Below are 55,696 nucleotides of genomic sequence, written 5' to 3' on the forward strand. Positions count from 1 at the left end.
GGGGGGGACAATCCCCGCCAGCACGTGCTGGCAATGGTTGGCATCGATCACCTGCTCCCCTGTGATCGGCTGGCGCCCGCCGTTGGCCAGCGTGGCCGCCATCACGGCCAGGTCGGCACTGGTGACCCGCAGCGAGCATTGACGGGTGTAGAGATCGGTGGCCTCTTCCGGATCCCACCAGAGGCGCTGCTGAGCGCTCAGCAGGCTGGCGATGCCGGTATTGCGTCGGTTGGTAGCCAGCTCGGAGCTGTACACCTCTTCATCCACCTCCAGTGGCCGGCCGGCGAAGCGGGAGAAGCCGGCCTCGATGAAGGCCCACTTCTCCTCGGGCGTGGTGCCTGGAGCCAGGCTGGTGGCGGCGATGGCGCCGGCATTCACCATCGGATTGGAGAGCCCTTCGCTGCTCCGCTCCACCGCCAGCACCGAATTGAAGGGCAGGCCGGTGCTGTTCACCCCCAGTTTTTCGCGGGCTTCGTCTTCACCGATCGCCTGGCAGATGAGCGCGAACTGAAACGGCTTCGAGATGCTCTGGATGCTGAAGGAGGCGCGGGAATCGCCCGCTTCGATCAGCTGCCCGCCGCAGCCGGCCACGCAGATGCCGAACTGCTCGGCATTGGCGGCGGCCAGGGCGGGGATGTAATCGGCCACCTTGCCCTCTCGCACCGGCGCAAAGCGCTGATGCGCCTCCAGCACCAGTGCCTCCACCACCTCGGCGGAGGGCAGGTGGCCGGTGGAGATCCACTCGGAAACGGTGTGCATGGGTGAACGGCTGGTGGTGGGGCGGTGGCGACTGGCGCGTCAGGCCGTGTCCTGGTTCTGCTCCCAGACGAAGCTGGGCAGCCGGTGCAGGGCTTCCCGCTGGGCGCTGCTCCAGGTGTCGATCATGGCGGCCAGTTCCGGCGCCTCCGCCTCGAAGGTGACGCGATGGGCCACCGTGTGCTTGTTGCGGGGCACGATCGCCAGCTCAAACGGCGGGCCAACGGTGAGGTTGGAGCGGTGGGTGAGTACTTCCGAGATCAGGCAGAGCCGGGCGGCATCCTCCAGCGACAGATTGGTGGAGCCCACATTGTCGAGCGGCGGCTTGCCGTACTTCGATTCACCGATCTGGAGATAGGGGGTCTGCGGCGTGGCCATCACCGCATTCCCCTGGGGGTACACCATGAACAGGCCGTGGGGTTCAGTGCCGATCTGCCCGCCCAGGATGAAGGTGGCCTCGGCACTGGTGCCCGCCTGCTGCAGAGCGGCCCGGTGCTTCTCCTGCACCGCCACGCTCACCGCGCCGATGTAGTTGGCCGCTTCGAACAGGTAGTGGCAGGAACGCAGGCCCTCACCAGTGCTGGCTTGGCTAGCGATCTCCTGGTCAAGGTCGCGCTGGATGTGGTTCACCACCGCCTGAGTGGTGGCGAGATTGCCGGCGGCCAGCAGCACGAACAGCCGATCGGAGGCCGGCTGAAACACATACATCTTGCTATAGCTGGAAATATAATCAACTCCGGCATTCGTGCGGGAATCAGAAGCAAAAACCAACCCTTTCTCCAGCCAGTAACCGATGCAATAGGTCACCTTGAATGGTCTGCAAGAGCAGCAAAACCCTAGCGTCGAGGGAGATGTGAGCCACAGGACATCGCCAAGATTCCGCCGCTGTGCTCAGCGATCCGCCCAGCCCACGGTCTGGCACCCAAACGGTCACCTGCCGGCCAGCCGTGGCGGCTCCGCACAGGCGCGGGCAGGATGGGGGCCTTCCAACCGTGACCAATGACCCAGGCCGGTGCGCGTCGCAGGTCAAAGCGTCCCGCCAGGGGCGCCGACGCCGATTCCGCCGGCCGCTCCGGCGCACGAACCCCCGGCGCCCGCCCGCCGGCCCAGCCCCCTATTCCCGGCTGGACGCTGGCGCTGGTGGCGGGAGTTGCCTTCGGGCTCGGCTACGGCCTCACCGGGCGCCTGCTCGATCTCCGTCCCGATGGCACGGCCCGCCTCGGTGAGGGTTTTGAGGTGAGGCCCACTCCTGGCACCAGCCTGGAGAGCCTGCGCATGCGCTTCGGCACCCCCAGCGAGGCGGTCGAAGACCTGGGCCTGCTGGAGCAGGAGCAGCGCCGCCGCGAGGAACAGGAGAAGCGCGAGGCTGCGGCCCGGGCCACCCCGGCGCCCGCCGACCCGAAGGCCAGCACCCGCGAGGAGCCGGTGCCGGAAGCGCCGCTGTTGCCAGCCGAGCCGCCACCTCCTTCCGATTCGGTGATCACGCCCAGTGAGCCGCCGGCGGCGGCGGATCCCAACGGCACAACGCCTTGATCTGCCACAGTTTCGCCAACCAACGGCCCCCGCATGAGCGCGCCCCAATCCATCGTTCAGGCCGCCATCAACAGGTTGGGTGCCCGGCTTGGCAGCAGCCTGGTGGAAACCGCCGCAGCCCTGGCGGTGCTTGCCCAGGAGGCGCCCGAGCGACTGCGCCAGGAATGGAGCCTCTTCCTGGAAGAGGTGGAGGCGGAGGCGGAGCGGCTGGAAACCGATCCGGCGGCTGGGTCGGCGTCGGCATCAGGCGCTGCTTCCGGCGCCATGGACGCGCAGTCGGTGGCCACTGCCGCCTGGGGCACGCCTCAGGAGCAGATCGATGCCCTGCGGGCCCAGGTGGCGCGCCTGTCGCGCCGCCTTGAGGACCGGCCCTGATGGGGCGCCTGCTGCAAGGGTGGCGGGGCCTGTCCCGTTCGTTGCGCATCTGGCGCGGCGTGCTGCAGCTGTTGGCAGGGCTGTGGCTGGATGGCCGGGCCTGGTCGTACCGGGGTAAGGGGCCGCCGAGCGCGGAGCATCGGGCTGTGCGTCAGCGCCAGCGTGCCCGCTGGCTCACCAACGAGCTGCTCAGCCTGGGATCGGCCTTCATCAAGTTGGGCCAGCTGCTCTCGGCTCGCCCCGATGTGCTGCCCGCCGGCTGGGTGGAGGAGTTGGCGCACCTGCAAGACAGGGTGCCCGCTTTCCCCTTCGCCACCGTGCAGCGGCTGCTGGAGGAGGAACTGGGCGAGCGCTGCAATGAGATCATCGATCTGGCGGAGCTGCCGCTCGGCTCCGCCAGCCTGGCCCAGGTGCACCGCGCCAGCCTGCGCAGCGGTCGCCAGGTGGTGTTCAAGATCCAGCGGCCGGGGCTGGAGCGGCTGTTCCGGCTCGATCTGGAGGTGATGCAGCAGGTGGCGGCGGTGCTGCAGCGCCATCCCCGCTGGGGCCAGGGCCGTGACTGGGTCTCGATCGCTCAGGAATGCCGGCGCGTGTTACTGCGGGAACTCGACTTTCGCCTCGAAGCTGAACATGCCGCCCGCTTCCGCCAGCAGTTTCTGGATGATCCCGGCATCCGTATTCCGGCGGTGATCTGGGAACTGAGCACCCGCCGGGTGCTCTGCCTCGATTATCTCCCCGGCATCAAGATCAACGACCGCCCCGCCTTGGTTGAGGCGGGTATCGATCCTGCGGCGGTGGCGGAAAAGGGGGCGGCCAGTTATCTCCAGCAGCTGGTGCGTTTCGGCTTTTTCCACGCCGATCCCCATCCCGGCAACCTGGCGGTGGCCAGCGATGGCGCCCTCATCTATTACGACTTCGGCATGATGGGCCAGCTCTCCTCGCGCCTGCGCGGGCGGCTGGGCCGCATGGTGCGGGCCGCTGCCGCCCGCGACGCCGGCGCCCTCGTGGAAGAGATGCAGGGGGCGGGCGTGATCGCCGCCGGCATCGACGCCGGCCCGGTGCGGCGCCTGGTGCGGGTGATGCTCACTGAGGCGCTGACGCCGCCTTTCTCCGCCAATGTGCTGGAGAAGCTCTCCGGCGACCTCTACGACCTGGTGTATGGCCAGCCGTTCCGCCTGCCGGCGGAGCTGATCTTCGTGATGCGCGCCCTCTCCACCTTCGAGGGGGTCGGCCGCAGCCTCGACCCCACCTTTAGCCTGGTGGCCATTGCCCGCCCTTACCTCCTCCCCCTGATGACCTCCGGCGGCACTGGACCCAACGATTTCCTCGGCGAACTGGGCCGCCAGGCCGGCGAGCTCAGCAGCCGCGCGCTGGGTCTGCCCCGCCGCCTGGAAGACAGCCTTTCACGTCTGGAGCAGGGAGATCTCCAGGTGCAGATGCGTGCCGGCGAAACCGACCGCATCCTGCGCCGCCTCGCCACCGCCCAGCAGGCGGCAGGTCAGTCGTTCTTGCTCGGAGGCTTGGCGGTGTCTGCGGCCTTGCTGGCCGCCAGCGCCAGGCCGGCCCTGGTGGCGGTGCCGTTGGTGGCGGCGTTGCCGGTCACGCTCAGTTGGCTGAAGCTGCAGGGCCGCCTGCGTCGCGATGGACGCCTGGAAAAACTTCCCGGCGCAGGCGGGTAGATGAACGGCGCAGCCGGTGATGAAGCTATCGGTGAAGATGCTTCAATCGGCACCCTGCTTTCTTGATCGTTCGGAAGGATTTGGGGCTCAGCGATAGAGCCGCTGTTCCTCTGTTCGAAGGGTCGATCTACGTTCCAGTTGAGGTTGAGCCTGTTTGCCGCACGTGGTGTTTGCCGCACTTGGTGGATGGGTTCATCTTTGGAGAAGGCCGGTTTCAAGTGAGTAACCATGAGTCGGAAGGCTGTGTGTAGTCAGGCTCTTGCTTCCAGTCATGATGTTGTCAATTGCGCCTGGTGCATGGCTCGTTGACACTCAACATGAACATCGTGTTCACGTCTTGTGTCTTAGGCAAGGCATTGCAATCTCGATGTGTGGACCCTGTTGCTCCAGCAGTTCTGCCGAATCCGATCAAGCGGAAGTCGTGACACAGCCAGGGCGAGGCCGAACATCCGGCTTGATCGTCCAGACGATTCAGACGCCGCTCCCTCTCTATTCGCGCTCAGCCCCGGCCGCGCGGGCCCCGGTCTTCAGCGCCGGCGTAGATCGCCTGGCTGCCCAGTTCGTCTTCGATGCGCAGCAGGCGGTTGTATTTCGCCACGCGCTCGCTGCGGCTGAGTGAACCGGTCTTGATCTGGCCGGCACGGGTGGCCACCGCCAGGTCGGCGATGGTGGTGTCTTCGGTTTCGCCGCTGCGGTGGCTGATCACGCTGGTGTAACCCGCCCGACCCGCCAGGTCGATCGCCTGCAGGGTTTCGGTGAGTGAACCGATCTGGTTCACCTTGATCAGGATCGAATTGGCGATGCCCTGCTCAATGCCCCGCTGCAGGCGGGTGGTGTTGGTCACGAACAGGTCGTCGCCCACCAGCTGCACGCGCCCGCCCAGCCGTTGGGTGAGCAGGGCCCAGCCCTCCCAGTCGTCTTCGGCGAGGCCATCCTCGATCGACACGATCGGATAGCGGCTCACCAGCTTTTCGAGCTGATCCACCATCTCGGTGGCGCTGTAGCTGCCGCCGCCGAAGGCATAGAGCCCGTTCTTGTAGAACTCCGTGCTGGCCACATCCAGGGCCAGGGAAATCTGCTCACCCGGCTTGTAGCCGGCCTTCTCGATCGCCTGCACCAGCAGGGCGCCGGCGGCGTCGTTGCTTTCCAGATCCGGCGCGAAGCCACCTTCGTCGCCCACCGCCGTGGACAGCCCCTGGGCGCTCAGCAGGCCCTTGAGCGTGTGGAACACCTCAGCGCCCATGCGCAGCGCCTCGCGGAAGCTGGGGGCACCGTGCGGCACCAGCATGAATTCCTGGAAATCCATGTTGTTGGCGGCGTGGGCACCGCCGTTGATCACGTTCATCAGCGGCACCGGCAGCAGCGTGGCCATCGGGCCACCCAGATAGCGGTAGAGCGGCAGGCCCACACCGTTGGCCGCCGCCCGTGCCACCGCCAGGCTCACGGCCAGCACCGCATTGGCCCCCAGGGCCGATTTGTTGTCGCTGCCATCGAGTTCGGCCATGGCGCCATCCACCGTGACCTGCTCCAGGGCGCTCAACCCACAGAGCGCCGGTGCGATCTTCTCTTCGATGTTGGTGACGGCCTGCAGCACGCCCTTGCCGAAGTAGCGGCTGCCGCCATCACGCAGTTCATGGGCTTCATGGGCACCGGTGCTGGCCCCGCTGGGCACGATCGCGTGGCCCTCGGCGCCGCCTTCGAGCCGCACCTCCGCTTCCACGGTGGGGGTGCCGCGGGAATCGAGCACCTCACGGGCAACGATGGAGTCGATCACGAGGTCGAGGGTGTCGATCACGATGGCCTCGGGGCAAACGGGTACGCGTGCGGATCTTATGGGGCACCCCCTCCCCCCGCGGCGTGCTGGTTGGCACAGCACTGGCTCCTGGCTAGGTTCACCGCGCGGTGGCACACGGCCAGAATGGGGCGATCCCGCTCACCGTTGATGCGTCTGCTGCACACCATGCTCCGGGTGGGCGATCTGGAGCGCTCCCTCGCCTTCTATACCGAGGTGCTGGGTATGCGACTGCTGCGCCGGCGTGAGTACCCCGCCGGCCGCTTCACCCTGGCCTTCGTGGGCTACGGCGACGAGAGCGACACCACGGCGCTCGAGCTCACCCACAACTGGGACACCAGCAGCTACGAGATCGGCACCGGCTACGGCCACATCGCCATCGGTGTCGAAGACATTTACGGCACCTGCGCCGCCATCGCCGGCAAAGGGGGCCGCGTTGTGCGCGAGCCGGGGCCGATGCAGCACGGCAGCACCGTGATCGCCTTCGTGGAGGACCCTGACGGCTACAAGGTGGAGCTGATCCAGCGGCCCGCTGCTGCGGGGGCCGATGCAGCCGCCTGAGCGTTACCCCGACACCGCTGCCGCCGCCGCCGCCTCGCCGCCGGCCAGCCTCACGGCCGACCCCGACCGCTTCAGCGAGGCGGCCTGGGAGCTGCTGCTGGCCGGCCAGGATCAGGCCCGCCGCTGGCGCCATGGCCAGCTGGATGTGGAACACCTGCTGCAGGTGCTCTTCCAGGACCCGCGCTATGCCCCCTGGATCGATCCGCTGCCGCTGGATGCCGATCGCCTGCTCGATCGCATCGAGGCTTTCTGCGCCGACCAACCGGGTGCCGCCGGGGAGGAGCTGTTCGTCGGCGACGCCCTCGAGGATCTGCTGGAGGCGGCCGATCGACGCCGTGCTGGCTGGGGCTCCCGCCTGATCGACGTGCCCCATCTTCTGCTGGCCCTGCTGGATGAGCCCCGCATCGGCGGCAGCCTGCTGGCCGCTGAGGGCCTGAGCGAGGAACGCCTGCTGCGCCTGTTGCGGCCTGAGGCTGGCAGTGGAGCCCGCCGCCTGGCCGTCCCATCCGCACGCGTGACGGTCGCTGATGCCGCGTCTACCCGCGCCGCAACGGCTGAGGCGGAGCGGGAAGACGGCGGGGAGGGAGAGGCTGACGACTGGATCGACGCCGCCCCCCCGGTGCCCTTCCCTTACCAGGGCGCCAGCCGCACTGGGGCTCAGGCTGCCCCTGCGGCCGCTCGCTCCGCTGCCCCCGCCGCTCCTCCGGCCACGCGCCCCATGGGCTCTGGCTCCGTCCGGGCGATCCCTGCGGCTGTCCCGGCCACCGGCCCGGCTCCCAGTGCAGCTCCCGAGGCCGACGGCGGTTCCGATGGCCTGCGGCTGGAGGTCGAGCCCTCTGCTCTCGAGCAGTACGGCCGCGACCTCACCGCCGCCGCCCGCGCCGGCCTGCTGGATCCGGTGATCGGCCGCGACACCGAAATCCGCCGCCTGATCCAGGTGCTCTCGCGCCGCGGCAAGAACAACCCGGTGCTGATCGGTGAGCCGGGCGTGGGCAAGACCGCCATCGCCGAGCTGCTGGCCCAGCGGATCGTGGCCGGCGAAGTGCCCGATTCGCTCAAGGGGATCCGCCTGATCGGCCTCGATCTCGGTGCCCTGATTGCCGGCGCCAAGTTCCGCGGGCAGTTCGAGGAACGGCTGCGCAGCGTGCTGGCGGAAGTGAGCGACCCCGATGCGGGCGTGGTGCTGTTCATCGACGAGCTGCACACCGTGGTGAGCACTGACCGCTCCAGCGCCGACGCCGGCAGCATCCTCAAACCAGCCCTCGCCCGCGGCGACCTGCGCTGCATCGGCGCCACCACTCCCGAGGACTACCGCCGCACGGTGGAGAAGGATCCGGCCCTCAACCGCCGCTTCCAGCAGGTGGTGATCCGGGAGCCCAACCTGGAAGTGAGCCTGCAGATCCTGCGCGGCCTGAAGGAGCGCTACGAGCTGCACCACGGCGTCACCATCACCGACGGCGCCCTGGTGGCGGCCACCCGTCTCGCCGATCGCTACATCGCCGATCGCTGCCTCCCGGACAAGGCGATCGACCTGATCGACGAGGCCGCCGCTCAGCTGCGCATGGAGGTCACCTCCAAGCCCCAGGTGGTGGAGATGGCCGAGGCTGAGCTGCGCCGCGTGGAGCTGGCCCTGCTTGCGGCCGAAGCCGCCCCGCTGGCCGAACGACTGCAGCGCCAGGAGGAGCGTCGCCTCGCCCTGGCCCGGCTGCAGGAGCTGCAGCACCGCTGGCAGGCGGAGCGGGAGCGGCTGGCCGAGCTGCGCGAGCTGCTCCAGCAGGACGAAGACCTGCGCCACGCCATCGCCGAAGCCGAGCGCGACGGTGATCTGGAGGAGGCGGCCCGTCTGCAGTACGACCAGCTCCACGGCGTGCAGCAGCGGCGCAACGCCCTCGAGGACGAGCTGCAGAGCGCCCAGCAGGGCGGGCTGGCTCTGCTGCGGGAGCAGGTGGAGGAGGGCGACATCGCCGATGTGGTGGCCCGCTGGACCGGCATCCCCATGCAGCGGCTGCTGGCCGGCGAACGCCAGAAGCTGCTGGAGCTGGAAGCACGGCTGGGGGAACGGGTGATCGGCCAGCCCGAGGCCGTCGCGGCCGTGGCGGCGGCGATCCGCCGTGCCCGGGCCGGCATGCAGGATCCGCGTCGGCCGGTGGGCTCCTTCCTGTTCCTCGGCCCCACCGGTGTCGGCAAGACGGAACTGGCCAAGGCGCTGGCGGCAGCGCTCTTCGATGAGGAGGAGGCGCTGGTGCGCCTCGATATGAGTGAGTTCATGGAGCGCAATGCCGTGGCTCGCCTGCTGGGGGCTCCGCCCGGCTATGTGGGCTACGAGGAGGGCGGCCAGCTCACCGAGGCGGTGCGGCGCCGGCCCTACGCCGTGTTGTTGCTGGATGAAGTGGAGAAGGCCCACCCTGAGGTGTTCAACCTGCTGCTGCAGGTGCTCGACGACGGGCGGCTCACCGATTCCCAGGGGCGCACCGTCGACTTCCGCAACACCGTGGTGGTGATGACCAGCAACCTGGCCAGCCGCGCCATCCTGGAGCGGGCCCGTGCCGGTGCCGCCGCTGGTGCCCCTGAGGCCTCGCCGCCGGATGTCCTGGCACTGGATGCCGCCCTCGATGCGGCCGTGGAGCGGGCGCTGGCCTCCCAGTTCCGGCCCGAATTCCTCAACCGCATCGATGAGGTGATCCGCTTCCGTCCGCTGGCTGCCACCGACCTGGAGCGCATCGTGCGCCTGCAGCTGGCTGATCTGGCCACCCTGCTGGCGGAGCAGCGCTTGCAGCTGCAGGTGGAGGACGGGGTGGTGGCCTGCCTGGCGCTCCAGGGCTATGAGCCGGAGTACGGCGCCCGGCCACTGCGGCGCCTGTTGCGGCGCAGCGTGGAGAATCCGCTGGCCACTGAGCTGCTGGCCGACCACTTCAGCGGCGCCTGGGGCGTGCGGGTGAGCCTGGCGGATGCGGCCGAGGGCGACCCGGCGGCCCGCTTTAGCTTCACGCCGCTGGCCGGGGCCGGCAGTGACGTCCGGTAGGGTGTCTGTTTGCCGGTTCGTGCGATCGCACCGGTGCGCAGGCCACCGTGGAATCCCCTACCCGCTCCACCACCACCGAAACCTTGCCTGAGGCAGAGCCCACGCCGCCGGCAGGGGCGGCAGCCACGGGCTTTTTCCCCTCGCTGCTGGAAGAGCTGCGCAAGGTGGTCTGGCCCAGCCGCCAGCAACTGTTCAGCGAATCGGTGGCGGTGATCCTGATGGTGGGCCTGTCGGCTGCCTCGATCGCCGCGATCGATCGCCTCTTCGGCTGGCTGTCCTCCCAGATCTTCCGCTGATCCTCCCGCCCCGCATTCCCCACGCCGCCTCGTCGTCCTTTCCTCAACCTCGTGTCAGAAGCCGAACTCGCCCCTGCTGATCTCGCTGCCGTCGATCTCACCGACGCTGACGCCCTGAGCGCTGCGGCGGTCGACCTGGCAGCCGTCGACCCGGTAGCTGTCGATCCGGCCGCCGCCGCTGAAGCCGAGGCCAAGCCGCAGGTGGCCCGCTGGTACGCAGTGCAGGTGGCCTCCAGCTGCGAGAAGAAGGTCAAGGCCACCCTGGAGCAGCGGGCGATCACCCTGGGCGTCAGTAACCGCATCCTCGAGATCGAGATCCCGCAGACGCCTGCCATCAAGCTCAAGAAAGACGGCAGCCGACAGTCCACCGAGGAGAAGGTGTTCCCCGGTTACGTGCTGGTGCGCATGGTGCTCGACGAAGACACGATGATGGCGGTGCGGAGCACCCCGAACGTGATCAACTTCGTGGGGGCCGAAGAGCGCCGCGCCACCGGCCGTGCCCGTGGCCACATCAAGCCCCGGCCCCTCACCCGGCCCGAGGTGGAGCGCATCTTCAAGCGCGCCGCTGAGAAGAAGCCACTGGTGAAGGTCGACATCACCGAGGGGGATCAGATCCTCGTGACCGCGGGTCCGTTCAAGGATTTCCAGGGCGAGGTGATCGAAGTGTCGGGAGAGCGCAGCAAGCTCAAGGCTCTGCTCTCGATCTTCGGCCGGGAAACCCCGGTGGAGCTCGAGTTCTCCCAGATCAGCAAGCAGAGCTGATCACCAGCGGCCGCCTCCCTGCGGAGGGTGGCCCTGGGTGTGTTCACCGCCTGCGGCGGACACACCACACCGCCGCTCCCCGCGAACGGCGATCCGCACACCTCCCCTCGGGGAGATCCTGTCCAGCCCACCGGGGCGTACGCCCCCATCTCCCGCGAGGGAGTTTCCGTTCCCCAGACCAGCCGATGGCCAAGAAAGTCGTAGCCGTGATCAAGCTGGCCCTCAATGCCGGCAAAGCCAACCCTGCTCCGCCCGTGGGCCCCGCCCTCGGTCAGCACGGCGTCAACATCATGGCGTTCTGCAAGGAGTACAACGCCCGCACCCAGGACAAAGCCGGGTATGTGATCCCGGTGGAGATCTCGGTCTTTGAAGACCGCAGCTTCACCTTCATCACCAAGACCCCGCCGGCGTCGGTGCTGATCTCCAAGGCTGCCGGGATTCCCAAAGGTGCCGCCACTTCCGCCAAGGGAGATGCCGGTGCCATCAGTCGCGCCCAGCTCGAGGAGATCGCCAAGACCAAGCTCCCCGACCTCAACACCAGCAGTGTCGAGGCGGCCATGCGCATCATCGAAGGCACCGCCCGCAACATGGGCGTCGCCGTCCGCGACTGAAGGCCCCCGGCCTGATGTCGCCACTGGCCGAGGCCCCTGCGCCGGATCCAGTTCCCTGCTCCTTTCCTTTTCACCCCACCCGGGGGAGACCCAGGGCCCGGGCCTCATGCGCCCGCCGGCTCCGTCGCCCGCACCCCAACTCCCACCATGCCGAACCCTTCCAAGCGTTACACCGCCCTGGCCGAAGCGGTCAAAGACCAGGCCTACGAGCCTCTCGAGGCCATTGAGCTCGTCAAGGCCAACGCCACCGCGAAATTCGACGAAACGATCGAGGCCCACGCCCGCCTCGGCATTGACCCCAAGTACACCGACCAGCAGCTCCGCACCACGGTCGCCCTGCCGAACGGCACGGGTCAGAGCATCCGCATTGCCGTGATCGCCCGTGGTGAGAAGGTCGCCGAAGCCAAGGCTGCCGGCGCCGACCTCGCCGGTGATGAGGATCTGGTGGAGTCGATCGCCGGCGGCCAGATCGACTTCGACCTGCTGATCGCCACCCCGGACATGATGCCCAAGGTGGCCAAGCTGGGCCGTGTGCTCGGTCCGCGCGGCTTGATGCCGAACCCCAAGGCCGGCACCGTGGCCACCGACCTCGCCGCCGCCATCAATGAATTCAAGGCCGGCAAACTGGAATTCCGTGCTGACCGCACCGGCATCGTGCACGTGCGCTTCGGCAAGGCCAGCTTCAGCACCGAGAAGCTGCTGGAGAACCTCAAGGCACTGCAGGAAGTGATCGACCGCCAGAAACCCAGCGGTGCCAAGGGTCGCTACTGGAAGAGCCTCTATCTCACCTCCACCATGGGTCCGTCGGTGCAGGTGGATGTCACCGTGCTGCAGGACATCAAGCGCGACAGCTGAGCGCCGAGGGCCCGGAAGCGGGCAGGTTTCCGGTGTAGGCTGATCCACTGGCTTGTCCAGAGGGCACGCGCCCAACCCAAGACAGCAGGTGAGCGATCGAGTTTCCGGGAAACCTTCCGGGAGTCCGTTTGTTCATAAGTCCTGCCGAGGTGCTCGCGGAAGGTTTGGCACTCCGGTTCCCGGTGGTGCGAATCGTCAGGCGGCCTCGTCGCGCCCCCGTTTGAAACGGGGGCGGGTCCGTCACTCCAAACGCCCCAGCGGTGCTGGCCTTTGCGGGCCGCCACCTTCAAGGAGCGGCACTTCGAGTGAGGGGCTTCAGGGGCCGCGGGCCCGGCTTGTTCCCACCGATTCGTTCCACTCCTATGGGCCGCAAACTGGAGAGCAAGCAACAGATCGTCGAAGAGCTCAAAGGGCTCCTCGGTGCATCGGAAATGGCACTGGTCCTTGATTTCAAGGGCCTGTCGATCAAGGAGATGTCCGACCTGCGCACCCGCCTGCGGGCCAGCAACGGCATCTGCAAGGTGACCAAAAACACCTTGATGCGCCGAGCGATCGATGGAAACAGTGCCTGGTCGGAACTTGATTCCCTGCTCACCGGCACCAACGCGTTCGTCCTGATCAAGGGCGACGTCGGCACTGCCGTCAAGGCCGTTCAGTCCTTCCAGAAGGACACGAAGAAGTCGGAAGTGAAAGGAGGCCTTTTCGAAGGCAAGCTCCTGTCCCAGAACGACGTCAAGGCCATCGGTGAGCTGCCCTCCAAGGAGGTGCTGCTGGCGCAGATCGCAGGTGCGATCAACGCCGTGGCCACCAAGCTGGCTGTGGGCATCAACGAAGTTCCGTCCGGTCTTGCCCGAGCGCTCAAGCAGCACGCCGATTCCGGCGAAGGCTGACCGCCGACTGCGGCGATTCCTGGAGTCGTCGCTCCCCATTCACCCGATCTGTTGCTGAATCTCAACCATGTCCGCCACCACTGACTCCATCCTCGAGTCGCTCAAAACCCTCTCCCTGCTGGAAGCTTCCGAGCTCGTCAAGCAGATCGAAGAAGCCTTCGGCGTGTCCGCCGCCGCTTCCGCCGGCGCCGTGATGATGGCGGCTCCTGCCGCTGCCGCTGAGGCCGTCGAAGAGCAAACCGAATTCGATGCCGTGCTCGACGGCTTCGACGCTGCTTCCAAGATCAAGGTGCTCAAGGCCGTCCGTGAAGTCACGGGCCTCGGCCTCGGCGAAGCCAAGGCTCTCGTCGAAGCGGCTCCCAAGGCCATCAAGGAAGGCGTCTCCAAAGACGAAGCCGAAGCCATCAAGAAGGCCATCGAAGAAGTGGGCGGCAAGGTCACCGTCAAGTGATCTCCGGGGGTGGCCGTTCGGCTGCCCCAACCCGCTTGCTTCCGGCCTTTTCTCCCTGGCCCGATCGGCCTCAACGGCCCGGCTGGCCTTCGGGCTCCCTCCCGGGTTCCGTCTGCTTACCCATTTCATCTTGAAGCCAGCCCCCGAGGCTGGCTTTTTTGTGGGCGTGATCTGCTGGCCCCCTCGGCTGGAGCGGCTTGCTTGGCCGGCCGTCCTGAAGCAGCTTGGCCTCCCCAGCCGCCGCGGAACCGTCAAGACAAAAAAAAGCCCCGCCGAAGGCAGGGCTTTAGAGGTGGGACGTTTCAGGGAGTCTGTCCTTGTTTCGACCCTTGAAGGTCGCCCCTCACCCCTCACACCCCCGAACGTTAACGCTGCTGATAAGGGGGGAGTGGGGGAATGGGTCGCTGGTTCAACTGTCACCGCGGCTGTTGCTGCTCCTTTCGTAGCCGCCCCCATCCCCTCGGTGTTCACTCCTCGAACGGCACCACCTGCAGGGCGATCGGTCCCTCGGTTTCTTCGTAGGAGGGCCTGCTGTCGTCCCTGCGGCCCAGCAGTGGGCGTTGGCGGCCGGCCACGAGCGAGCCCCTTGCCTGAGCGGCCCGTGCCAGCAGGTCCTCCAGCGGCGTGCCGTTGGCGAAATACACGTGGCTGAGGGTCTGGTTGCCGAAGGCGCGGCGGTTGAGCTGCCAGTCGGGCTCCAGGGTGATGGCCACAAAGGCATCCCGATCGCGCAGCGGCACGGTGCCGCGCCCCACGACCAGGGTGGTGGTTTCCGTGGGGCTCATCGCCTGCAGCTGAAGCTCCTGGCCCACCTGCCGCAGCCGCAGGCGGTAGCGGCTGGCCAGATCCTGGTCGGCGACCCGCAGCGAGTAGCCGTTGCTGTCGAGATAACGGCTGCAGATGCCGGTGAAATCGAAGCGGTTGAGGGAGGGATCCACCAGGCCATCCGGCCGCTGTTCCCAGCACAGGGGCCGGGGTGCCAGTTGCTCGAGCACCAGCAGCGACCAGTCGGCCGAGCCCACCGGCTTGGCCAGCACCGCAAAGCGGGAGGCATCCACAGGCACGCTGTTGAACACGCCCTGGGCCAGGGCCACGGAACTGTTCACGGCAGGGGCGGCGGCCATCGCCAGACCGAGTCCCGCCAGGGCCAGGTAAGTTCGCTTCATGATCGTGTGCGTCCTGGCCCGAGGGGGATCCAATGTTTACCGAACTTTTCGCCTGACGCCCAGTGGGTGCTGAGCCGGTGCGGGTGGTGGCAGCGGCCTGTGATGGGGCCTGCAGTGGCAACCCGGGCCCAGGGGGCTGGGGGGCACTGCTGCGCTTCGAAGACGGCAGCATGATCGAACTGGGGGGCGCGGATCCGGCCACCACGAACAACCGCATGGAACTGACGGCGGCCCTGGCGGTGCTGGAGCGCCTGCGCGAGCTGCCACGCCACCCGGATCTGCGACTGCGCACCGACAGCCGCTACCTCATCGATGGCCTGCAGCGCTGGATGGCTGGCTGGAAGCGCAAGGGCTGGCGCACCGCCTCGGGCAGCCCGGTGCTCAACAAGGACCTCTGGGAAGCGCTGGATCGGGCCCGGCTGCCGGATGTGCCGCTCGTGCACGTGCGCGGCCACAGCGGCGACCCCGACAACGACCGCTGCGACGTGATCGCCGTGGCCTTTTCCCGCGGCGGCAGACCTGCCCTGGCCGGGCGCGCTGCCGCAGGCGCCGCTCCTCTTGTTGCTTCTGTTCCTCCACCGGCCACCTCAGCACCCGCGTCCAGTGACCCCCTTGCTGCCGGCACCCCTGCTGACGACCCTGCGCCACCGGCACTGACCGCCTTGCTCAGCCGCCTGGAACTGGCGGACCGGTTGGCGGACGGCGGGTTTACCCTCTCGGCAGCCGAGCTGGCCCAGCTGGTGGATCTTCCCCTCGCCCGTTTGGCCGAGCGTCCCGGCGACTGGGTCTGGCGCGATTGGCACGTCCGCTCGCTCGACCAATGTCGCTGGCGCCTGGAGCGTCGTTGATGGAACCCCCCATGGCATCGGCCCCGCCCCTGTCAAGCACCGAAGCGCTCTACCGGCGCTGGGTCGGTCCGTTGCTCGCCCGCGATGACGGGGCCGACGCCGAACAGCTCACCCAGCTCACTCTCACCGCCTTGGGGCTGGCCTCCCGGCGCCGGCACTGGCCACTGGTGTCGGGCAGCCTGGCGGGCCTGGGGGCGGAATTGCAGCGGCCGGATCTCCGCCTCGAGCAGACCCTGTTCGGTTGCCGCTTCGCCAATCCGCTGGGCCTGGCGGCCGGCTTTGACAAGAACGCGGTGGCGGCTGGCATCTGGCACCTGTTCGGCTTCGGTTTCGCCGAGCTCGGCACGATCACCTGGCACGGTCAGCCCGGCAATCCGCGGCCCCGCCTGTTCCGCCTCTCGCAGGAGCGGGCCGCCCTCAACCGGATGGGTTTCAACAACAACGGCGCTGTGGCCGCCAAACGCACCCTGGAAGAGCAGCACCTGCCGCCGGCCGGGCAACGTCCGGCCGTGCTTGGCCTCAACCTGGGCAAATCCAGGATCACCTCGCTCGAGCGCGCCCCCGACGACTACGCCTCCACGCTGGAGCTGCTGGCCCCGCTGGCCGATTACGCGGTGATCAATGTGAGCTCTCCCAACACCCCGGGGCTGCGGGACCTGCAGGACGCCACCCAGCTGCGACGGCTGGTGGAACGGTTGCGCCGCCTGCCAGGTTGCCCGCCCCTGCTGGTGAAGATCGCTCCTGATCTGGAAGACGACGCCATCGACACGATCGCGCGGTTGGCTTATCAGGAGGGGCTGGCTGGCGTGATCGCCGTGAACACCAGCTTGAACCGTCTGGGCCTGGAGAAGCGCCGCCTCGCGCAGACCGGACGCACCCTGGAGGAGGAGGCCGGTGGCCTGAGTGGCGCCCCGCTGCGTGGCCGTGCGCTGGAGGTGCTGCGCCGGCTGCGGGCCACGGCTGGACCAGCCTTGCCACTGGTGGGGGTGGGTGGCATCGACTCGCCTGAATCCGCCTGGGAGCGCATCACGGCGGGGGCGTCGTTGATTCAGCTGTACACCGGTTGGATCTACGCCGGGCCTGCACTTGTGCCAACCATCCTTGAAGGCCTCCAGCAGCAACTCGACCGCCACGGCTGCCGCCATATCGGCGAAGCGGTGGGCAGCGGTTTGCCTTACCTGAGCGCCTAGCGAGCGATTCGGTGCGTCGGCGGAAGTCTGCCGATACGATTCGCGCATCTTTTCGTCGCCGATCTTGGTTCTCGCTGGCTTGCAAGAACGGCTGCGGCCTCTGACGGCCCGTCTGTTCCCTCCCCGCCTCCTGCTGGTGCTGGAAGACGAGCAAGTCACCTTGATGCATTTGAAGGGAGCCACCTACCCGCCCACAGGCACTTTGCTGCGCACTGTGCCGTTGCCACGCGGCACCTGCAGCGGTGGCCAACCTCAGCAGAAAGCGGCCCTTGGGGACCTGATCGGTGATCTGGTGGTGGAGCTCAACTTGATGGGGGCGGAGGTGGTGGCGGCCTTGCCCGCCGCTGCCTGCACGCTCCGGGTGGTGGAGTGGCCCTATGACGACTGGCCTGAGCAGCCCGACCTGGCGCTGCGGGAGTTGAACCCGGATCTGGGGCTCCCATTCCCAATGAGCCAGACCTACATCACTCTTGGGCCTCTCCCCTCGCGGGATCCATCCCGCCCCCCCACCTCACTGGTGGCCATCGGCCAGCGCGCCATGATCCAGGCCTGGGTGGAGGTGTTCTCCATTGCCGCCTTGGATCTTGTCTGCCTTGAGCCCGCCCAGGTTGTGACGCTGCGGGCGTTGGATCCTCTGATTGCTGCGGCTCCTGCCGGCGAACTGATGGTGTTGCTCGAGCTCCGTGGGGACAGTGCCGATCTGTTGCTGGTTCGTGATGGCATCCCCGAATTCAGCCGGCGGGTCACAGCAGGCGCCATGTCGATCGAAAGGGAGCTGCGTACCTGTCTGGCGTTCTGGCAGCGCCGGGATCCGAGCATGACGTCCGTGCGGGTGCTGGTTTACGGCCCCGCTCAAGATTGCGCGAAGGTTTCCGATACGCTCTCGCCGACACCGTCGTGGAGCGTGGAAATCGTCGACCCCCTGCAGCAAAGGTGGCTGAGCATTGTCGGCACCGAGAACGATCCTGACCCTTCCGCTGCCGACGCGGTCGGTGGAGCGTCCCTGGTGCGGATGTGCGGCCTGGCTGCCGGAGACCTGTCCCGATGAGCGCCTCCTTACCCCCCATTGACCTGCTGCGCGAACGCCGGGTTGAACTGGGCCTGCCAGCGGATGGGCCACCACCTCTTGACGCTCGGCGCCTACTGCTGATCGGCGCCGCCGTCGGTGGTGGCCTGGTGGTGGTGATGCTGGCCGTTTCGCTGCTGCTGCGGATTCAGCAGCAGATGATCTCTCAGGAATTGGAGCGTCTCGCACCGGTGCGGGGGCAGGTGGCCCAGCTGGAGCAGGAACTGGCCGCCGAGAAGGCCGCCAATGACAAAACCCGCGCCAGCAACGCGTCCCTGGCCGGCGGACTGGTCACACTGCGCTCCGGTTCGGCGCTGATGACGGATGTGAGCCAGCGCACCCCTCGCGGCCTGCAGCTGACCCAACTCACGGTGGAGAAGCAGGCCCTCTTGATCAAAGGCCGCAGCGCTGATCCGGGTGCGTTTGAGCGCATCAATGCTCTGGTGCTCCAACTCCAGGGCTCACCCCTGCTGGATCCGAGCCAGATCACCCTGGCCAGAGCAAGCCGGCCCTCAGCTGGAGGGTCAGGGTCGAGCCCAGAGGCCAATCTGGTGGCCTTTGAAATTTCTGCGGGCTTCCGCGCTACGGCCGAATCACTCAACCAGCGCCTGGCCTTGCTGCAGAGCCTCGGCGCTGAAGGCCTCGCCTTGCGGCTGCAGAAGCTCCGCCGTGAGGGAGTGCTGCCATGACGAACCTCCAGGAAGGCATCAAACCGCCATCCCCTGCCTTGCGGATCGGACTGCTGGCGGGTCTCCCGATCGCCGCCGGTGCCCTGCTCTCAGCACTGGTGTTCTTCGGCGGGGTCTGGCAGCCCTAGAGCAGCCTGCGCCAAGACCAGGTCCAGCTTGATGAATTGCGCGAGATGGAGCGCCGTCTTCCCCTGCTGCGAGTTCAGCGGCTGCGCCAGATCGAGGACACCGAAAAAATCCGCAAGCAGCAGAGCAACCTTCTGCAGCTCATCGCCGGCAGCGGCGATTTCGATACCTTCATGGCGCAGCTCAACCGGGAAGCGAGTGCTTCCGGAATCCAGCTGGATGTGTTTGAACCCGTTGCCCCGCCTGCCGCACCGGCGGCTGCCGAGGGCGCCCCTCCCGCATCGGGCCAACCGGCCCAAGGGAAGGCTGCCGCCGACCCCAATGCTCCGCCGCCCCCGCCCCAGGACCCATTGGAAGCCAGTGGCCTGGTGAAAGCGACGACCCTGCTCAGTGCCCGCGGGCGTTATCCCAACCTGCTTGATTTCCTGCGCCGGTTGGAGCGTCTGGGGCTGCTGGTTGTGCAGAGCGATCTGAACGTGGCGCTTCGAGAGGCAAGTGCCCCTGCTGGAGCTAATTCACCTCCACTTGCTGATCTCAAGCTCAATCTCTCTCTCTATCGAGAGGGAGATCCAGCGCCCAAGCCGCCTAAGCCGCCCAAGCCCGCTCAGCCCACGACGCCCTGATTTCCCCATTCATGCCCACCGCGTCGCACACGTTCACTTCTACACATAAGATCCCCCAACGATGAAATTTGCGGAGAACCGGTCAGTGCGACGAGTTGGAAGTCTGGCTCTTTCGGCAGCCTTTCCAGTGCTGACCCTTTTGCCGGTTGCCGAAGCCATGGCAGCGCCCGCCCAGGTGGGCCCATTTCAGCCGGGGACTCCTGCCGCCGGAACGAACCCTCCCGCCAGCCAGTCCGGCTCAGTGGAGCTGAAGATCCGCCGCCTGCCCGATTCGGTGGAGTTTGTGATCGAAGGCACCGGTGCAGCTCCGCAGCTGCAGCAGTTCACCAACAACCGGGGCTGGGAGGGGCAAATCCTCCTCACCGGTCCAAACAGCCTGCGGCGTGGCCCCCAGAGGGTGAGCCTGCCGGATCTGGGCTTCGAGACGGTGAGCCTTGAAGGCGAAGGCACCCGCTTCTTCCTGCAGGTGTCTCCGAGTCGTGGGGGTTCCATGCCTCGCCCGGTGGTGAGCGCAGACGGCCGCAACCTGATCCTCACCTTCCCCGCTCCCCGCCAGGGTTCCACCCAGACCGGCCGGCTTGACCTCAATACACCGGGCCGGGTGGATCAGGCGCGCTTTGCGCCGCCGCTACAACCCAGGGCGGTGGCACCGCCGGTGGGCGACATGGCCGTCGGCAGCATGCTCCTGCGCAACCGCAGCTTCATGAATCTGCGGGGTCCGAGTGTGACCATGACCCTCCGCAATGCCCCGGCGAAAGACGCGCTGATGGCCGTGGCCCAGATGGGGGGCTATGGCTTCGTTTACCTAGACCCCTCGACACCAGATGTAGAAATCACAAGGTCCACGGGAAATCAAGCCCAGCAAAGCACTGAGAAGTTTGTCACGCCTGGACAAGATGCGCGTCGAGTTACAATATCATTTCGAAATGAATCCTACGCAAAGGCGATTAACTCAATTGTTCTGGCGTCTGGACTTCAGGCGAAGTTAGAGGGGAATGTAATTATTGCAGGGAAGGATGCGCTGAGCAAAACCTTCGGATCTCAGCTCTCCAAGGTCTACCGGCTGAATCAGGCGTCAGCCAACTCCGCTGCTGACTACCTGGCGAGCCTCGGGGCCACGATCAACAAGACGTTCACCACCACATCCACCTCCAGCGAGGTGGCTTCCACAGGCACACCGGCGAACAACACGGCCGCTTCCACCGCCACGACTGCCACCACCACGCAGATCAACTCCTTCGGCGCCAGCCAGGGGCCTTTGGTGGGGCTGATCGGCACCACCGACACCAGGCTCGGCACCATCACCCTGGTGGGGGAAAGCTCTCTGGTGGCGATCGCTGAGGCCTATCTCAAGCAGCTGGATCTGCGCCAGCGGCAGGTGGCCCTTGCGGTGCGCATCCTTGATATCAACCTGGAGAACTCCCAGGATATCGCCAACAGCTTTGCGTTCCGCTGGGGTAATAACTTCATCGTCAATGACAATGGCCAACTGCTGGGTGCATTCGGGTCGCGGCTCCCGCCCACGGCTGGTGATTTCCGGCGCGGTGTTCCTAGCGACCTGGCAGTTGAACTCACGCCTGCCCAAGGCACAACACCGGGACAAGTTCAGGTTGAGGGCAGTAACCTTCCAGGGCTGGTGGCCACTGGTGCGGCAGCATTGAATGGCGGTCGGTCGGTCGGCGCTGCCATAACCGATGGCTTCCGGCGGAATCCCGGCCAGAATTTCCCGCAAGACAACTTCTTCGACTTTATTCAGGCCCAGATCGTTTCGCGCAACACCAAGCTGATCGCAAGTCCCACGTTGATCCTGCAAGAAAATCCCTCCCGCCTGCGTGATGGCGGCCAAGGCGGGGGTGATAGCGGCAGCTCCAACCAGGGCCTTGATGCCTACACGATCGATTCGCCCATTGCCCGCAGCCGTGCCAACGAATCAGTCGTGCGGGTGGGCACCAATGTGATCACCAATGTTGAGGTGGAGCAGCAGGAAAATGGTGGTACCCAATGCACGTTGGAACTCTCGACAGCTGGTCTGGTGCTGGGCGCCCGCGTCGAGAAAATCGATGACAACGGCTTTGTGACCTTCTCACTTTCCCCCAGTATTTCCGCCGTCACCGACTCGGTGCCGGGCCCACCTTCCTGCACCAGCGAAGTGAGCATTCTCAGCGTGCGGCGGCTGGACACCGGCGCTCTGCGGGTCCGCGACGGCCAGACCCTGATTCTCACCGGTGTGATTTCCGATGTGGACATCGCCGAGGTAACAAAATGGCCCATTCTTGGTGATCTTCCCTTGGTCGGTCAGTTCTTCCGCGGCTCCTCCAACCGACGAGAAAAGCGTGAGTTGGTGATTATGGTGACGCCGCGAATCATCTCCGACAATGACGGCGCCACCTTCGGCTATGGCTTCCAGCCCTCTACGCCGGAATCCCGCCAGTTCATGAGCAACCCGCAGTGAAACCGCAGCGGTGAGGGTTCAGAACGCCAGGGGGATGAACGCCTTGGCGGCCAACGGCAACAGGAACTGAACCACACCCATTGCCCCGCCCACAACCTGGCTGCCGAAGCCATTGCCTCCGTCTTTTCCTTGCCGCGGATCTTTTTTCAGCTTGGCGGAGGCCTCCAGCAACTGCTCGGACGTGGCCAGATCCCCGCTGGTGGCGTAGAGCTGAGCGGCATAGCTGAAATCGGCGGCGGCCTGCTCGGTCTTGGCTTGCTCTCCGCGCACGATTCCGCGTGCCACCCAGCTGATCGCCGCCTCCTGGTCGCGCTGAATGGCCGCGTCGAAGAAGCGTTCTGCCTCCGGCAGGCGCCCTGCTTTGGCCGCTGCGACGCCGGCATTGTGCAGCTCGGCGTGTCCCTGAAGGGCGGGATCGATGCCCCGGGCCCCCTGCCAGTGGGTGGTGGCCAGGCTGCCCGTGTCGACCTGAGCGCCACTGAGGTCGGCCTCCCGCAGGTCGGTGCCTTCCAGCGTGGCCCCCCGCAGATCGGCCCCCCTGAGCGAGGCCCCCTGGAGGCTGGTGAAGCTGAGATTCGCCCCGCCTAACTTGGCCCCATCCAGACGGGCACCACTCAGGTTGGCGCGCTGCAGCTGGGCGTTGCGCAGATCCGCGTCGCGCAGGTCTGCCCGCACCAGATCGGCGTCCTGCAGCTCGCAGCGCTTGCAGGAACGCGTGTCCAGCAGACGCACGACGGCATCGAATGAGGAGGCGCCGGCTGGGGGCATCAGCCCGAAGGCCGTCAGTGAACCCAGCAGCAGCACAGCCAGCCTTGGCTGGAGACCGCCCATCATCTGGTGCTTGCATGGATCCATGTGTTCTATCGAGCAGCGCGACTTACTGGACTGGAACGGGGCCGGATCCTGTCCCGGATGCTCATGCCTGTGAGCTCGAGGCGGCGGGCAAGGCTCCGAGCTGTTGCCGCAGCTGGCGCAGGCGCTTTCGGGAGGCCTGGCGCTGGTCTTGCGGCAGCGCTGGCCCGAACCGCTGCCGCAGGTAGGTGCAGGCCAGTTCATCGAGTGCGCAAGCGAGATCAGGACGCTGCTGTCCGGCTCGACGGCAGAAGCTGCCGAGGTCTTCACCGGGGCGTGGTTCGAGCCCCAGCAGCCGCAGACGCTGGAGACAGTGATCGAGCTCGCGTCGCAGGCCATCGGTGTCGCGCCGCCGCTGGCTCCAGTGCATCAAGGGCAGCACGAGGCCGAGGCAGAGGGCCAGTGCTGCCACCAGCAAGGCGCCCAGCCATTCATGCCGCTTGCCCAACAGCCGCTCAATCAGCGCCATCTGGTCCTGGCGATTGAAGCTCATCACCCACCCGGTCCAACGCAGATCGATGCCGCGCCACTGGAGCAGGGCCCAGCCCAGTGGGCTGAACTGGCGGGGGGTTTGCCCGGCAGAGATCGGCTGGCCGGCCGTGATTCGGAGCGGCGATACCCAGGCGGTGGGATCCACCAGGACCCAGCCCTGGTCTGCCAGCCAGACTTCGCTCCAGGCATGGGCATCGCTCTGACGCACATCCAGATAACCGCCGCCGCCCACCTGGGGCACCCAATCTCCCCCCTGGTAGCCGAGCACGATGCGGGCAGGCACGCCGGCGGCACGCATCAGGGCCGTGAAGCCGGAAGCGAAGTGCTCACAGAAGCCCGTCCGGGTGTCGAAGAGGAAGGCGTCCACCGGATCAGGGCCCGGCAGCAAGCCTGGCTGGGTGGTGTAGCGAAACGGCTGTGAGCGGAACCAGCGTTGGGCTACAGCGACCCGATCAGCAGGCGGAAGGGTGTCCTTCCACTCACGGCCGAGGGCCTGTAGGCGGGGGTTGATGCCGACCGGCAGCTCCAGGGCGGCTTCCCTGGGCGGCTGAAGCTTCCAGGCAGCGGGCGCACTCAGGTTGGTGAAGCCATAGGCGCGCCGTTCGATCGGTGGCCGGTTGTTGAGCAGCACGCCATCGGGGCTGATGCGCAGCTCCGGATCCAGCGGTTGGCCTTGGCCGCTCCAGGGGAGCACCGGTAGCAACATGGGCTCGGCCAGCCAGAACTGTTCGCGGCTGCCGGTGGGTGGCTCGCCGGCAGTCTGTGGGAGCAAGGCATTGAGGTTGTCTTCGTTGGGCAGCCGTTCCCAGCGCTGGCCATCGAAGCTGTGCAGCGTGAGCACCCGCCAGTACCGGGACTCCGGTGGTGGCGGCTCTTCGTTCGTGAAGCTGATCCGGGCCGCTGGCGTGTCCACCGCCACCAGATCGGCGATGCTGCCGGTGTCGAGCTGATCGGAGAGGCCTGTGCGGGCGGTCTGTCCCATGGGCACCGTCCAGAGCGGCCCGACCCGCGGCACCAGCAGAAACAGCACCAGCACCAGCGGCAGGGCGGCGCCGAGCAGGCGCAGGCTGCGGGCCAGCAGGGTCCGCAGCTGCACAGCACTGCCGAGTTCCAGCGACAGCAGGCTGCTGAGCGCCAGCAGCGTGGTGAGCAGCTGGATCAGGCTGGGCCCCAGACCGGGCAGCAGGGCCGCCATCACCCCGGTGATCACCAGAATCAGCAGCGAGGCGCGGCGCAACTCGCTGCGGGAGTGCGCCTCGCGCAGCTTGAGGGCGGTGAGCGTGATCAGGCAGATCGCCCCCCAGCTCAGCGGCATGCCGGTGTCGATCGCTGGCAGCAAGGCGGCCAGTAGGCCGAGCGCCACCCATTGCAGCCGCCGTTGCCCGCTCACGGAAGCAGGGCCAGGGCCGCCAGGCACTGGTCGCGATGGCGGCTGCCGCTGCCCGGAGCGATCGTGGTGCCGCCCAGGATCAGGCCGTAGCTGTCACCGGCAGCACTGAGCGCCCAGATGCGGGCACTGAGGTGTTGGAGCGCCTGCTCCTTCGGCAAGTCCGGTTGGGGGCTAAGGAGGGGCTCCGACGGCGGGGAGCCGCCGAACACCTTGGAGTGGGCGCCCCGGCCCCGCGCCATGGATTTCCAGAACAGCCGGCTGACCCCTTCCTCGGCCCTGTGTGGCCGCAGATCGACCCAGTGGTCGTGGCCCAGGGCGCTGGGGCGGCCGCTTACGTTCAGCCGGTTCCCCTCTGCCTCAGCAAAGGTTTCGGCCACCGGCCCTTCGCGGCGGGCTGGGTAAACGAGCTGGGCGGTGGGCGGTTCCCACAGGCTCCAGCAGCGGAACAGACCGAGCGGAGCACTGGAGCTGATACGCAGTCGGCCGGGCCGTTGCAACCCCCGCTGCTGCGGTTGCCAGGGAATTGACAACTCGGACTGGCCCGGCTGGATCTCCTGATCGCGGCTCTGGGTGGTGCTGTCCTGCCGCAGCGCAGAGCCCAGGATGAAGCCGATGCGCAGCTGATCGCGATGACACTGGCTGCGCACGACCACCGGGTAGTTGAGTGGGGCATCGGCGAATCCTGGCGGGGGATCGCTGCAGCTCAGTTCGAGGCCTTGCAGATTGAAGGCGGTGAGATGCATCGCCAGGAGGAAGAGTCCCAGCAGCAGATAAGACATCATCAGCGTGCCGTTGCTTTGCAGCTGGATGCCCACCACCTGCAGCAGCACGACGGCCATCAACCAAAGGGCGCCGAATCCAGTGGGCAGGATGTAGATGCTTCGGGCGCCAAGGCGCAGCTGGTGCCCGGCGTGAGGCCGGAACAGGCCATTGCGCTTCGCCTTGGGGACAGCTGGGTGGTCAGCGGAGACCATCGACGCCCGCCAGTAAGCGGTGGCTCCAACTGCCGGAGGCACAGGCACCGACACCGTTGGTGGCGATCGGCTCGCCGTTGTCCATGCGGTGTTCGCAGACGCTGGGAAGTACGGCCTGAACATCGGCGGGAATCACGAAATCGCGCCCCTCCAGCAACGACCACGCCCGGGCTGCCGCCAACAGCGACTGGGCGGCGCGCGGAGAGAGCGGCGAAGCACCGAAGCTGTCCTGGCGGCTGAGCTGCACCAGATCGAGCACATAAGCGAGCAGAGAAGGCTCGGCATGCTGGGCCGCCGCCTGCTGTTGCAGGGCGAGCAGATCGGCGGCGGTCAGCAGGGCCGGCAGCTGATCGGGCCGCATCGCCTGGCCGCTGAGCAGGGCCAACTCCGCTTCCCGCTCGGGGAATCCAAGGGTGAGCCGCATCAGGAAACGATCCAGCTGGGACTCCGGCAGCGGGGCGGTGCCGGTTTGATCGAGGCCGTTCTGGGTGGCGATCACGAAGAAGGGCGAGGGCAGCTCATGGCTGGTGCCATCAACGCTGACCCGGCCACTGGCCATCGCCTCCAACAACGCACTCTGGGTGCGGGGGCTGGCCCGATTGATCTCATCGGCCAGAAGCACCTGGCTGAACAGGGGGCCGGGCTGGAAGCTGAAGTTGCCACTGCCCGTATCGAGCACACCGATGCCGGTGAGATCGGCAGGGAGCAGATCGCTGGTGAAGTGCACCCGCTTGAATTCCAGCCCAAGACAACGGGCAAGTGCTTCGGCGAGGGTGGTTTTGCCCATGCCGGGCAGATCTTCGATCAACAGGTGGCCGCGTGCCAGCAGGCAGGCCACGGCCAAGCGGATCTGCTGGTCTTTGCCGAGCAGGACCTTGCTGACATGCTGGACGACCCGTTGCGGCGACACAGACTGGACCGTCACCAGCAGTTCCTCCTATCAGATTAAAGGATTCTGAGTCTGGGAGCAGGGGACGATGACCAGTACGCCGGGCAGCCACGAGCTGGAGCTCCGGCACGGCGGCAATCTCGAGGCGGCGGCAAGCCGCCTCGGTTGCCAGCCGCATCAGGTGCTCGATGCCAGCGCCTCACTGGTGCCGTTCGGCCCCCCCGCCTCCCTGCGGCGGGCGTTGCGGGTCTGCCTGCAGGGAGGTGCCGCCGGCACGGCCCTGCGGGACTACCCCGACCGCAGCTATTCCCGGCTGCGGTCGGCGATCGCTGCCCACCACGGCATCGACCCGGCGGCGGTGCTGCCTGGCAATGGGGCTGCTGAACTGTTCACCTGGGCGGCCCGGGAGGCGGCGGCGGCGGGCACCAGCCTGCTGCCGGAGCCCGGCTTCGCCGATTACCGACGCGCCTTGGCCTGCTGGGACGGGGCCATCGAACCTCTGCCGCTACCGCCGCCATTCCCTTCAACTCGGCTACCGACAGGTCGCCGTGGCGCTCAGCCGGCCTGGGCCTGTCCGGCTCCGTTCCCCGCCCCGGCCGGCCCCGGCGCGGCGCTGTGGATCACCAATCCCCACAACCCCTCGGGCCAGCTGTGGGACCGCCGTTCGCTCGAGCTGCTGCTTGACCGCTTCGCGCTGGTGATCGTGGATGAGGCCTTTCTGCCCTTGGTGCCCGATGGCGAGCGGCACTCGTTGGTGCCGCTGGTGGCAGACCATCCCCAGCTGGTTGTGATCCGCAGCCTCACCAAGCTGATGGCGATCGCCGGGCTTCGGCTCGGCTATGCGGTGGCAGCTCCAGCACGTTTACAGCGCTGGCAGGGGTGGCGGGATCCGTGGCCGGTGAACGGCCTGGCCGCTGCCGTCGGCCCGCTGGTGATCGCCGATCGGCGCTGGCAGCAACGCGTGCAGCGCTGGGTGGCGCGGGAAGGCCCCTGGTTCCACCGTCAGCTGGACGGTCTGCCGGGCCTGAGCCCACAGGCCGCGGCGGCCAACTTCCTGCTGATCAGAAGCGACCGCCCCCTGCTGGAGCTGCGCGAGCGTCTGGAGAACCGTCACCGCATTCTGCTGCGTGACTGCCGTTCGTTCGCGGGTCTGGGGGAGTGCTGGCTGCGCATCGGCCTGCAGGACCGCCGCGGTAACCGCCGCATCCTCAGGGCGCTGCGTTGTGAGTGGCGGGAATGAGCGCCTCCAGCAGGTGGGCGAGTTGCCGGTCGGCATCGCGCACCGCCAGACGCTCCATGCCGCTGCGCAGTTCCAGGAGGGGATCGGCGGCCGGAGCACTGCCCCGCAGCCTTGGTCCGATCAGCCGCCAGAGCGTTCGGCCCAGGGCCGGATGCCCAGCAGCGTGCTGGTGCACGATCACGGCCGCACCGGCGGCGGCGGCAGCTGCCGCATTGGCCTCCTGGTGCTGGTCGGCGGCCTGCGGGTAGGGCACCAGCAGGGCGGGTGTGCCGCAGACCGCCAGTTCGCTGAGGCTGCCAGCACCAGCCCGGCTGATGGCCAGGTCGGCGTGCTGCAGCAGCCCGGGCAGCTCATCGCTGAACGTGCGCTCCACCAGTGCTGGGTGCTGCAACACTCCCACCTCCGGGTCGTTGCTACCGGTGAGATGCACCACCCGACAACCGGCGTTGAGCAAGGACGGCAGCAGCGGCCGCACCATGCGATTCAGCCCCAGCGCCCCCTGGCTGCCTCCCATCACAAGCAGCAGCGGACCCTCCCCTGCCGGCACCCAGGGTGGTAGGGGCGTGGGCTCGAGAAAGGCGCGGCGCACGGGGGTGCCGGTGAGCAGCGGCGTGCTGCCAGGCAGGCGTTCCGCCGCCGCCGGCAGGCCGATCGCCACCCGGGTGCACCAGCGGCTGAGCAGACGGGTGACCCGCCCGGGGATCGCATTGGATTCGTGCAACACCACCGGAATGCCGCACCAACGGGCAGCCAGGATGGCGGGGGGGGCGATGTAGCCGCCGGTGCTGAACCCCCCCGGGGTGCGCTCGCGGCGGATCCCCCGCCGCACCTCACGGCTGGAGGCGATCAAGCGCAGGAGCTGCCAAAGCTTGCAGAGCCCCTGCCCCTGCAGCCCACCGGCATGCACGGTGTGCAGCGGATAGCGGCTTGGCACCAGATCCGTCTCCAGCCGATCGGGCACCCCGAGCCAACTCACGGTCCAGGAGGCCGGCAGGGCCTCAGCCACCGCCAGAGCAGGGAAGAGGTGTCCACCGGTGCCGCTGGCGGCGATCAACAGGTGGGTCATCAGCCTTCAAGGACGGGCGGGAGTGCCCTCTCCGGGCGCGCCTAACTTAAAAGCACCCCGACGACCGCCATATGCCCATGTCGTTGCACCGCCTGTCGCTGCCCTCCCTGTTATTGCACCGCCTGTCGTTCACTCGCCGCTCGCTCCCGCGTCCGCACAGGCCACACGCCTTGCTCTCGGCTCTGATGTTGGCTGCCGCCTGCTGGGCGCCGACGGCGATGGCGGCAGCTCCCGGCACCGATCTGCTGCGCAGCTTGGAGACCGCCCTCAACAGCGGCTCCGCCGGCAGCGTGGCTGCCTTGCTCAAGGCCGGCGACGGCATCGATCCCGCTGATCTGGAAGCCCGTTACCGCAGCCTCCGCACGCGCTTCCCTGATGCCCGCTGGCAGATCACCCCGGGGGACAGCCTCAAGGACGGCCGCAGCACTGTGCGCATCAGTGTGAGCGGCACCAGCCAGGTGGGCGCCTTCCTCTATCGCCTGCAGGCGGAGCAGCTGCTGGCCCTCAGCATCCGGGATGGACGGCTCGATGGTCAGGAGCTGATTTCCGAGAACGCCACCCTGCGCAGCGGCAGCACTGACCTGCCAGTCAGTGTGCTGATCCCTGATGCGGTGCTCACCGGCCAGCGGTATGACGTGGACGTGGTGTTCGATGACCCGCTTGACGGGGCGGTGGCCGCCGGTGGCATTGCCGCCGTGAGCGAGGAGCAGATCCGCGCCTTCCAGAGCCCCGACCTTGAACTCACGGCGCTCGGTGGCGGTGGGGTATTCAAAGTGGTGCAGGCGCCCCAGCAGCCCGGCAGCCAGACCTGGGCCGTGCTGCTCGTGCATCCCGATGGCATCGTGAGCACCACCAAGCGGGTGCGGGTGGTGGGCAACCGGGACGCGCTCACGCCTTGAGCGCGTCCGCCAGCCACATCCGGTCATGTTCGGTGGCTGCTGAGTGTGCGTTTAGACAGAGATCGGCGACAGCATGAGGGCGCCTGAGCACATGATCTTCCTGATGTCCTCCACCCGTTTGCAACGACTGTTGCTACCCCCCGTCGTCGCCACCCTGGCGGTGATTGTCCATCTGGCTGCCGGCCAGGCCCAGGCCGTTCCTGGCGACGGATCCGGCGCTGGTCGCAGGGCCTGGCTCGAGTCGGTCGAGAAGCTCACCCCTAGCCAGAAGCAGGAACTGTTCAGCTTCCAGCGCAGCCTGTCCCTGAAAACCCATGCCGAGCAGATTTCCATCCTGCAGAGCAGCGAGCGTTGCGTCAGCGCCGCGACCGACTTGGACGACTTGCAATCGTGCCGCCGCACGGCGATGGCAAGCCGTCGCGCCCTGATGACCAAAAACCGCGATCAGGCGAAAGCCTTCAACCAAAAGCTCGGCCTTCCCATGCCGGAGCTGAACGGGGAAGACAAAGGCGGCCGCCGCGGCCGGGGCAGCAGGCAGGCGCTCTGATCTGAGCCAGCGTGGGGGCAGTAGCCGCCCCAGCCTTTCCTGCGTCGCCCCGGTGACCTGAGATCAGGCCTCGTCGAGGGCGGCCACGCCGGGCAGTACCTTGCCTTCCAGCAGTTCAAGGCTGGCGCCACCACCGGTGGAGATGTGGCTCATGCGCTCGGCCACGCCCACCTTCTCGACAGCCGCCACCGAATCACCACCACCGATGATCGTGCAGCAGCCCTTGCCGCTCAGATCGGCCAGGGTGTGGGCGATGCCGTTGGTGCCGGCAGCGAACTTGTCGAACTCGAACACGCCCATGGGGCCATTCCAGATCACGGTCTTGCAGTCGGCCAGGGCCTCCTGGAAGGTCTTGATCGAATCGGGGCCGATGTCGAGGCCCATCCAGCCGTCGGGGATGGCGTCGATCGCGGTGGTCTGGCTGTTGGCGTCGGGGGAGAAGGCATCGGCCAGCACCACATCGGTGGGCAGCAGCAGCTGCACGCCCTTGGCGGCCGCCTTGGCCTCCAGCTCCTTGGCGAGCTCAAGTTTGTCGTCTTCCACCAGGCTCTTGCCCACCGCCAGGCCGCGTGCCTTGTAGAAGGTGAAGATCATGCCGCCGCCGATCAGCACCTTGTCGCACTTGTCGATCAGGGCTTCGAGCACGCCGATCTTGCTGCTCACCTTGGAGCCGCCCACGATCGCCGCCAGCGGCCGCTGAGGCTCATCGATGGCGCCCTGCAGGTACTGCAGTTCCTTCTCCATCAGGTGGCCGGCCACGCTGGGGCTCAGGTACTTGGTGACGCCTTCGGTGGAGGCGTGGGCCCGGTGGGCGGCGCCGAAGGCGTCGTTCACATAGACGTCTGCCAGGGCGGCCAGCTTTGCGGCGAAGGCGTCGTCGTTCTTCTCTTCCTCGGCGAAGAAACGCACGTTCTCCAGCAGCACCACATCGCCGTCGGCCATGGCGGCCACCTTGGCTTCGGCATCAGGGCCGATGCAGCTGTCGGTTTTCACCACGGGTTTGCCGAGCAGCTCGGCGAGGCGGGCCGCCACCGGGGTGAGGCGCATCGTTTCGTTCACCTGGCCCTTGGGACGGCCGAAGTGGGCGGCCAGGATCACCCGGGCTCCCTTGGTGGTGAGGTCGTTGATCGTGGGCAGGGCGGCCCGGATGCGCGTGTCGTCGGTGATGGCGCCGTCACCGTCGAGTGGCACGTTGAAGTCGACCCTCACCAGAACGCGCTTGCCGCTCAGTTCATCGGCGGAGAGGCTGGCCAGGGAGCGCTTCGTCATGGATTCAAGATGTAAGGAAAGATGCGCGACATTAACCCGTGGCCCTGCCCGTGTTGAAGGGGGCGGTGGTCTCGGGCACAGCGGGCGCTAGGACAAGGTCAGCAACTTGCCTGCCCCTTCTGTCCCGTCGGGGATGTGACCGATGTTCTCCACCATCCTGTTCCCCATCGACCAGAGCCGTCAGACCATGGAGACGGCTGCCTTCACGCTGCGCCTGGCCCAGCAGCACAACGGGCGGCTGGTGGTGCTCTCTGTGGTGGAACCGGAGGGTGCCATGCACGATGCGGCCGCCGTTGCCAGCCTGCTGGAGCAGGCCCGCAGCCACTTCGAGCAGGCGGGGGTGGCCTGCGAAGTGATCGAGCGGGAAGGCCATCCCGCCTTCGTGATCGGCGACGTGGCCGATGAGATCAACGCCGATGTGATCGTGATGAGCACCCGGGGTCTCACGCTCGCAGCCGATGAGCCCAGCACCGCCGCCCGGGTGATCCAGTTGGCTCCCTGTCCGGTGCTGGTGGTGCCCTGATGCAGCCCGCCATTCAGTGGTATCCCGGCCACATCGCCAAGGCGGAGCGCCAGCTGAAGGCCCAGCTCGCCAAGGTGGATCTGGTGATCGAGGTGCGTGATGCCCGCATCCCCCGCGCTACCAGCCACCCGCGTCTGAAGCGCTGGATGGAGGGCAAGCACCGCCTGCTGGTGATCAACCGCCGCGACATGGTGAATGAAACGGCCCGCCTGTCGTGGGACCGTTGGCTGCGCGAGCAAGGCGAAGTGCCCTGGTGGTGTGACGCCAAGACCGGCACGGGCGTGAAGCAGCTGCAGGAGGCGGCGATCCGGGCGGGCGAGCAACTCAATGCCCGCCGCGCCGGCCGCGGCATGCGCCCGAGGCCGGTGCGGGCCCTGGTGCTCGGGTTCCCCAACGTGGGCAAGTCGGCGCTGATCAACCGGCTGGTGCGCCAGAAAGTGGTGGAGAGTGCCCGGCGGGCCGGGGTCACCCGCACGCTGCGCTGGGTGCGGCTGGGCCAGGCGCTGGATCTGCTCGATGCCCCCGGCGTGCTTCCTCCCCGCCTGGAAGACCAGCGCGCCGCCCTGCTGCTGGCCCTCTGCGATGACATCGGCCAGGCCGCCTACGACGGAGAGGGGGTGGCGGTGGCCTTCCTGCACCTGCTCGATGCGCTGGCCTCGGTGCCGGAGGCCGGGCTGCCGGCGCAGCTGCTGGAGAAGCGCTACGGCGTGGCACTGCCGCGGCGTCAGGGGCGGCGCCATGCCGATGGCGAGCACGACGACGCCTCGGACGGGGATCGCGAGCGTGATGGAGCTGGGGCCTTGGAGTCGTTGCCGGATGGGCTGGCCTGGCTGGAGGCCGCTGCCGCCCGCCACACCAGCGGCGACACCGCGCGCATGGCCCAGCGCCTGCTCGATGATTTCCGCCGCGCCGTGCTCGGCCCGATCGCCCTGGAGCGCCCGCCCCAGAAGCCCGCCGCCGCTGTGGAGGTATGAGCGCGTTCGGGGCAGGTGAAGGGGAGTTGATCACGCTCCACTACCCCCGGCCCCTGCCGATGCGGCTCGATCGCTGGCTGGTGGCCCAGAGGCCGGAGCAGAGCCGTGCCCGCATTCAGAAATTCATCGATGCCGGCCTGGTGCGGGTGAACGGCAGCCCGGGCCGCGCCAAGACACCGCTGCGGCCTGGAGATTGCGTGGAGCTGTGGATGCCGCCGCCGGAGCCGCTCCCCTACCTGATCCCGCAGCCGATCCCACTCGACATCCTCTACGAGGACAGCCACCTGATCGTGCTCAACAAGCCTGCTGGGCTCACGGTGCACCCGGCGCCCGGCAACAAGGACGGCACCCTGGTGAACGGCCTGCTGCACCACTGCCCCGACCTGCCGGGCATCGGCGGCGAGCGGCGGCCAGGCATCGTGCACCGTCTCGACAAGGACACCACCGGCTGCATCGTGGTGGCGAAGAGTCAGCAGGCCCTGGTGAACCTGCAACGCCAGATCCAGCAGCGCGTGGCCTCCCGCGACTACCTGGGTGTGGTGCACGGGGCGCCCCAGGCGGAGTCCGGCACGATCGAGGCCGCCATCGGCCGCCACCCGATCGACCGCAAGAAGTACGCCGTGGTGGCCGACGACAAGGGCCGGCTGGCCCGCACCCACTGGCGCCTGATCGAGCGGCTGGGTGATTACTCCCTGCTGCGCTTCAAGCTCGACACCGGCCGCACCCACCAGATCCGTGTGCACGGCGCCCACATCGGCCACCCGATCGTGGGGGATGCCACCTACAGCCGCTGCCGGCGTCTGCCGATCGAGCTGCCGGGCCAGGCCCTGCATGCGGTGGCCCTGGGCCTCGACCACCCGATCAGCGGCGAGCGGCTGAGCTTCGAGGCGCCGCTGCCGCCCGCCTTCACGGCGCTGCTCGCGGTGCTGCGCCGCCGTCAGCCCGCGCACCAGGCCCAGCCGGCAGCCGCCGACGCCATCGGCACCGCCGCCTCCACCAGCCCCGCAGACCCGTTGCCCTAGCCGGGGTCTGTGCGGTCGTTGGCTGCCGCTGTCGCGTCAGCGGCACTCTGGCGCCGCCGCTCCCGCAGCGATTCGTCGCGCATCAGCTCGTACATGGTGTTGTGCTCAAACAGATCGGCCACGGCGATCGCCGTGCTCACGGCGAAGCCGATCGGCAGCAGCAGGGCGTAGTCCTTGCTGAGCTCGAAGGTGAGCAGGATCGCGGTGAGCGGCGTGCGGGTGAGGGCCCCCAGGAAGGCGCCGCCGCCGGCGAACAGCAGCGTGGACGGGGCGTAATCGAACAGCACCTGACACACCTGCTGCACCAATGTGCCCAGCGAGGCTCCCACCACCAGCGCCGGTGCCAGGAAGCCTCCGGGGGCGTCAGCCGCCACAGCCAGGGCAGTGCCGGCCGCCTGCACGATCAATGCCACCAGGGCATTCAGCGGCGTGCTCAGCCCGAGCAGGGCGCTGAAGCCGAGCCGATCGGGATTGTCGAAGCTGGGATTGAGCAGGGAGGAGGCCAGGCCGATCCCCAGGCCCACCAGACCCAGCTGCTGCCACAGCGACAGATGCAGGCGGAAGAACCCCCGGCGCAGGCGCACGATGACCCGTTGGTAGAGCATCGCCAGCGCGCCGGCGATCGCGCCCAGCAGCATCAGCAGGGGGATGTCCACCAGGCGGAAATCGGTGAGGCGCGAGGGGTCCTCGATCACCGGCAGCAGCTGCCGTAACCACAGCGGCCCGCTTTCATGGCCATCGAACAGCCGGGTCCAGGTGATCGTGGCGAAGATGGCGAAGGTGACGACGGCATTGCTGCGCACCGTGCTGCCTTTGAACATCTCCTCGAGCGTGTAGGCCAGGCCGCCGAGCGGCGCGTGAAAGATCGCCGCCAGGCCAGCGCCACTGCCGATCGCCACGGCCAGCCTGCGTTCCCGCGGTGGGGCCTGCAGGCCGTCGGCGGTGGCGCGGCCCACCACGGCGCCGATCTGGATCGAGGGGCCCTCCGGCCCCACCGGCAGGCCGCTGCCGATGGCGATGCCGCTGGCCAGCAGCTTGACGATCGCCAACCGCCAGGTCATCGGGATCGGCACCCCCTCCAGCCAGAGCATCACCTGCACGATTCCCGATCCCTTCGCCTCCGGCTCGAAGGCGCTGATCAGGCCACCGGCCACCGCGCCGCCCAGGCCGCCCATCAGCGGCAGCACGATCCAGCGGGGCAGCACGGCCGCCAGCTGCAGCCGCAGGCTGTTCAGCAGCTGGGTTTCGCCGCTGTACAACCGGATCGCCACGGCCACGCCGATGCCGATGGCGTTCACCAGCAGCAGCAGGCGCAGCAGGCGCCTGACGGCCTGGTGGCGCTCCGGGGCTGTCAGCGCCATCTCAGCTCAGGGCCGGCAGGCGTGGACTGGCCGCCACCAGCTGCCTGGTGATCGCCGCCTGGGGCGCTGCCAGCAGCTGATCGCCGGGCCCTTCCTCCACGATCCGGCCGCCGTCGAGCACGATCACCCGCTGGCAGAAGCCGCCGGCCAGGGCCAGGTCATGGGTGATGAAGATCAGCCCCAGCCCCAGCCGCTGCTGCAGGGCGCGCAGCAGGGCGAGCACCTCGGCCTGCACTTCAGCATCCAGCATGCTCACGCTCTCGTCGCAGAGCAGCACGCTCGGCTCCAGCACCAGCGCCCGGGCGATCGCCACGCGCTGCTGCTGGCCACCGGAGAGCTGCCGCGGCAGCCGGTTTTCGAAGGCCTCGGCCGGGCTCAGCCCCACCGCTTCCAGCCCTGCGCGTGCCCGGGCGCGTGCCTCCGGCCGGCTGGCCAGGCCATGGATGCGCAGGGGGTCGGCCACCGCTGCGCCCACCGTCATCACGGGGTTAAGGCAGGCCAATGGGTCCTGGAACACCATCTGCAGGCGCCGCCGCTGGCGGCGCAGCTCCGGCCCTCGCAGTTGCAGCAGGTCGCGGCCCTGCAGCCGCACGGCGCCGCCGCGCACGGGCGCCAACCCCATCAGGGCGCGGCAGAAGGTGCTCTTGCCGCAGCCTGAGGCCCCCACCACCCCCACCGTTTCGCCTTCGCGCAGCTCCAGGCTCACCCCATCCACCGCCTTGAGCCAGCGCTGCCGGAAGGGGAGCGAGGGCAGCGGGTGCCAGGAGCGCAGTTCCTCCACCGCCAGCAGGGGTGGGCCGCTGGCCGGTGGGGGCGTGAGGCCGCCTTCGCGCCGCCGCGCCGCTGCCACCAGCCGCTGGGACAGGGGGGCCTGCGGCCGGGTGAGCAGGGTATGGGCGGGAGCCTCCTCCACCAGCCGCCCGGCTTCGAGCACGGCGATCCGGTCGCACCAGCGCCCGGCCATCGCCAGGTCGTGGCTGATCAGCAACAGGGCGCTGCCGGTTTCGCGGCAGAGGCCCGTGAGTTCGGCCATCACCTGGCCCGCCACCGCCACATCGAGGCTGGTGGTGGGTTCATCGGCGATCACCAGGGCCGGCTCCAGGGCCATCGCCAGGGCGATCGCCAGCCGCTGGCGCATGCCACCGCTGAATTCATGGGGATAGCTGCCGTAGCGCTCCGGGTTGATGCCCACCCGCTCCAGCAGCTCCTGGGCCCGGCGCCGCACCTGGCGACGGCCCCAGAGCGGCCGGTGGGCGGTGAGCGTGTCGCCCAGGTGATCGCCGATGCGCAGCAGTGGGTTGAGCCGGGTCATCGGGTCCTGGAACACCAGGCCCACGGCTTCGCCCCGCAGGCGCTGCAGGGCGGCACGGCGCAGACGGCGCGGGTCCTGGCCGCACAGCAGCAGCTCGCCGCTGCATTGGCTTCCTGCCGGCAGCAGTTGCACCACGGCGCGGGCCACCGTGCTCTTGCCGCATCCGGAAGGCCCCACCAGCGCCAGACGGTCCCCAGGGTCGAGGCGCAGATCCAGGCCATCGAGGGTGGCAGGACCCTCCGGGGCGCCCGGGTAGCGCACCGTCAGCTGGTGGATCTGGAGCACTGGAGCGCTGGACCGGGAGCTGGCCATGGTGTGAGCGGATCGTGACCGGGCAGCGGGCCCAGCATGGGGGATCCGCGCCCGATCTGCTCATTCCGCGTGGCGCCTGCCTACGCTGAACGCCAGAGGAAACCTGTAGATGCTCGAAGCGGCGGCAGGAACCCGAATCGCCCCGATCGAGGTCAACGGACTCCCCGCTGTTCCTGACCGCTCGAAGGAGGCCGGGGCCGCTGGAGGCGCTCTTTCCCCTGCGGCCAGCACCACCCAGCGCCGCCTGCGCGACGCCGAGGCTTACTGCGTCGTCCTGCCCGACTGGCTGCGCACCTGCCTGGAGCGGGTGCGGACCAGCGACGACCAGCCCGGTGCCGCCGTGCCCCCCAGCCATGGCGAATCGCTGCTCGCCAACGCCTTCGATTTCGCCTTCCAGCTGCACGACGGCCAGGTGCGGGCCACCGGCGAGCCCTACATCATTCATCCGATCGCGGTGGCCGATCTGCTGCGCGACATCGGCGCCGGCCCCGGTGTGATTGCCGCCGGCTTCCTGCACGACGTGGTGGAGGACACGGAGGTGAGCCCGGAGGAGCTGGAAGCCCAGTTCGGCGCTGAGGTGCGGGCGCTGGTGGAAGGGGTCACCAAGCTGGGCGGCATTCATTTCACTGACCGCACCGAAGCCCAGGCGGAGAACCTGCGCCGCATGTTCCTGGCGATGGCCAGTGACATCCGGGTGGTGCTGGTGAAGCTGGCCGACCGGCTGCACAACATGCGCACGATCGGCGCCCTGCGGCCCGAGAAGCAGCAACGCATCGCCCGGGAAACCCGCGAGATCTATGCCCCGCTCGCCAATCGTCTCGGCATCGGGCGGTTCAAGTGGGAACTGGAAGATCTCGCCTTCAAGATCCTCGAACCTGCCGCCTATCAGGAGATCAAGGAGCAGGTGGCCAGCAAGCGCAGCGACCGCGAGGATCGCCTGGCGGTGACCGTGGCGCTGCTGCGCAAACGGCTGGCGGCGGTGGGGCTCACCAACTGCGATGTGAGTGGCCGGCCGAAGCATCTCTACGGCATCTGGAGCAAGATGCAGCTCCAGCAGAAGGCCTTCCACGAGATCTTCGACGTGGCGGCGCTGCGCATCCTCACGCCGAACCTGGAGAGCTGTTACCGCGCTCTGGCCGTGGTGCATGACACCTTCCGCCCGATTCCCGGCCGCTTCAAGGACTACATCGGCCTGCCCAAGCCCAATGGTTATCAGTCGTTGCACACGGCGGTGATCGGCCGGCACCGGCCCATTGAAGTGCAGATCCGCACCACAGAGATGCACCAGGTGGCGGAGTACGGCATCGCCGCCCACTGGAAATACAAGGAGGGCGGCTCACCCGCGGATGGCGGCACCACGGAACGCTTCAACTGGCTGCGGCAGCTCGTTGACTGGCAGCAGGACGGCGGCGGTGACGACAGCAGCGATTACCTCGCCTCGATCAAGGAGGACCTCTTCGATGAGGAGGTGTTCGTGTTCACACCGCATGGCGATGTGGTGGGGCTGCGCAAGGGCGCCACAGCGGTTGATTTTGCTTTCCGTATTCACTCGGAAGTGGGCAATCACTGCCAGGGCGTACGCATCAACGACCGCCTCTGCCCCCTCGCCACCCAGCTGAGGAATGGCGACTTCGTGCAGATCATCACGGCGAAATCTGCCCACCCGAGCCTCGACTGGCTCAACTTCGTGGCCACACCCACGGCCCGCAATCGCATCCGCCAGTGGTACAAGCGCAGCCACCGCGATGAGAACATCCTGCGCGGCCGCGATCTGCTGGAGCGGGAGCTGGGCCGCGACGGTTTCGAGGCGCTGCTGAGCGGCGAGGCGATGGCCAAGGTGGCTCGCCGCTGCAACCTGGTGGGCACTGAAGACCTGCTGGCGGCGCTCGGCTTCGGTGGCGTCACCCTGCATCAGGTGGTGAACCGCCTGCGGGAGGAGATTCGCCTCGCCACCGAAGCGGCGGCACCGGCGCTCACCAATGAGCAGGTGGCCGCCGCCGTTTCGGCTGGCCGGCCGGAAGCGCCGGTGGCGTCACCCGCCTCGGGCAGCCCGATTCTGGGGGTGGAAGGGCTGGAATACCGGCTGGGTGGCTGCTGCGGCCCACTGCCCGGTGAGCCGATCGTGGGCGCGGTGGCGCTGGGCAACCACGGCATCACCATCCACCGGCAGGACTGCGGCAATGTGGCCCAGGTGCCGGTGGAGCGGCGTCTGCCGGTGCGCTGGAACCCGATCGGTGAAGCGCAGCAGCGGCGCTATCCGGTGCGGCTGCGCATCGAGGTGCTCGATCGGGTTGGGGTGCTGAAGGACATCCTCACCCGCCTGGCCGATCACCGCATCAACGTGAGCGATGCGCGGGTACGCACCAGCGTGGGCAAACCGGCCACGATCGATCTGAAGGTGGAATTCGTGAGCGCCGCCCAGATGGGCACCACCATGGATCAGATCCGCTCGATGGCGGATGTGCTGGATCTCTGCCGCACCGGCAACGGCTGACCACACCTGCCAGTTGACGCAGTTTCTTTCTCAGGTCTTCAGCAGCGGCTTGACTGCATAAATCACCCGGTCGGCGTAGCCAAGATGGGCGTAGAGGCGGTGGGCTCGTTCGTTCTGTGCAAGCACGGCGATCCCCGACACTTCACAACCCTTCGCCTGGAAGTAGCTTTCGACCGCGGCCATCAGCTGCGTGGCCACCCCCTGGCCACGAAAATCTTCCGACACAAACAACTCAAGAACTTCGCCCTCCCGCTGCACCGTGTTGCCGATGGCTTCGTAATAGGGGGGGGCTTTCACGATTCCTGCCACCATTCCCGCTGGCTGATCACCACTCACGGCCACCAGGATCACACCGTCCCCGCCGGCAACGCGCTTCTGCAGATCCTGCGAATAGGCCTCTCCATAGCCATCCGGGCAGATGATCCGCTGCGTTGGATCGAGGGGCATGAGCGATTGCTGCAGCCCCGTGATGTACTGGGCGATCAGGTGCAGTTCTTCGCTGCGGATGGGCCGGATTTCAAGGGGGGGCTTCATGGGAATCGGTGCAGCCGCGGCTTCGGGGATGGTGCGCCACACACGGTGAGGCTCTCTCCGGCTGCGCGATTCTGCAGCAGCTGTACCGGGCGTCCCGGCGGCAGACCACTCGTTGCGCTACGCGCAGTTTCGCCTGCTGCCCATGTCCGCCAGCCCCAATCCCCTGCTCGCCTTGCCCTTCGAGCCCTCGATCGAGGCGCTCGGTGAGGCCTACTGGGATGTGGTGGAGGCGGCCGCCTTCCCCCAGAGCCGCCTGCGCTTTCGCAACGATCCGCTGCTGCAGCAGCTCGGGGTGGATCCGGCCGCGGTGAGCGACGCGGATCTGGAGGCGGCCTACGGGCGCTTCGAAGGGCGCACGCCGCTGCTGGCCCTGCGCTACCACGGCTATCAGTTCGGCACCTACAACCCGTTTCTCGGCGATGGGCGCGGCTTCCTCTACGGCCAGCTGCGCGATCGCCACGGTGCCCTGCAGGACCTCGGCACCAAGGGGTCTGGCACCACGCCCTGGAGCCGTGGCGGGGATGGCCGCCTCACGCTCAAGGGCGGCGTGCGCGAGGTGATCGCCTCCGAAGCCCTGCACCGCCTCGGTGTCACCACCAGCCGCACACTCAGCCTGGTGGAAACGGGCGAGGGGCTGTGGCGCGGCGATGAGCCCTCCCCCACCCGCAGTGCGGTGATGGTGCGCGTGGCCCGCACCCACCTGCGCTTCGGCACCTGCGAGCGGCTGCTGCACCTGCGCCAGCCCGGCCAGCTCGAACGGTTGTTGCGTCATGTGGTGGCCGTGTACTACCCCCACATCGCCGCCGCCCATCCCCCCGCTGCCGATGGCAGCGCCCTGGCGGCCCTGCTGGCGTTCTACGGCGAACTGGTGGAGCGGGCGGCGCGCCTGGCGGCCGAATGGATGGCGGCCGGCTTCATCCATGGCGTGCTCAACACCGACAACATGTCGCTGGTGGGCGAAAGCTTCGATTACGGCCCCTTCGCTTTCCTGGAAACCTGGGATCCGGGCTTCACCGCCGCCTACTTCGACCACAGCGGTCTGTACGCCTACGGCCAGCAGCCGCTGATCTGCCACCAGAACCTGCGCCTGCTGCAGGAGCCCCTGGTGATGCTGCTGCCGCGCGCCGAGCTGGAAGCGCGGCTGGAGCGGTTCGTGCCCACCTACGACCACCACTACCGCCACTGCCTGATGCGCCGCCTTGGTTTTGATGCCGGCGCCGTGGCGGCGGTGGTCGATCGCGGCGGCGATCTGGTTGACCCGGTGCCGCTGGCCCTGCAGCTGCTGGCCGCCTGGCCGGTGGCCTACGGCAGCTTCTTCGCCGCCCTCGCCGACCGCATCGCCAGTGGCGGCCTGCCGGAAGAAGCCGAAGCCCTGGCGCCGTTCGTGCCTGGGGCCCCTGCGCCACCGCCCGATCGCTGGGCCGCCTGGCGGGAGGCCTGGTGGGGCTGGTCGTCAGCGCTGCCTCCGGAGCAGCAGCAGGGCATCGCCGCCACCCTGCGGCACTGGAATCTGCCGGTCACGCCGGTGCGGGGCGAGATCGAGCGCCTCTGGCAGGCGATCGACACGGCGGACGACTGGGACCCCCTCCAGCAGTGGCTGGATGGCTGTGTGGCCTCTGCTGGCGTCCCCTGACCTCAGGTGTCTTCGGGTGTTTGGCGCTACAGCTGCGCCAGCGGGCCTCTGTCTGAATTCAGTCACCGGTTTCCGTCTCGATGCCTCGCCATGACCTCCGAACAGGCCGCCCAGCTGATCGACGACACCCTCGACCTCGTGCATCAACGGCTCCAGACGCTCGAAGCTGATCGCCAGGGCCGCGAACACAGGGCGCTGGCCGCTGAATTCCGTGAGTGGCGCCAGCCCAGTGGCGGCCACATCGACCTGATGCTCTGCCCCGGCTTCAGCCGCGGCTGAACGCCGGGCTCCGCCGCAGCCGAGACTGGAGCGTCCGTCGCCGCCGGGGCCGGTTGGATTGGGACGACACCATCGCTGCGATTGCCACGGCCGTGGCACCGGGCCTGGGGAGTGTGGCGATCGTCAGGATGTCCGGCCCGGCGGCGGAGTCGATCGGCCGCACCCTGTTCCGCGCCCCGGGGCAGCAGGTCTGGGACAGCCACCGCGTGCTCTATGGCCATGTGGTGGACCCGGCCAGCGGCGAACGGGTGGATGAGGCTCTGCTGCTGCTGATGAAGGCACCGCGCAGCTTCACCCGCGAGGACGTGGTGGAACTGCACTGCCACGGTGGCCTGATCGCCGTGCAGCGCGTGCTGGCGCTGGTGCTGGCCCACGGCTGCCGCCGTGCCGCCGCCGGTGAATTCAGCCAGCGGGCCTTTCTGAACGGTCGCCTCGATCTCACCCGCGCCGAGGCGATCGGCGACCTGATCGCCGCCCGCAGCCAACGGGCCGCCCAGCTGGCGATGGCGGGCCTCGATGGCGGACTGCAGCGCCGCATCACGGTCTTGCGGGAGCAGCTGCTCGACCAGCTGGCCGAACTGGAGGCACGGGTGGATTTCGAGGAGAACCTGCCGCCGCTCGATGCCGCCGCCGTGGTGGCGGCGCTCACGGCGGTGCGCCAGGCGCTCGAGGCTCTGGTGGCTGAGGCGCGCCAGGGGGAGTTGCTGCGTGATGGGCTGCGGGTGGCGATCGTGGGTCGCCCCAACGTGGGCAAGTCGAGCCTGCTCAACCGGCTCAGCCGCCGGGAGCGCGCGATCGTGACCGACACCCCCGGCACCACCCGCGACCTGCTCGAAAGCGAGCTGGTGCTGGAGGGTGTGCCGCTCACCCTGCTCGACACGGCCGGCATTCGCCCCACCAGCGATGCGGTGGAACGCCTCGGCATCGCGCGCAGCCGCGCCGCCCTGGCCGCCGCCGATGCGGTGCTGCTCCTGTTCGATCTCACCACCGGCTGGACCGACGACGACCAGGAGCTGCGCGACCTGGTGCCGGACGGTGCGGTGCTGCTGGTGGTGGGCAACAAAGCCGATGGCGCCGGCCTTGCCACCGGCGCGGTGGCCCAGACCGGCCCCGGGTTTCCGCTCGAGGTGGCGATCAGCGCCCGCACCGGCGAGGGCTGCGATGTGCTCGTGGAGACGCTGCTGCAGCGCTGCGGGGCCACCGAGCTGCAGGGCCTGCAGGTGGCGCTCAATGGCCGTCAGCGCGAGCTGGCCGCCGCCGCTGCCGCCGCCCTCGGCCGCAGCCTGGAGGCCGCCGCGGCCCAGCTGCCGTGGGATTTCTGGACGATCGATCTGCGCGCCGCCGTACGCAGCCTCGGTGAGATCACCGGCGAGGAGGTGAGCGAAGCCGTGCTCGATCGGGTGTTCGCGCGCTTCTGCATCGGCAAATGAAACGGGGCGGAGCACAGCAAAGAGGGCTGAGCACAATGGCCTCACGGTGTGGAGCTGTGCGGTGATCGATCCCAGGGCTCAGCTTCCGTTGGAGCAGCGCCAGGCGATCGGCGCCGCCGCTCTGGCGGCCCTGCTCACGGTGGCCCGCTGCAAGGGCGCGCCCACGGCCAAGGCCCTCGCCGCCATCCGCGGCGTGCGTGATCACCTGCTGCAGATCGACTGCGACCTGGAGGCGCTGGCACCGATCAGCCCCGACCAGCTGGCCGAACGGGTGCAGGCCGTCACTGCCGATCCCCAGTGGCGCGAGCGCATCCTGCGTGGCATGACCCTGGTGGCCCTGCTCGACGGTGCCCCTTCCCCGGCGCAGCAGCAGCTGCTGGAGCAGGCGGCGGCAGCCCTGGCCGTGGACCCGGCGCCGGTGCGCACCTTCGGTCAGGTGATGGAACAGCGGCTGGCCATGGTGCGCCTCGACATCGCCCGGCGCGGCTTCATCGCGTCGGCGGCGCGGGCCACCCTGGAGCAGGAGGGGCTGCGCGGTGCCCTGGGGGTGGCGCGGGTGTTGCTGCGGCAGGAGGACACCGCCATGGCGGAGCGTTACCGGGCCCTGCGCCACTACCCCGCCGGCAGCTTCGGCCTGGCCTATGCCGCCTTCATCGACCGCAACGGCTTCGGGTTCCCCGGAGAGCTGGGCGGCCCGCCGCCGCCGGTGATGCACCACGACTGCTGCCACGTGCTAGGCGGTTACGGCACCACCGCCGCCGAGGAGGGGGCTGTGCTCGGCTTCCAGGCGGGCTTCGAGCGGGTGGACCCGTTCTATGTGCTGATGTTCGGGCTGGCGGAATTCGAGCTGGGCATCGGCACGACCCCGTTCATCCCGGGTGAGCGTGATGCGCTCGATGTGGAGCGCCTGTTCGCCGGCATGGCACACGGCGCCCAGGTGTCGGTGGATCTGATCGCCGCCATCGACCCCTGGGACCACTTCGCCGACCCGCTGGAGCTGGTGCGCCAGCGCTTCAACGTGCTGCCCCGCGGCCGACAGCCCGAATGGCCGGCGTCGATCACGCGCTGAGCTGTCCTGCCTGCCGCTGCCTGCGGCTCCCTTCCTCCGCCTCCCCCCGCCTTTCCCCGGTGACACAGCCGCCCCTGCTGCCTTTCAGCCCTGCTCTTGAACATCAGCTGCGCGGCTGGCTGGCGGAGGACCTCGGCCGCGGCGATCTCACCGCCCCGGCCCTGACCGGCGCCCGGGGCCGGGCCCACTGGATCGCCAAGGCCGATGGGGTGTTCTGCGGCGGTGTGCTGGTGGAGCCCCTGTTCCGGCTGCTGGATGCGGGAGTGGTGGTGCGCGATCGGCTGGCGGAGGGGACGCCGGTGCGGGCCGGTCAAGTGTTGCTGGAGCTGGAGGGGGCAGCGCCGGCCCTGGTGGCGGGGGAACGCACGGCCCTCAACCTGGCCATGCGCCTGAGCGGCATCGCCACCGCCACCGCCCGGCTGGTGGCTGAGCTGGCGGGCAGCGGCGTGGCCCTGGCCGACACCCGCAAGACCACGCCCGGCCTGCGGCTGCTGGAGAAGTACGCCGTGCGCTGCGGCGGCGGTTTGAACCACCGCTTCGGCCTCGATGACGCGGCCATGCTCAAGGAGAACCACCTGGCCTGGAGCGGCGGGGTGGGGCCGGCGATCGCGGCGGTGCGGGCGGCGGCGCCCTGGCCGGCGCGGGTGATCGTGGAGGCGGAAACCGCTGCCGAGGCCGAAGCCGCCGTGCGTGCCGGCGCCGATGCGGTGCTGCTCGATGAATTCGCCCCGCCGGCCCTGCAGGCGTTGGTGCCGCAGCTGCGGGCTCTGGCGGCAGCGCAGGGGCGGGCGGTGGTGCTGGAAGCGTCGGGGGTGCAACCTGAACAGCTGCGCGATTACGCCGCCACCGGCATCGATCTGATCTCCACCAGTGCGCCGGTCACCCGCAGCCGCTGGCTGGATCTGAGCATGCGCTATCTCCCGAGCGACGGCTGAGCGTGGCCACCACCCGGGCCTGGCGTCATGGACCTGGCGTTGTGGATTGATGGCGTTGGTTCCAGGCTTGTGGCGCGCCTGGCCCAGTGGCAGCAGAGTGATGCCGGGTTATCGATGCCGTGAGCCATGCCGTTCTGCCGCTTCTCGAGCCCGAGCCTTCGGCTCACCTCGGTGGTCCTTGCGTTGCTGGCGGCCGTGATGCCGGCCGCAGCGGCTCGTGCCGAGGGGGTGCTGCAGCGGGTGGCCGTCACCGGTGAGCTGGTGGTGGGGAGTGAACCCCTGTTACCCCCCCTCAGCTTCCGAGACAGCAGTGGCCAGCCCGTCGGCTATGGGGTGGAGGTTGTGCGCCGCGTCCAGGCAGAGCTGTCCGCAGCGCTGGGGCGGCCCATCACTGTGCGGTTCGAGCCGGTGAGCGATCCCGCCGAGCTGGTGCGCCGGGTGGGCAAGGGAGAACTGGCCCTCGCCTGCGGTGTGCCCTTCTCCTGGGCCCGCGATGCCCAGGTGGATTACACCCTGCCGATCGGGCTCTCCGGCATCCGCGTGCTGGCCCCGGCGGGCCGGATCGATGGCTCAGCAGCCTCGCTGCTGGGCCGCCGCATCGGTGCGGTGCCGGGTTCCCTCGGTGAGGCGGTGTTGAAGGGCATCCAGCCCAAGGCACGCGCTGTTCCCTTCGCCGGGCTGGGGGAGGCGGTGGCCGCGCTGCAGGCCGGCCAGCTGGACGGCGTGATGGGGGACACCACCCTGCTGATCGGCAAGGTCAGCAGCCTCGGCGCCACCGGCCTGGTGGTCACGCCGGAGCTGCCCTATGAGCGCTACGCGGTGGGTTGCGTGGTGCCAGAAAACGATTCCGCCTTCCGCGACTTCACCAACCTGGCAATCGCTCGGATGCTGCAGGGCTATGTGGACGGTGATCCCGAGGCAGTGGCCAGCGTGGACCGCTGGGTGGGTCCGAAGGGGATGCTGGGGGTGCCGTCTGAGCGCATTCGCACCTATTTCGAAACGGTGTTGCTGAATTACGAGGCGATCCGTCCCCAGGGTCCAGCGGCAGCGTCTTCCGCCCCGTCTGCGCCCTGAGTCACCTCGCCCCACGCCCTCGCCCTCCGCTTCTTCCGTTCTCCAGGTTTCACTTCCGATGGCTTTCCTTCCGCGTCCCAGGCAGTTCGGCTTTCTGTTGTTCCTGGCGATCCTGCCGCTGATCCCGGCCGCCGAAGCGCTGGCGGCCGCTGGCGCCGCCAGCCCGAGCCGCGACGGCCCTGAACCGGACAGCCTCAGCGTGGAGGCCCGTCTGCGCCGCATCGCCGGGGCGGTTCGCGAGCTGGAAACCGGCGCGGTCCATGGCCAGGATCTGGCCGTCGATGGCCAGGAGCCGGCAGCAACCAAGGCCATCCCCGACGATGTGCTGGCCTACGTGTTTGTGAACGGGCCGCGGGTCGGTTGGCGCAATGGCGGCTTCTCTAACGGTGGCTTCCGCAATGGCGGCTTCTGGAACGGCGGCTTCCGCAACGGAGGTGGCTGGCCTAACGGCGGCTTCGGCAATGGGGGGTTCCGCAATGGCGGCGGCTTCCGCAACTTCTGGTGAGCCGTTGACCTCCCCCGCGTTCGGTCCCCTGCGGCTGCTGGTGTTGCAGCCCACCCCGTTCTGCAACCTCGACTGCGACTACTGCTACCTGCCCAGCCGCGACGACCGCAGCCGGCTGCCGCTGGAGCTGCTGGAGCGCACGCTGGAGCGGGTGCTGGAGAGCCCCTTCGCCACCGACGACTTCACCCTGCTGTGGCATGCCGGTGAGCCGCTCACCATGCCGATCGCCTTCTACGACGAGGCCACCGCGCTGATCCGCTCCGTACTGGCCCGCCGGGACGGTCCGCCGCTGCAGATCGCGCAGTCGTTGCAGACCAACGCCATGACGATCGACGCCGCCTGGTGCGATTGCTTCGAGCGCAATGACATCCACGTGGGTGTGAGCCTGGATGGCCCTGCCTTCCTGCACGACGCCCACCGCCGCACCCGCACCGGCCTGCCCAGTCATGCCGCCAGCCTGCGGGGCATCGGCTGGCTGCAGCGCCGCGGCATCCCCTTCCAGGTGATCGCCGTGCTCACCGACGACGCCCTCGATCACGCCGACACCCTGTTCGACTTCTTCCACGGCCAGGGCATCGACAACCTGGCCTTCAACATGGAGGAAACCGAGGGAGAGAACCTCAGCTCCACCCTGTCCCGCCCCCGCTCGGAGGCGCGCTACCAGGCGTTTCTGGAGCGTTTCTGGGAGCGGCTGCGGGCCGAGCCCGGCGCTCTGCGCCTGCGGGAGTTCGATGAGATCGCCGGCCTCGCCTGCGGCGATCAGCGGCTGGCACGCACCGACATGAACCACCCGTTCGCGATCGTGAACGTGGATGCGCGCGGCAACTTCTCTACCTTTGACCCCGAGCTGCTGTCGGTGGCCACCGCCGCCTACGGCGATTTCGCCTTCGGCAACGTGATCACCGACAGCCTGGAATCCGTGGTGGATAGCGCCAAGTTCCAGCAGGTGTACAGCGAGATCCGCGCCGGCGTGGAGCGCTGCCGGGCCGAGTGCGAGTACTTCGGCCTCTGCGGCGGCGGCGCCGGCAGCAACAAGTACTGGGAGCGCGGCACCTTCGACTGCAGCGAGACCCAGGCCTGCCGCTACCGCATCAAGCTCAGCGCCGATGTGGTGATGGCGGGCCTGGAGCGGGAACTGGAGCTCACCAGCTGAGCGGAGGCTTCAACCGCCCACCGGCGGAGCAGGGCTTTCAGCCCTCATGGGGCCAGAACTCCGGCTCGTCGAGCATGGGCCGCTCCAGCGGCAGCACGTGGAAGCGGCGGCGGATCTCCAGCAGGGGCTCGCTGGCGAGGGCGAGGTGATCGAGCCGGCTGAAATCACCGCTGCAGGCGGCGCCCCGACGCCAGGCTTCCGCCAGCAGCTCGGGCGCGCCCGGCAGATCGAGGGCCCCCCGTTTGCCGTTGAGGCCGTTGTAAGGCTCGCCGTCGCCGCCGTAGGGCACGAACTGGCTGTCGTTGCCGTGCACGAACAGGCCCACCTCATGGATGAGGAAGTTGGCGAGCGAGGCCATCCAGTTGGCGTCGTCGTTGCGGAGCGCCAGCTTGAAGGCGCCCAGGGCGATCTCGCCTGGCCCCGTCGGTTCGTAACCGGTGATCACGTGGTTCATGTCATGGCTCACGTAGTAGGCGGGGTTCGGGGTGTCGCGGGCCGGCAGGGGCAGGCCGTTGCGCGCGTAGAACTGCACGAAGGCCCAACCGAGGCTGCCGTGGGGGCAGTCGCGCAGCCCCTGCACTTGGGCGAAGAAGGCGTCAGCGGGAGCCGCGCCCTGATCCTTGCCAGGCTGCTTGCTGGGATCCGCCATCAGGGCGCCGTGGCGGGCGGACAGCTCGGGCATGAAGGCGGCGTAGCAACGCACGAAGCTGGCGGTAGCTTCCGCGGCGGTGTGGTGGAAGAGGTCCTGCACGAGGCGCAGCTCCACGCCGTGGATGCCGATCGCGTCGCTGAAGGCCTCCAGCCGCTGCAGCTGGGCGGCGCTGCGGGGATGGCGGCAAAGCTCCAGCATCAACCCCAGCTGCAGGAAGCGGCGGCGGCTGTCGTCCTCGGGCAGCAGGGCCGCCAGGGCCTGGGGCGGCAGCGGGGTGATGGCCGTGAGTTCGCTTGGGGTGAGGCCGAGCAGGTGCAGCGCCAGGCTGCGCAACAGCCGCGCCTGCTCATCGCTGGCGCCGCCCTCCACGGCGACCAGATCGCGCAGCCCAGCCACCAGGGTGCGTGCCAGCGGGGGCGAGAAGGGAGGCACCATGGAGCATTGGGCCGCACTGCGCCATTCAAGCGCTGCCCGCCATCAATGGTGTAGAGGCCGCCGTCAATGGTGTGCTGGCCGTCATGTCGATTCGCTCTTCGGCACGCCGATCCGCTCCAGTTGCAGGGAATCGGTGCAGCCGTCGTGGCCCTGGTCGTAGCGGCTGGAGCAGAAGGTGCCCCGCCAGCCCGGCGGCAGCTCGGCCAGCAGCGACACGGCGTAGGGATGGCGCCGTGCCACCCGTTCGATCGTGTGGGCGGGGTAGAGGCGCACCGCGTGGCGGCTGACGCGGCAGAGCTCGCTCAGGGCCTGACGGTGCCAGGCCAGATCGAAGTCGTCACTGCTGGAGAGGCCGCCATCGCGCAGGGGGGCATAGGCGAAGAGCAGATGGCCGCTGAGCACCAGATCGAAGCTTTGGTCCGGGAAGGGCAGCTCCGGCAGGGAGGCGTTGCGGTAGTGCTGCGGATGATGGCGGCGATCCTCCAGAAAGGCCTGCAGCGCCTGTATGTGCTCCTCGCGGCAGGCCTCCAGATCGAAATCCGGCCGCAGCGCGGCGCTGCTGCGCAGGCCTGCCATGGTGCGCTCCAGATCGGCCAGGGCCCGCCGTTCGAGCTCCTGCTCCGGCAGGGCATAGAGGGGATCCACCGCCACCACCTCCCCCACCAGGCCCCGCAGCCGCGCCGAGAGCGAACCGGGCCCGCCGGGGCAGTCGAGCACGCGGGCGTCGCGCCACTGCTCCAGGTCTCCTTCGAGGTTGAACATCGCCAGGGCCTGCTCCCCCAGACGCCCGTAGAACACCACGGAGGCAAGTTGCATGCGGTTTTGAGGCGGTGGGATTGTGCGGTGAACGGGGCGTTCACCTGCTCCGCCAGCGGGTTCCGCCATCCTGGCGGGCCACCCATGGCGTGGGCAGCCCCGTAGCGCTGCTCGCTCCATTTGTGCATGCTTCCAGAACCTGCCCGGCGGGTTGCCATCGGTCCAGAGGGGATGATCAGGGTGCCTCCCCCCTGCCGGGAGCGCCCTGCTTCTGCCCCGCTGCCCATGCTCCGCCTCGCCCAAGCCCTCGACAGCCAGCTGCGCGCGGCGATGCAGCGGGCCTTCCCCGTGGAAGCCATGGGCGAGGAGATCTCACAGATGTTCGGGGCAGGGGGCCTGCGGCTGGATCCGCAGCTGGCGCCGGCTACCAAGCCCGACTTCGGTGATTTTCAGGCGAACGGTGCCCTGCCCCTCGCCAAGCCGCTCCGCCAGGCGCCACGGGCCATTGCCATGGCGATCGTGGAGCAGCTGGCGGCCGATCCGGCCTTCACCGCGCTCTGCCTGGAACCGCAGATCGCCGGCCCCGGCTTCATCAACCTGACTCTGCGGCCGGAGCGGCTGGCCGCGGAGGTGGCCGGGCGGCTGAGGGATCCGCGCCTGGGGGTGCCCACGGTGGCCGAGCAGAGCGGTAACGGGGCGCCGGCGCCGGTGGTGGTGGATTTCTCCAGCCCCAACATCGCCAAGGAGATGCACGTGGGGCACCTGCGCTCCACGATCATCGGCGACGCGTTGGCGCGGGTGCTGGAGTTTCGCGGCCATCCGGTGTTGCGGCTCAACCATGTGGGCGACTGGGGCACCCAGTTCGGCATGCTGATCACCCATCTCAAGCAGGAGGCGCCCGAGGCGCTTATCACCGCTGACGCGGTGGATCTGGGCGATCTGGTGGCCTTCTACCGCCAGGCCAAGGCCCGCTTCGACAGCGATGAAGCCTTCCAGACCACTTCGCGTGAGGAGGTGGTGAAGCTGCAGAGCGGCGATCCGATCAGCCGCCGCGCCTGGCAGTTGCTGTGTGATCAGTCGCGCCGGGAATTCCAGCGCCTCTACGACGCCCTCGACATCCGCCTCGATGAGCGCGGCGAATCCTTCTACAACCCCTATCTGGAGGCGGTGGTGGCGGATCTGGCCGCCACCGGACTGCTGGTGAGCGATGGCGGCGCCCAGTGCGTGTTCCTCGAAGCGGAGGACGGCAGCGCCAGCAAGGCCCCGCCGGTGATCGTGCGCAAGAGCGACGGCGGCTTCAACTACGCCACCACCGATCTGGCCGCCATCCGCTACCGCTTTGCGGCGCCCCCAGCAGGCGATGGGGCGCGGCGGGTGATCTACGTCACCGATGCCGGCCAGGCCAGCCATTTCGCCGGGGTGTTCCAGGTGGCCCGCCGCGCCGGCTGGATCCCCGAGGACGGGCGGCTGGAGCACGTGCCCTTCGGGTTGGTGCAGGGGGAAGACGGCAAGAAGCTCAAGACCCGCGCCGGTGACACGGTGCGACTCAAGGAGTTGCTGGAGGAGGCGGTGGAGCGCTGCGAGGCCGACCTGCGCCGTCGGCTGGCGGAGGAGGAACGCCAGGAAGAGGAGGACTTCATCACCGAGGTGGCCACCACCGTGGGCCTGGCGGCGGTGAAGTACGCCGACCTCAGCACCAACCGGATCACCAACTACCAGTTCAGCTTCGATCGCATGCTGGCCCTCAGCGGCAACACCGCCCCCTATCTGCTCTATGCGGTGGTGCGGATCGCCGGCATCGCCCGCAAGGGAGGCGCCGGGGCGGATGCGGCTGCCGGTGTCGCAAATTCACCGTTGCCGGAGATGCTCAGTTTCAGCGAGCCGCAGGAGTGGGCGCTGGTGCGGGAGCTGCTCAAGTTCGACGGCGTGATCGCCGAAGTGGAGGAGGAACTGCTGCCGAACCGGCTGTGCAGTTATCTGTTCGAACTGAGCCAGATGTTCAACCGCTTCTACGATCAGGTGCCGGTGCTCAAGGCCGAGGAACCGGCGCGGAGTTCGCGGCTGGCGCTCTGCCGCCTCACGGCGGCCACCTTGAAGCTGGGGCTTGGCCTGCTCGGCATTCCCACCCTGGAGCGGATGTGAACGGCTATTGGGCTCTGGCCAGGTAATCCTCCTGGAGGATGTACATGCGCTTCACATCGCGGTAGCGGCCTTCGATGAAAAATTCGCCCACCAGGTGGCCTTCCTCCGCGAAGCCGCAGTCTTGATAGAGGTGCAGGGCCTTGGCGTTGTCGACGGCCACGGAGAGGTAGATCTTGTGCAGATTCAAGATGGTGAAGGAATAATCAAGCGCTTTGTGGATGCAGAAGCGGGCGAAGCCTTTGCCTTGATGGTGTGGTGCGATGATGATCTGAAATTCCGCTCGGCGGTGGATGTAGTCGATCTCGATCAGTTCCACCAGCCCGATCAATTCCTTTTCCCTGGTTTCCACCACGAAGCGCCGCTCTGCGTTGTCATGGATGTGCCGGCTGTAGAGCTCTTCGAGCTCATCAAAGGATTCATAGGGCTCCTCGAACCAGTAAGCCATCACGCTTCTGTTGTTCACCTGGTCGTGAATGAATCTCAGGTCGCCGCGCTCAAGGGCCCGCAGAACCAGATCGGTTGTTGTCACCAGATCCTCCTCCCTATCCAGGATTCGATTCTGCTTCAGAACGCCAGGTTGAGCCGGCTGTGTGTTGCATCGGCGGCAGGGTCATGCCTGGCCGCCGCTGCCTCAGGGGCGGCGTCTGGAGCCTCTTTAGGCTGCTGCTGGTGGATGCTCCCCGTCGCCGTGAGGCCGCTTCTGTGAACAGCCCCAGCTCCGGCGATCGCCCGGCCGTTTCCCCCTGCCCGCCGGCACGCCCGGAAGTGGAAACGCTCACGGCCTACAGCGCGCCGCTGGAGGGGCGCCGCGGCCTGCTGCGGCTGGATTTCAACGAGAACACTGTGGGGCCCAGCCCGAAGGTGGTGGCGGCGGTGCGCGCCATTCCGCCCGATCACTACGCGATCTACCCCGAATACGACGGCCTGCGGGAGGCGGTGATCGCCTCGCTTGCCGCCGAATCTGTCACCGGCCCCGGCCCCGGCTCAGACTCCGACACCGAAAGCCTTCCCGGCTCCGGCACCCTCACACCCGCCCATATCGGCCTGTTCAACGGGGTGGATGAGGCGTTGCACGCCGTGTTCCACGCCTACGGCGCCGCCGGCGAACGGCTGCTCACCACCAGCCCCACCTTCGGCTACTACACCCCCTGCGCCCGCATGCAGGGCATGGAGATCGAAGCGATCCCCTACCGGCTGCCCGGTTTCGCCTTCCCGTTTGAGGAGATCAAGGCGGCTCTCGCCGCCACAGCCCCGCGGCTGCTGCTGATCTGCAATCCCAACAACCCCACCGGCACCCGGCTGGCGCCGCAGCGGATCCTGGAGCTGGCGGCCGCTGCCCCCGGCACGCTGGTGGTGGTCGATGAGCTCTACGAGGCCTTCACCGGCGACAGCGTGCTGCCACTGCTGCTGAGCGGGAATGGAGCGCCCTCCCCAGGAGTGTCCACAGCAGCAGGCACCGACCCCTTTGCGGCCTACCCGAACCTGCTGGTGCTGCGCTCGCTGGCGAAAACAGCCGGGCTCGCCGGGCTGCGCTTTGGGTTTGCGGTGGGGGCACCGGCCCTGGTGGACCGGGTGAGCCGGGTCAGCGGCCCCTACGACGTCAACAGCTTTGCCGTGACCGCCGCCCATGCGGCCCTGGCTGATCAGGCCTACACCGACGCTTACGTGGCCGAGGTGCTGCGGGCGCGGGCCTGGTTGCTGGAGCAGCTGGTGGCCGCCGGGGTGCGCTATCACGCCGCCGGTGGCAACTATCTGTTGCTCTGGCCGCTGCGGCCGGCGGCCGTGGTGGAGTCCGAACTGCGAGCGGCGGGCATCCTGGTGCGCTCGATGGCCGGCAAGCCCCTGATCGATGGCGCGCTGCGGGTGAGCCTGGGCACCACCGAGCAGATGGAGCAGTTCTGGGCGGCGTACCGGCGCATCGAAGGGCTGGCCTGAGGGCTGCCGGCGTGTGTCTGTGGGCTTGGGCCTGCCACGCCGGCCCGGCGTTCAGGGCGCCTTGGCGGCGGCCGGTTCGAGCACGGTGATCGGCTTGCCTTTCTCTCCCGCGTACACCACCACGATCTCGGCCGGTTCGTTGCCGTTGTTGGTGCCGTAGTGGGGCTGATTCACCATCTCGATCAGCCCTTCACCGGCCTTCAGCTGCAGGCGGGCGCCCTCCTTGCTGGTTACCAGCAGCTGGCCGCGGATCAACATGCCGGCGTTGATCACTGGGTGGGTGTGCATCGGCAGTTGCACCCCCGGCGGAATGGTGATGTGCAGCACGGTGATTTCCGGTTCGCCCTTGGGATAGGCGGGCAGCCGCGTGCCGTTCCAGGCCTCGCCGGCCTTCACCAGGGTGCGCACCTTCACAGCGGCCGGCTCCCCATCAGCGAGGGCGGGCGGCATGGGCAACAGCAGGCTGCCGCCCAGCAGCAGCAGAGCCAGCCAGGGACGACAGCCGCTCAGCGGACGCTTGTTCTGAACCTGCAGGGCCATCGGGGCGGCGGGCATCTCTCGCTGGGCAGTCTGGGGGCTGGTTCGCTGGCGTGCAGGCCCGCCCATCGCCCGCCCATCCCCATAGCCTGCCCTTGCTCTGCTCCCGTTGCGGCCGCTGTGGATTTCACCGCCGATCTCCCCGTTGTGCAGATTCGGCGAACGGTGATGCGCCGGGCGCTGCTCTCCACGGCGATCCCGCCGCGGGTGGCCCTGGCGATGGGCCAGGAGCCGTTGTTGCTGCGCTACACGATCGGTCTGTTCGGCTATGGCCTGATCGGTTGCGCGGTGACCGATGCCGAGAGCTGCCTCCAGCGGCTGGCGCAGCAGCCACACGGGCTGCTGGTGTGCTCCGACAGCCTGGAGCGCGGTGACGTGCTCAGCCTCACCGCCACCGCCAAGGAGCGCTACCCCGCCTTGAAGGTGATCGTGATCAGCACAGGGCCCTGTCCCGAGCCGGCACTGGTTCGGGCCGCCTGGATCGATGGGCTGGTGGCGGAATGCGACATGACCTTCCACAGCGGGGCGCTGCAGGCGGCGGTGCTGGCGGCGCTGGGCGGCTGCCACTTCCGCAGCGCCTCGATGCGGAATCAACCGATGCCGGAGCCGATCAGCGAACTCAGCCCGCGGGATTACCAGATCCTGGAGGGCCTCGCCGATGGGCTCACCGACCGGGAGATCGCCGAGCGGTTGATGATCAGCCCGAACACGGCGAAGTCGTACACCAAGCGTCTGCTGCAGAACATGGGGGCGCGCAACCGTCTGCAGGCCCTGGTGATCGCGCTGCGGCAGGGGCTGATCCGGCTGCGCTGATGGCTGCAGCCCGCACGGCTGCCGTGGCGCCCACCCTCAGCGGAGCCGCCAACCACCCTCCGATGGGGGTCGCCCCGGCGGGGACATCCGGCGTAGGACCGTTGCAGCGATTTGTTTTGCGCGATGTCCAGCGTCGATCCACTCACAGGTATGGGCTTCAATTACGCCGAGGCGCTGCAGAAGAACTTCCTTTTTTATGAGGCGCAGCGCTCTGGCGACCTTGACGAAGCCAGAAAGCGGATCGACTGGCGCGGTGACTCCGGCCTGCGCGACGGCGCCGACGGGGTGTACTTCGGTGGGCAAACCGCCGCCAACCTCCAGGCCGGGCTGACGCTGAATCTCACCGGCGGCTATCACGATGCCGGCGACCATTCCAAGTTCAGCCTGCCGCTCGCTTCCACCCTGGCCACCCTCTCCTGGGGCGGGATCGAGTTCTCCGATGGCTATGCCCTCTC

At 68.3% G+C, this 55,696-nt stretch carries 54 protein-coding genes (1 of these 54 cut by a window edge); 37 read left to right on the forward strand and 17 right to left on the reverse strand.

From position 1 onward, the window contains the following. Together KBY86_RS12640 and KBY86_RS12645 are read right to left on the reverse strand one after the other, a co-directional pair. The coding region (locus KBY86_RS12640; RefSeq protein WP_255141333.1) for a glutaminase at positions 1-759 on the reverse strand (759 nt) is incomplete at its 3' end. Positions 760-798: 39 nt separating this feature from the next. After that, positions 799-1,563 (reverse strand): 20S proteasome subunit A/B, encoded by a 765-nt coding sequence (locus KBY86_RS12645; RefSeq protein WP_255141335.1) that lies wholly within the window; start codon positions 1,561-1,563, stop codon positions 799-801. 192 nt (positions 1,564-1,755) lie between these two features. On the opposite strand from KBY86_RS12645, the gene KBY86_RS12650 reads away from it, so the two are divergent. From KBY86_RS12650 to KBY86_RS12660, 3 genes are read left to right on the forward strand one after another with little or no spacing between them, the layout of a single operon-like run. Further along, a complete protein-coding gene (locus tag KBY86_RS12650) occupies positions 1,756-2,289 on the forward strand; it encodes a hypothetical protein (RefSeq protein WP_255141336.1) in 534 nt (177 codons plus the stop codon). 33 nt (positions 2,290-2,322) lie between these two features. Further along, positions 2,323-2,664, forward strand: coding sequence for a hypothetical protein (locus KBY86_RS12655; RefSeq protein ID WP_094512073.1), 342 nt, complete (start codon positions 2,323-2,325; stop codon positions 2,662-2,664). After that, positions 2,664-4,343 carry an AarF/ABC1/UbiB kinase family protein gene (locus tag KBY86_RS12660; RefSeq protein WP_255141338.1) on the forward strand — a complete coding sequence of 560 codons (1,680 nt, stop codon included), beginning with the start codon at positions 2,664-2,666 and terminating at the stop codon, positions 4,341-4,343. The genes KBY86_RS12655 and KBY86_RS12660 overlap by 1 nt, the downstream gene beginning before the upstream one ends. Positions 4,344-4,842: 499 nt before the next feature. On the opposite strand, the gene eno is transcribed toward KBY86_RS12660, so the two are convergent. Beyond that, positions 4,843-6,138 carry a phosphopyruvate hydratase gene (gene eno / locus KBY86_RS12665; RefSeq protein WP_094512066.1) on the reverse strand — a complete coding sequence of 432 codons (1,296 nt, stop codon included), beginning with the start codon at positions 6,136-6,138 and terminating at the stop codon, positions 4,843-4,845. Positions 6,139-6,285: 147 nt separating this feature from the next. Here eno and gloA point away from each other — a divergent pair, with 147 nt between their 5' ends. The 8 genes from gloA to rplL all read left to right on the forward strand — a co-directional run bounded on the left by gloA (position 6,286) and on the right by rplL (position 13,583). After that, on the forward strand, positions 6,286-6,696 hold the full coding sequence (gene gloA, locus KBY86_RS12670) for a lactoylglutathione lyase (protein WP_094512063.1): 411 nt from the start codon (positions 6,286-6,288) through the stop codon (positions 6,694-6,696). After that, positions 6,683-9,718: an ATP-dependent Clp protease ATP-binding subunit gene (locus KBY86_RS12675; protein ID WP_255141340.1), complete on the forward strand. Its 3,036-nt coding sequence runs from the start codon at positions 6,683-6,685 to the stop codon at positions 9,716-9,718. The genes gloA and KBY86_RS12675 overlap by 14 nt, the downstream gene beginning before the upstream one ends. Before the next feature lie 47 nt (positions 9,719-9,765). Beyond that, positions 9,766-10,014, forward strand: coding sequence for a preprotein translocase subunit SecE (gene secE / locus KBY86_RS12680; RefSeq protein ID WP_198948268.1), 249 nt, complete (start codon positions 9,766-9,768; stop codon positions 10,012-10,014). 135 nt (positions 10,015-10,149) lie between these two features. Continuing rightward, the gene (gene nusG, locus KBY86_RS12685; RefSeq protein WP_369803010.1) at positions 10,150-10,776 is read left to right on the forward strand and encodes a transcription termination/antitermination protein NusG; all 627 of its coding nucleotides are present in this window, start codon (positions 10,150-10,152) and stop codon (positions 10,774-10,776) included. Between the two features lie 185 nt (positions 10,777-10,961). Further along, a complete protein-coding gene (gene rplK, locus KBY86_RS12690) occupies positions 10,962-11,387 on the forward strand; it encodes a 50S ribosomal protein L11 (protein WP_094512052.1) in 426 nt (141 codons plus the stop codon). 147 nt (positions 11,388-11,534) lie between these two features. Next, positions 11,535-12,242: a 50S ribosomal protein L1 gene (gene rplA / locus KBY86_RS12695; protein WP_094512049.1), complete on the forward strand. Its 708-nt coding sequence runs from the start codon at positions 11,535-11,537 to the stop codon at positions 12,240-12,242. 362 nt (positions 12,243-12,604) lie between these two features. Continuing rightward, positions 12,605-13,132, forward strand: a complete 528-nt coding sequence (gene rplJ / locus KBY86_RS12700; RefSeq protein WP_094512046.1) for a 50S ribosomal protein L10 — start codon at positions 12,605-12,607, stop codon at positions 13,130-13,132. A gap of 67 nt (positions 13,133-13,199) precedes the next feature. Continuing rightward, positions 13,200-13,583 carry a 50S ribosomal protein L7/L12 gene (rplL, locus tag KBY86_RS12705; protein WP_094512042.1) on the forward strand — a complete coding sequence of 128 codons (384 nt, stop codon included), beginning with the start codon at positions 13,200-13,202 and terminating at the stop codon, positions 13,581-13,583. A 467-nt stretch (positions 13,584-14,050) separates the two neighbouring features. Here the strand turns inward: rplL and KBY86_RS12710 are convergent, their stop codons facing one another. Further along, on the reverse strand, positions 14,051-14,749 hold the full coding sequence (locus tag KBY86_RS12710) for a DUF3747 domain-containing protein (RefSeq protein ID WP_094512039.1): 699 nt from the start codon (positions 14,747-14,749) through the stop codon (positions 14,051-14,053). Positions 14,750-14,811: 62 nt separating this feature from the next. On the opposite strand from KBY86_RS12710, the gene KBY86_RS12715 reads away from it, so the two are divergent. From KBY86_RS12715 to KBY86_RS12745, 7 genes are all read left to right on the forward strand, one after another. Then, positions 14,812-15,597, forward strand: a complete 786-nt coding sequence (locus tag KBY86_RS12715) for a ribonuclease H (protein ID WP_255141342.1) — start codon at positions 14,812-14,814, stop codon at positions 15,595-15,597. 11 nt (positions 15,598-15,608) lie between these two features. Then, a complete protein-coding gene (locus KBY86_RS12720; protein ID WP_233132907.1) occupies positions 15,609-16,787 on the forward strand; it encodes a quinone-dependent dihydroorotate dehydrogenase in 1,179 nt (392 codons plus the stop codon). A gap of 79 nt (positions 16,788-16,866) precedes the next feature. Continuing rightward, a complete protein-coding gene (locus KBY86_RS12725) occupies positions 16,867-17,835 on the forward strand; it encodes a hypothetical protein (RefSeq protein ID WP_255100178.1) in 969 nt (322 codons plus the stop codon). Beyond that, on the forward strand, positions 17,832-18,542 hold the full coding sequence (locus KBY86_RS12730) for a PilN domain-containing protein (protein WP_255141343.1): 711 nt from the start codon (positions 17,832-17,834) through the stop codon (positions 18,540-18,542). Before KBY86_RS12725 ends, KBY86_RS12730 begins: the two co-directional genes overlap by 4 nt. Further along, on the forward strand, positions 18,539-18,670 hold the full coding sequence (locus KBY86_RS12735; RefSeq protein ID WP_255141345.1) for a hypothetical protein: 132 nt from the start codon (positions 18,539-18,541) through the stop codon (positions 18,668-18,670). The genes KBY86_RS12730 and KBY86_RS12735 overlap by 4 nt, the downstream gene beginning before the upstream one ends. 45 nt (positions 18,671-18,715) lie before the next feature. After that, on the forward strand, positions 18,716-19,291 hold the full coding sequence (locus KBY86_RS12740; RefSeq protein WP_255141347.1) for a hypothetical protein: 576 nt from the start codon (positions 18,716-18,718) through the stop codon (positions 19,289-19,291). A gap of 61 nt (positions 19,292-19,352) precedes the next feature. Next, entirely contained in the window at positions 19,353-21,743 is a 2,391-nt protein-coding gene (locus KBY86_RS12745) for a type II secretion system protein GspD (RefSeq protein ID WP_255141349.1), read from the forward strand. 18 nt (positions 21,744-21,761) lie between these two features. Here the strand turns inward: KBY86_RS12745 and KBY86_RS12750 are convergent, their stop codons facing one another. The 4 genes from KBY86_RS12750 to KBY86_RS12765 all read right to left on the reverse strand — a co-directional run bounded on the left by KBY86_RS12750 (position 21,762) and on the right by KBY86_RS12765 (position 26,376). Then, on the reverse strand, positions 21,762-22,598 hold the full coding sequence (locus KBY86_RS12750) for a pentapeptide repeat-containing protein (protein WP_255100174.1): 837 nt from the start codon (positions 22,596-22,598) through the stop codon (positions 21,762-21,764). A 61-nt stretch (positions 22,599-22,659) separates the two neighbouring features. Further along, entirely contained in the window at positions 22,660-24,477 is a 1,818-nt protein-coding gene (locus KBY86_RS12755) for a DUF3488 and transglutaminase-like domain-containing protein (RefSeq protein ID WP_255141351.1), read from the reverse strand. After that, positions 24,474-25,451: a hypothetical protein gene (locus KBY86_RS12760; RefSeq protein ID WP_255141353.1), complete on the reverse strand. Its 978-nt coding sequence runs from the start codon at positions 25,449-25,451 to the stop codon at positions 24,474-24,476. Before KBY86_RS12760 ends, KBY86_RS12755 begins: the two co-directional genes overlap by 4 nt. Then, positions 25,438-26,376, reverse strand: coding sequence for a MoxR family ATPase (locus KBY86_RS12765; RefSeq protein WP_233132904.1), 939 nt, complete (start codon positions 26,374-26,376; stop codon positions 25,438-25,440). Before KBY86_RS12765 ends, KBY86_RS12760 begins: the two co-directional genes overlap by 14 nt. 52 nt (positions 26,377-26,428) lie before the next feature. Here KBY86_RS12765 and KBY86_RS12770 point away from each other — a divergent pair, with 52 nt between their 5' ends. Then, on the forward strand, positions 26,429-27,580 hold the full coding sequence (locus KBY86_RS12770) for a histidinol-phosphate transaminase (RefSeq protein WP_255141355.1): 1,152 nt from the start codon (positions 26,429-26,431) through the stop codon (positions 27,578-27,580). Here KBY86_RS12770 and KBY86_RS12775 read toward each other — a convergent pair. After that, positions 27,549-28,646 (reverse strand): glycosyltransferase, encoded by a 1,098-nt coding sequence (locus KBY86_RS12775; protein ID WP_255141357.1) that lies wholly within the window; start codon positions 28,644-28,646, stop codon positions 27,549-27,551. The two genes, KBY86_RS12770 and KBY86_RS12775, sit on opposite strands and share 32 nt — an antisense overlap. Positions 28,647-28,723: 77 nt before the next feature. Between KBY86_RS12775 and KBY86_RS12780 the strand changes: the two genes are divergently transcribed. Together KBY86_RS12780 and KBY86_RS12785 are read left to right on the forward strand one after the other, a co-directional pair. After that, positions 28,724-29,545: a hypothetical protein gene (locus KBY86_RS12780; protein WP_255141359.1), complete on the forward strand. Its 822-nt coding sequence runs from the start codon at positions 28,724-28,726 to the stop codon at positions 29,543-29,545. A gap of 91 nt (positions 29,546-29,636) precedes the next feature. Continuing rightward, positions 29,637-30,092, forward strand: a complete 456-nt coding sequence (locus KBY86_RS12785; RefSeq protein ID WP_255141361.1) for a hypothetical protein — start codon at positions 29,637-29,639, stop codon at positions 30,090-30,092. 63 nt (positions 30,093-30,155) lie between these two features. Here the strand turns inward: KBY86_RS12785 and KBY86_RS12790 are convergent, their stop codons facing one another. Next, complete coding sequence (locus KBY86_RS12790) at positions 30,156-31,361, reverse strand: phosphoglycerate kinase (RefSeq protein WP_255141363.1); 1,206 nt, start codon at positions 31,359-31,361, stop codon at positions 30,156-30,158. A 142-nt stretch (positions 31,362-31,503) separates the two neighbouring features. Between KBY86_RS12790 and KBY86_RS12795 the strand changes: the two genes are divergently transcribed. Genes KBY86_RS12795 through KBY86_RS12805 form a run of 3 tightly spaced genes read left to right on the forward strand, consistent with a single transcriptional unit; the run spans position 31,504 to position 33,880 of the window. Further along, positions 31,504-31,884 (forward strand): universal stress protein, encoded by a 381-nt coding sequence (locus KBY86_RS12795; protein ID WP_094512006.1) that lies wholly within the window; start codon positions 31,504-31,506, stop codon positions 31,882-31,884. Continuing rightward, the gene (gene ylqF, locus KBY86_RS12800) at positions 31,881-32,858 is read left to right on the forward strand and encodes a ribosome biogenesis GTPase YlqF (protein WP_094512004.1); all 978 of its coding nucleotides are present in this window, start codon (positions 31,881-31,883) and stop codon (positions 32,856-32,858) included. Before KBY86_RS12795 ends, ylqF begins: the two co-directional genes overlap by 4 nt. Then, positions 32,855-33,880, forward strand: coding sequence for an RluA family pseudouridine synthase (locus tag KBY86_RS12805; protein ID WP_094512001.1), 1,026 nt, complete (start codon positions 32,855-32,857; stop codon positions 33,878-33,880). Before ylqF ends, KBY86_RS12805 begins: the two co-directional genes overlap by 4 nt. Here the strand turns inward: KBY86_RS12805 and KBY86_RS12810 are convergent. Both KBY86_RS12810 and KBY86_RS12815 read right to left on the reverse strand, forming a co-directional pair. Continuing rightward, entirely contained in the window at positions 33,877-35,241 is a 1,365-nt protein-coding gene (locus KBY86_RS12810) for a ClC family H(+)/Cl(-) exchange transporter (RefSeq protein ID WP_255141366.1), read from the reverse strand. The genes KBY86_RS12805 and KBY86_RS12810 overlap by 4 nt on opposite strands. Position 35,242: 1 nt before the next feature. Next, the gene (locus KBY86_RS12815) at positions 35,243-36,865 is read right to left on the reverse strand and encodes an ABC transporter ATP-binding protein (protein WP_255141368.1); all 1,623 of its coding nucleotides are present in this window, start codon (positions 36,863-36,865) and stop codon (positions 35,243-35,245) included. 109 nt (positions 36,866-36,974) lie between these two features. On the opposite strand from KBY86_RS12815, the gene KBY86_RS12820 reads away from it, so the two are divergent. After that, positions 36,975-39,359, forward strand: coding sequence for a bifunctional (p)ppGpp synthetase/guanosine-3',5'-bis(diphosphate) 3'-pyrophosphohydrolase (locus KBY86_RS12820; protein ID WP_255141369.1), 2,385 nt, complete (start codon positions 36,975-36,977; stop codon positions 39,357-39,359). 30 nt (positions 39,360-39,389) lie between these two features. Here KBY86_RS12820 and KBY86_RS12825 read toward each other — a convergent pair whose 3' ends face one another. Then, a complete protein-coding gene (locus KBY86_RS12825; protein ID WP_255100161.1) occupies positions 39,390-39,893 on the reverse strand; it encodes a GNAT family N-acetyltransferase in 504 nt (167 codons plus the stop codon). Positions 39,894-40,035: 142 nt separating this feature from the next. On the opposite strand from KBY86_RS12825, the gene KBY86_RS12830 reads away from it, so the two are divergent. From KBY86_RS12830 to grrM, 8 genes are all read left to right on the forward strand, one after another. After that, a complete protein-coding gene (locus KBY86_RS12830; protein WP_255141371.1) occupies positions 40,036-41,526 on the forward strand; it encodes a YdiU family protein in 1,491 nt (496 codons plus the stop codon). Positions 41,527-41,616: 90 nt separating this feature from the next. Beyond that, positions 41,617-41,805, forward strand: a complete 189-nt coding sequence (locus KBY86_RS12835) for a hypothetical protein (protein WP_094511969.1) — start codon at positions 41,617-41,619, stop codon at positions 41,803-41,805. Between the two features lie 53 nt (positions 41,806-41,858). Continuing rightward, the gene (gene mnmE / locus KBY86_RS12840) at positions 41,859-43,235 is read left to right on the forward strand and encodes a tRNA uridine-5-carboxymethylaminomethyl(34) synthesis GTPase MnmE (RefSeq protein ID WP_255141373.1); all 1,377 of its coding nucleotides are present in this window, start codon (positions 41,859-41,861) and stop codon (positions 43,233-43,235) included. Between the two features lie 88 nt (positions 43,236-43,323). Further along, a complete protein-coding gene (locus KBY86_RS12845) occupies positions 43,324-44,304 on the forward strand; it encodes a TerB family tellurite resistance protein (RefSeq protein ID WP_255141375.1) in 981 nt (326 codons plus the stop codon). Between the two features lie 59 nt (positions 44,305-44,363). After that, positions 44,364-45,239, forward strand: coding sequence for a carboxylating nicotinate-nucleotide diphosphorylase (gene nadC, locus KBY86_RS12850; protein WP_255141377.1), 876 nt, complete (start codon positions 44,364-44,366; stop codon positions 45,237-45,239). Positions 45,240-45,365: 126 nt separating this feature from the next. Beyond that, the gene (grrP, locus tag KBY86_RS12855; protein ID WP_094511955.1) at positions 45,366-46,313 is read left to right on the forward strand and encodes an extracellular substrate binding-like orphan protein GrrP; all 948 of its coding nucleotides are present in this window, start codon (positions 45,366-45,368) and stop codon (positions 46,311-46,313) included. A 58-nt stretch (positions 46,314-46,371) separates the two neighbouring features. Beyond that, positions 46,372-46,818, forward strand: a complete 447-nt coding sequence (gene grrA, locus KBY86_RS12860; RefSeq protein ID WP_094511951.1) for a GrrA/OscA1 family cyclophane-containing rSAM-modified RiPP — start codon at positions 46,372-46,374, stop codon at positions 46,816-46,818. A 4-nt stretch (positions 46,819-46,822) separates the two neighbouring features. Continuing rightward, entirely contained in the window at positions 46,823-47,971 is a 1,149-nt protein-coding gene (grrM, locus tag KBY86_RS12865) for a cyclophane-forming radical SAM/SPASM peptide maturase GrrM/OscB (RefSeq protein ID WP_255141378.1), read from the forward strand. Between the two features lie 37 nt (positions 47,972-48,008). On the opposite strand, the gene KBY86_RS12870 is transcribed toward grrM, so the two are convergent. Both KBY86_RS12870 and KBY86_RS12875 read right to left on the reverse strand, forming a co-directional pair. Further along, the gene (locus KBY86_RS12870) at positions 48,009-49,058 is read right to left on the reverse strand and encodes a hypothetical protein (protein WP_255141379.1); all 1,050 of its coding nucleotides are present in this window, start codon (positions 49,056-49,058) and stop codon (positions 48,009-48,011) included. Positions 49,059-49,139: 81 nt separating this feature from the next. After that, positions 49,140-49,874, reverse strand: coding sequence for a class I SAM-dependent methyltransferase (locus KBY86_RS12875; protein WP_255141381.1), 735 nt, complete (start codon positions 49,872-49,874; stop codon positions 49,140-49,142). Between the two features lie 225 nt (positions 49,875-50,099). Between KBY86_RS12875 and argS the strand changes: the two genes are divergently transcribed. Continuing rightward, positions 50,100-51,956 carry an arginine--tRNA ligase gene (gene argS, locus KBY86_RS12880; protein ID WP_255141382.1) on the forward strand — a complete coding sequence of 619 codons (1,857 nt, stop codon included), beginning with the start codon at positions 50,100-50,102 and terminating at the stop codon, positions 51,954-51,956. 4 nt (positions 51,957-51,960) lie between these two features. Here the strand turns inward: argS and speG are convergent, their stop codons facing one another. Continuing rightward, a complete protein-coding gene (gene speG, locus KBY86_RS12885) occupies positions 51,961-52,485 on the reverse strand; it encodes a spermidine N1-acetyltransferase (RefSeq protein ID WP_198948267.1) in 525 nt (174 codons plus the stop codon). 83 nt (positions 52,486-52,568) lie between these two features. On the opposite strand from speG, the gene KBY86_RS12890 reads away from it, so the two are divergent. Continuing rightward, on the forward strand, positions 52,569-53,891 hold the full coding sequence (locus tag KBY86_RS12890; protein ID WP_255141384.1) for a histidinol-phosphate transaminase: 1,323 nt from the start codon (positions 52,569-52,571) through the stop codon (positions 53,889-53,891). 51 nt (positions 53,892-53,942) lie between these two features. Here the strand turns inward: KBY86_RS12890 and KBY86_RS12895 are convergent, their stop codons facing one another. Beyond that, positions 53,943-54,446: a cupin domain-containing protein gene (locus KBY86_RS12895; RefSeq protein ID WP_255141385.1), complete on the reverse strand. Its 504-nt coding sequence runs from the start codon at positions 54,444-54,446 to the stop codon at positions 53,943-53,945. Positions 54,447-54,548: 102 nt separating this feature from the next. Between KBY86_RS12895 and KBY86_RS15250 the strand changes: the two genes are divergently transcribed. Both KBY86_RS15250 and KBY86_RS12905 read left to right on the forward strand, forming a co-directional pair. Then, entirely contained in the window at positions 54,549-55,241 is a 693-nt protein-coding gene (locus tag KBY86_RS15250) for a response regulator transcription factor (RefSeq protein WP_255100146.1), read from the forward strand. A gap of 123 nt (positions 55,242-55,364) precedes the next feature. Next, positions 55,365-55,696: the start of a glycoside hydrolase family 9 protein gene (locus KBY86_RS12905; RefSeq protein WP_255141387.1), read on the forward strand. It continues 2,152 nt past the right edge of the window; only the first 332 of its 2,484 coding nucleotides appear in the window; its start codon is at positions 55,365-55,367; its stop codon lies off the right edge, out of view.

Source organism: Synechococcus sp. Lug-A, assembly GCF_024345655.1.
GTDB lineage: Bacteria > Cyanobacteriota > Cyanobacteriia > PCC-6307 > Cyanobiaceae > MW101C3.

What these genes read in the sequence shown, in the direction of transcription:
- KBY86_RS12795 (WP_094512006.1), top strand. Translation starts at nt 31,504, where the DNA reads ATGTTCTCCACCATCCTGTTCCCCATCGACCAGAGCCGTCAGACCATG.
- rplK (WP_094512052.1), top strand. Translation starts at nt 10,962, where the DNA reads ATGGCCAAGAAAGTCGTAGCCGTGATCAAGCTGGCCCTCAATGCCGGC.
- KBY86_RS12740 (WP_255141347.1), top strand. Translation starts at nt 18,716, where the DNA reads ATGGAGCGCCGTCTTCCCCTGCTGCGAGTTCAGCGGCTGCGCCAGATC.
- KBY86_RS12660 (WP_255141338.1), top strand. Translation starts at nt 2,664, where the DNA reads ATGGGGCGCCTGCTGCAAGGGTGGCGGGGCCTGTCCCGTTCGTTGCGC.
- KBY86_RS12810 (WP_255141366.1), bottom strand. Translation starts at nt 35,241, where the DNA reads ATGGCGCTGACAGCCCCGGAGCGCCACCAGGCCGTCAGGCGCCTGCTG.
- rplA (WP_094512049.1), top strand. Translation starts at nt 11,535, where the DNA reads ATGCCGAACCCTTCCAAGCGTTACACCGCCCTGGCCGAAGCGGTCAAA.
- argS (WP_255141382.1), top strand. Translation starts at nt 50,100, where the DNA reads ATGCTCCGCCTCGCCCAAGCCCTCGACAGCCAGCTGCGCGCGGCGATG.
- KBY86_RS12785 (WP_255141361.1), top strand. Translation starts at nt 29,637, where the DNA reads ATGATCTTCCTGATGTCCTCCACCCGTTTGCAACGACTGTTGCTACCC.
- KBY86_RS12870 (WP_255141379.1), bottom strand. Translation starts at nt 49,058, where the DNA reads ATGGTGCCTCCCTTCTCGCCCCCGCTGGCACGCACCCTGGTGGCTGGG.
- rplJ (WP_094512046.1), top strand. Translation starts at nt 12,605, where the DNA reads ATGGGCCGCAAACTGGAGAGCAAGCAACAGATCGTCGAAGAGCTCAAA.
- KBY86_RS12825 (WP_255100161.1), bottom strand. Translation starts at nt 39,893, where the DNA reads ATGAAGCCCCCCCTTGAAATCCGGCCCATCCGCAGCGAAGAACTGCAC.
- KBY86_RS12835 (WP_094511969.1), top strand. Translation starts at nt 41,617, where the DNA reads ATGACCTCCGAACAGGCCGCCCAGCTGATCGACGACACCCTCGACCTC.
- KBY86_RS12895 (WP_255141385.1), bottom strand. Translation starts at nt 54,446, where the DNA reads ATGCCCGCCGCCCCGATGGCCCTGCAGGTTCAGAACAAGCGTCCGCTG.
- KBY86_RS12815 (WP_255141368.1), bottom strand. Translation starts at nt 36,865, where the DNA reads ATGGCCAGCTCCCGGTCCAGCGCTCCAGTGCTCCAGATCCACCAGCTG.
- KBY86_RS12735 (WP_255141345.1), top strand. Translation starts at nt 18,539, where the DNA reads ATGACGAACCTCCAGGAAGGCATCAAACCGCCATCCCCTGCCTTGCGG.
- KBY86_RS12875 (WP_255141381.1), bottom strand. Translation starts at nt 49,874, where the DNA reads ATGCAACTTGCCTCCGTGGTGTTCTACGGGCGTCTGGGGGAGCAGGCC.
- KBY86_RS12710 (WP_094512039.1), bottom strand. Translation starts at nt 14,749, where the DNA reads ATGAAGCGAACTTACCTGGCCCTGGCGGGACTCGGTCTGGCGATGGCC.
- KBY86_RS12720 (WP_233132907.1), top strand. Translation starts at nt 15,609, where the DNA reads ATGGCATCGGCCCCGCCCCTGTCAAGCACCGAAGCGCTCTACCGGCGC.
- gloA (WP_094512063.1), top strand. Translation starts at nt 6,286, where the DNA reads ATGCGTCTGCTGCACACCATGCTCCGGGTGGGCGATCTGGAGCGCTCC.
- KBY86_RS12675 (WP_255141340.1), top strand. Translation starts at nt 6,683, where the DNA reads ATGCAGCCGCCTGAGCGTTACCCCGACACCGCTGCCGCCGCCGCCGCC.
- KBY86_RS12805 (WP_094512001.1), top strand. Translation starts at nt 32,855, where the DNA reads ATGAGCGCGTTCGGGGCAGGTGAAGGGGAGTTGATCACGCTCCACTAC.
- KBY86_RS12730 (WP_255141343.1), top strand. Translation starts at nt 17,832, where the DNA reads ATGAGCGCCTCCTTACCCCCCATTGACCTGCTGCGCGAACGCCGGGTT.
- KBY86_RS12830 (WP_255141371.1), top strand. Translation starts at nt 40,036, where the DNA reads ATGTCCGCCAGCCCCAATCCCCTGCTCGCCTTGCCCTTCGAGCCCTCG.
- KBY86_RS12760 (WP_255141353.1), bottom strand. Translation starts at nt 25,451, where the DNA reads ATGGTCTCCGCTGACCACCCAGCTGTCCCCAAGGCGAAGCGCAATGGC.
- KBY86_RS12745 (WP_255141349.1), top strand. Translation starts at nt 19,353, where the DNA reads ATGAAATTTGCGGAGAACCGGTCAGTGCGACGAGTTGGAAGTCTGGCT.
- KBY86_RS12890 (WP_255141384.1), top strand. Translation starts at nt 52,569, where the DNA reads ATGCCTGGCCGCCGCTGCCTCAGGGGCGGCGTCTGGAGCCTCTTTAGG.
- KBY86_RS12790 (WP_255141363.1), bottom strand. Translation starts at nt 31,361, where the DNA reads ATGACGAAGCGCTCCCTGGCCAGCCTCTCCGCCGATGAACTGAGCGGC.
- KBY86_RS12820 (WP_255141369.1), top strand. Translation starts at nt 36,975, where the DNA reads ATGCTCGAAGCGGCGGCAGGAACCCGAATCGCCCCGATCGAGGTCAAC.
- KBY86_RS12655 (WP_094512073.1), top strand. Translation starts at nt 2,323, where the DNA reads ATGAGCGCGCCCCAATCCATCGTTCAGGCCGCCATCAACAGGTTGGGT.
- KBY86_RS12775 (WP_255141357.1), bottom strand. Translation starts at nt 28,646, where the DNA reads ATGACCCACCTGTTGATCGCCGCCAGCGGCACCGGTGGACACCTCTTC.
- grrA (WP_094511951.1), top strand. Translation starts at nt 46,372, where the DNA reads ATGGCTTTCCTTCCGCGTCCCAGGCAGTTCGGCTTTCTGTTGTTCCTG.
- grrP (WP_094511955.1), top strand. Translation starts at nt 45,366, where the DNA reads ATGCCGTTCTGCCGCTTCTCGAGCCCGAGCCTTCGGCTCACCTCGGTG.
- KBY86_RS12770 (WP_255141355.1), top strand. Translation starts at nt 26,429, where the DNA reads ATGACCAGTACGCCGGGCAGCCACGAGCTGGAGCTCCGGCACGGCGGC.
- KBY86_RS12750 (WP_255100174.1), bottom strand. Translation starts at nt 22,598, where the DNA reads ATGGATCCATGCAAGCACCAGATGATGGGCGGTCTCCAGCCAAGGCTG.
- rplL (WP_094512042.1), top strand. Translation starts at nt 13,200, where the DNA reads ATGTCCGCCACCACTGACTCCATCCTCGAGTCGCTCAAAACCCTCTCC.
- KBY86_RS12780 (WP_255141359.1), top strand. Translation starts at nt 28,724, where the DNA reads ATGTCGTTGCACCGCCTGTCGCTGCCCTCCCTGTTATTGCACCGCCTG.
- KBY86_RS12650 (WP_255141336.1), top strand. Translation starts at nt 1,756, where the DNA reads ATGACCCAGGCCGGTGCGCGTCGCAGGTCAAAGCGTCCCGCCAGGGGC.